This window comes from Mycolicibacterium flavescens, from assembly GCF_001722335.1.
In the GTDB taxonomy this organism is placed as follows: domain Bacteria; phylum Actinomycetota; class Actinomycetes; order Mycobacteriales; family Mycobacteriaceae; genus Mycobacterium; species Mycobacterium flavescens.
In genome coordinates this window covers 223134-271598 of record NZ_MIHA01000007.1, presented here as the reverse complement: position 1 = coordinate 271598, position 48465 = coordinate 223134, and the positions used below count along the sequence as shown (strand labels likewise).

43 protein-coding genes (1 of these 43 cut by a window edge) are annotated in these 48465 nt (G+C 64.1%); 29 read left to right on the top strand and 14 right to left on the bottom strand.

The annotated features are described in order from the left end of the window. On the bottom strand, positions 1–648 hold a 648-nt coding region (locus BHQ18_RS30295), incomplete at its 3' end, for a hypothetical protein (protein WP_205866085.1). A gap of 1236 nt (positions 649–1884) precedes the next feature. On the opposite strand from BHQ18_RS30295, the gene BHQ18_RS12350 reads away from it, so the two are divergent. Then, the gene (locus tag BHQ18_RS12350; protein ID WP_069413883.1) at positions 1885–2289 is read left to right on the top strand and encodes a DUF8021 domain-containing protein; all 405 of its coding nucleotides are present in this window, start codon (positions 1885–1887) and stop codon (positions 2287–2289) included. A 17-nt stretch (positions 2290–2306) separates the two neighbouring features. On the opposite strand, the gene BHQ18_RS12345 is transcribed toward BHQ18_RS12350, so the two are convergent. Next, the gene (locus tag BHQ18_RS12345) at positions 2307–3470 is read right to left on the bottom strand and encodes a steroid 3-ketoacyl-CoA thiolase (RefSeq protein WP_069413882.1); all 1164 of its coding nucleotides are present in this window, start codon (positions 3468–3470) and stop codon (positions 2307–2309) included. Positions 3471–3591: 121 nt separating this feature from the next. Between BHQ18_RS12345 and BHQ18_RS12340 the strand changes: the two genes are divergently transcribed. From BHQ18_RS12340 to BHQ18_RS12250, 19 genes are all read left to right on the top strand, one after another. Next, complete coding sequence (locus BHQ18_RS12340; RefSeq protein ID WP_069413881.1) at positions 3592–4830, top strand: cytochrome P450; 1239 nt, start codon at positions 3592–3594, stop codon at positions 4828–4830. A gap of 46 nt (positions 4831–4876) precedes the next feature. Further along, on the top strand, positions 4877–5938 hold the full coding sequence (locus BHQ18_RS12335; RefSeq protein WP_069413880.1) for an acyl-CoA dehydrogenase family protein: 1062 nt from the start codon (positions 4877–4879) through the stop codon (positions 5936–5938). A gap of 2 nt (positions 5939–5940) precedes the next feature. After that, positions 5941–7104 (top strand): acyl-CoA dehydrogenase FadE29, encoded by a 1164-nt coding sequence (gene fadE29 / locus BHQ18_RS12330; protein ID WP_069413879.1) that lies wholly within the window; start codon positions 5941–5943, stop codon positions 7102–7104. Continuing rightward, positions 7101–8066 (top strand): bifunctional MaoC family dehydratase N-terminal/OB-fold nucleic acid binding domain-containing protein, encoded by a 966-nt coding sequence (locus BHQ18_RS12325; protein WP_069413878.1) that lies wholly within the window; start codon positions 7101–7103, stop codon positions 8064–8066. The genes fadE29 and BHQ18_RS12325 overlap by 4 nt, the downstream gene beginning before the upstream one ends. Then, the gene (locus BHQ18_RS12320) at positions 8063–8467 is read left to right on the top strand and encodes a MaoC family dehydratase (RefSeq protein WP_069413920.1); all 405 of its coding nucleotides are present in this window, start codon (positions 8063–8065) and stop codon (positions 8465–8467) included. Before BHQ18_RS12325 ends, BHQ18_RS12320 begins: the two co-directional genes overlap by 4 nt. Beyond that, the gene (locus BHQ18_RS12315) at positions 8467–9633 is read left to right on the top strand and encodes a 17-hydroxy-3-oxo-4-pregnene-20-carboxyl-CoA lyase (RefSeq protein ID WP_069413877.1); all 1167 of its coding nucleotides are present in this window, start codon (positions 8467–8469) and stop codon (positions 9631–9633) included. Before BHQ18_RS12320 ends, BHQ18_RS12315 begins: the two co-directional genes overlap by 1 nt. Positions 9634–10368: 735 nt before the next feature. After that, positions 10369–11094: a LuxR C-terminal-related transcriptional regulator gene (locus tag BHQ18_RS12310; protein ID WP_308204736.1), complete on the top strand. Its 726-nt coding sequence runs from the start codon at positions 10369–10371 to the stop codon at positions 11092–11094. A 305-nt stretch (positions 11095–11399) separates the two neighbouring features. Further along, positions 11400–12422, top strand: coding sequence for a glycosyltransferase family protein (locus BHQ18_RS12305; RefSeq protein ID WP_131815680.1), 1023 nt, complete (start codon positions 11400–11402; stop codon positions 12420–12422). Next, on the top strand, positions 12410–13378 hold the full coding sequence (locus tag BHQ18_RS12300; RefSeq protein WP_069413874.1) for an NAD-dependent epimerase/dehydratase family protein: 969 nt from the start codon (positions 12410–12412) through the stop codon (positions 13376–13378). The genes BHQ18_RS12305 and BHQ18_RS12300 overlap by 13 nt, the downstream gene beginning before the upstream one ends. Then, a complete protein-coding gene (locus BHQ18_RS29095) occupies positions 13375–14733 on the top strand; it encodes a glycosyltransferase family 4 protein (protein ID WP_084294030.1) in 1359 nt (452 codons plus the stop codon). Before BHQ18_RS12300 ends, BHQ18_RS29095 begins: the two co-directional genes overlap by 4 nt. Further along, complete coding sequence (gene gmd / locus BHQ18_RS12290; protein WP_069413872.1) at positions 14730–15758, top strand: GDP-mannose 4,6-dehydratase; 1029 nt, start codon at positions 14730–14732, stop codon at positions 15756–15758. Before BHQ18_RS29095 ends, gmd begins: the two co-directional genes overlap by 4 nt. Further along, complete coding sequence (locus BHQ18_RS12285; RefSeq protein WP_234794158.1) at positions 15758–16951, top strand: glycosyltransferase; 1194 nt, start codon at positions 15758–15760, stop codon at positions 16949–16951. Before gmd ends, BHQ18_RS12285 begins: the two co-directional genes overlap by 1 nt. Positions 16952–17029: 78 nt before the next feature. Beyond that, positions 17030–17830, top strand: coding sequence for a glycosyltransferase family protein (locus tag BHQ18_RS12280; protein ID WP_069413870.1), 801 nt, complete (start codon positions 17030–17032; stop codon positions 17828–17830). Beyond that, positions 17827–18477, top strand: coding sequence for a PIG-L deacetylase family protein (locus tag BHQ18_RS12275; protein WP_069413869.1), 651 nt, complete (start codon positions 17827–17829; stop codon positions 18475–18477). Before BHQ18_RS12280 ends, BHQ18_RS12275 begins: the two co-directional genes overlap by 4 nt. 99 nt (positions 18478–18576) lie before the next feature. Further along, positions 18577–20106 (top strand): sugar transferase, encoded by a 1530-nt coding sequence (locus BHQ18_RS12270; RefSeq protein WP_069413919.1) that lies wholly within the window; start codon positions 18577–18579, stop codon positions 20104–20106. Between the two features lie 34 nt (positions 20107–20140). Beyond that, on the top strand, positions 20141–21406 hold the full coding sequence (locus tag BHQ18_RS12265; RefSeq protein ID WP_069413868.1) for a class I SAM-dependent methyltransferase: 1266 nt from the start codon (positions 20141–20143) through the stop codon (positions 21404–21406). A gap of 96 nt (positions 21407–21502) precedes the next feature. After that, complete coding sequence (locus tag BHQ18_RS12260; RefSeq protein ID WP_084294029.1) at positions 21503–22876, top strand: protoporphyrinogen/coproporphyrinogen oxidase; 1374 nt, start codon at positions 21503–21505, stop codon at positions 22874–22876. Between the two features lie 47 nt (positions 22877–22923). After that, a complete protein-coding gene (locus BHQ18_RS12255) occupies positions 22924–23964 on the top strand; it encodes an NAD-dependent epimerase/dehydratase family protein (RefSeq protein ID WP_069413866.1) in 1041 nt (346 codons plus the stop codon). Between the two features lie 19 nt (positions 23965–23983). After that, positions 23984–24949 carry a TIGR03621 family F420-dependent LLM class oxidoreductase gene (locus tag BHQ18_RS12250; RefSeq protein ID WP_205866084.1) on the top strand — a complete coding sequence of 322 codons (966 nt, stop codon included), beginning with the start codon at positions 23984–23986 and terminating at the stop codon, positions 24947–24949. Here the strand turns inward: BHQ18_RS12250 and BHQ18_RS12245 are convergent. Further along, positions 24921–26231 carry a class I SAM-dependent methyltransferase gene (locus BHQ18_RS12245; RefSeq protein ID WP_165614554.1) on the bottom strand — a complete coding sequence of 437 codons (1311 nt, stop codon included), beginning with the start codon at positions 26229–26231 and terminating at the stop codon, positions 24921–24923. The two genes, BHQ18_RS12250 and BHQ18_RS12245, sit on opposite strands and share 29 nt — an antisense overlap. Positions 26232–26615: 384 nt before the next feature. On the opposite strand from BHQ18_RS12245, the gene BHQ18_RS12240 reads away from it, so the two are divergent. The 5 genes from BHQ18_RS12240 (at position 26616) to BHQ18_RS12220 (ending at position 32147) form a co-directional block, all read left to right on the top strand. After that, positions 26616–27809, top strand: coding sequence for a glycosyltransferase family protein (locus BHQ18_RS12240; protein ID WP_069413863.1), 1194 nt, complete (start codon positions 26616–26618; stop codon positions 27807–27809). Further along, positions 27806–28786, top strand: coding sequence for a GDP-L-fucose synthase family protein (locus BHQ18_RS12235; RefSeq protein WP_069413862.1), 981 nt, complete (start codon positions 27806–27808; stop codon positions 28784–28786). Before BHQ18_RS12240 ends, BHQ18_RS12235 begins: the two co-directional genes overlap by 4 nt. Before the next feature lie 24 nt (positions 28787–28810). Continuing rightward, a complete protein-coding gene (locus BHQ18_RS12230; RefSeq protein ID WP_069413918.1) occupies positions 28811–29389 on the top strand; it encodes an LbetaH domain-containing protein in 579 nt (192 codons plus the stop codon). Between the two features lie 65 nt (positions 29390–29454). Then, complete coding sequence (locus BHQ18_RS12225) at positions 29455–30198, top strand: hypothetical protein (protein ID WP_131815679.1); 744 nt, start codon at positions 29455–29457, stop codon at positions 30196–30198. Continuing rightward, on the top strand, positions 30171–32147 hold the full coding sequence (locus tag BHQ18_RS12220; protein ID WP_069413860.1) for an MATE family efflux transporter: 1977 nt from the start codon (positions 30171–30173) through the stop codon (positions 32145–32147). The genes BHQ18_RS12225 and BHQ18_RS12220 overlap by 28 nt, the downstream gene beginning before the upstream one ends. A gap of 17 nt (positions 32148–32164) precedes the next feature. Here BHQ18_RS12220 and BHQ18_RS12215 read toward each other — a convergent pair whose 3' ends face one another. From BHQ18_RS12215 to BHQ18_RS12180, 8 genes are all read right to left on the bottom strand, one after another. Then, entirely contained in the window at positions 32165–32707 is a 543-nt protein-coding gene (locus BHQ18_RS12215) for an acyltransferase (RefSeq protein ID WP_234794157.1), read from the bottom strand. Between the two features lie 343 nt (positions 32708–33050). Next, on the bottom strand, positions 33051–34265 hold the full coding sequence (locus BHQ18_RS12210) for a hypothetical protein (protein WP_069413858.1): 1215 nt from the start codon (positions 34263–34265) through the stop codon (positions 33051–33053). Positions 34266–34368: 103 nt separating this feature from the next. After that, complete coding sequence (locus tag BHQ18_RS12205; RefSeq protein WP_131815678.1) at positions 34369–35601, bottom strand: right-handed parallel beta-helix repeat-containing protein; 1233 nt, start codon at positions 35599–35601, stop codon at positions 34369–34371. A 63-nt stretch (positions 35602–35664) separates the two neighbouring features. Continuing rightward, positions 35665–36480 (bottom strand): SGNH/GDSL hydrolase family protein, encoded by an 816-nt coding sequence (locus tag BHQ18_RS12200; protein WP_084294027.1) that lies wholly within the window; start codon positions 36478–36480, stop codon positions 35665–35667. Beyond that, positions 36477–37832: a hypothetical protein gene (locus BHQ18_RS12195; protein ID WP_131815677.1), complete on the bottom strand. Its 1356-nt coding sequence runs from the start codon at positions 37830–37832 to the stop codon at positions 36477–36479. The genes BHQ18_RS12200 and BHQ18_RS12195 overlap by 4 nt, the downstream gene beginning before the upstream one ends. A 13-nt stretch (positions 37833–37845) precedes the next feature. Next, positions 37846–39045, bottom strand: a complete 1200-nt coding sequence (locus tag BHQ18_RS12190) for a YveK family protein (RefSeq protein ID WP_069413854.1) — start codon at positions 39043–39045, stop codon at positions 37846–37848. A gap of 55 nt (positions 39046–39100) precedes the next feature. Continuing rightward, positions 39101–39892 carry an SGNH/GDSL hydrolase family protein gene (locus BHQ18_RS12185; RefSeq protein ID WP_109789267.1) on the bottom strand — a complete coding sequence of 264 codons (792 nt, stop codon included), beginning with the start codon at positions 39890–39892 and terminating at the stop codon, positions 39101–39103. After that, positions 39889–41193: a hypothetical protein gene (locus tag BHQ18_RS12180; RefSeq protein ID WP_165614553.1), complete on the bottom strand. Its 1305-nt coding sequence runs from the start codon at positions 41191–41193 to the stop codon at positions 39889–39891. Before BHQ18_RS12180 ends, BHQ18_RS12185 begins: the two co-directional genes overlap by 4 nt. A 698-nt stretch (positions 41194–41891) precedes the next feature. Between BHQ18_RS12180 and BHQ18_RS12175 the strand changes: the two genes are divergently transcribed. Next, the gene (locus BHQ18_RS12175; protein WP_069413851.1) at positions 41892–42605 is read left to right on the top strand and encodes a hypothetical protein; all 714 of its coding nucleotides are present in this window, start codon (positions 41892–41894) and stop codon (positions 42603–42605) included. Between the two features lie 263 nt (positions 42606–42868). Beyond that, a complete protein-coding gene (locus BHQ18_RS12170; protein ID WP_069413850.1) occupies positions 42869–43678 on the top strand; it encodes a hypothetical protein in 810 nt (269 codons plus the stop codon). Positions 43679–43705: 27 nt separating this feature from the next. Here BHQ18_RS12170 and BHQ18_RS12165 read toward each other — a convergent pair whose 3' ends face one another. The 3 genes from BHQ18_RS12165 to kstD all read right to left on the bottom strand — a co-directional run bounded on the left by BHQ18_RS12165 (position 43706) and on the right by kstD (position 47416). Then, positions 43706–44644 carry an MPT63 family protein gene (locus tag BHQ18_RS12165; RefSeq protein ID WP_234794156.1) on the bottom strand — a complete coding sequence of 313 codons (939 nt, stop codon included), beginning with the start codon at positions 44642–44644 and terminating at the stop codon, positions 43706–43708. Positions 44645–44869: 225 nt separating this feature from the next. Next, entirely contained in the window at positions 44870–45730 is an 861-nt protein-coding gene (locus BHQ18_RS12160; protein ID WP_069413849.1) for an enoyl-CoA hydratase ChsH3, read from the bottom strand. Between the two features lie 3 nt (positions 45731–45733). Beyond that, on the bottom strand, positions 45734–47416 hold the full coding sequence (gene kstD / locus BHQ18_RS12155) for a 3-oxosteroid 1-dehydrogenase (RefSeq protein ID WP_069413916.1): 1683 nt from the start codon (positions 47414–47416) through the stop codon (positions 45734–45736). A 74-nt stretch (positions 47417–47490) separates the two neighbouring features. Between kstD and BHQ18_RS12150 the strand changes: the two genes are divergently transcribed. Further along, on the top strand, positions 47491–48276 hold the full coding sequence (locus tag BHQ18_RS12150; protein ID WP_069413848.1) for a 2-keto-4-pentenoate hydratase: 786 nt from the start codon (positions 47491–47493) through the stop codon (positions 48274–48276). A gap of 14 nt (positions 48277–48290) precedes the next feature. Then, positions 48291–48465 carry the 5' end (the start) of an acetaldehyde dehydrogenase (acetylating) gene (locus BHQ18_RS12145; protein WP_069413847.1) on the top strand. It continues 746 nt past the right edge of the window, so 175 of the gene's 921 nt are visible here — the first part of the coding sequence; the start codon lies at positions 48291–48293; its stop codon lies off the right edge, out of view.

The following is a 48465-nucleotide window of genomic DNA, read 5'->3' as shown; positions in this document are numbered from 1 at the left end:
GGCGCCGCCCGGTCCGCCGGAACCGGTGCTGCCACCCGCTCCGCCCGCGGCGCCGCCGCCATTACCGCCGATGCTCGCGCCGCCGGCTCCACCGAAGCCGACGCCGCCGCTGCTGACGCCGGGCCCGCTGGCCGCCACACCGCTGTTGCCGCCGGCGCCCCCGGCGCCGCCGTTGGCATTGCCGGCGCTGCCGCCGGTGCCGCCGTTGGCATTTCCGCTGCTGCCGCCGGTGCTCGACCCGCTGCTACCACCCGCGCCGCCGACAGCGGCTCCGCCGGTCGCGCCTCCGCCGCCGGCGGCACCGCTGACGCCGCCGCCGCCGATGCCGCCGCCGCCGACGCCAGCGCCGCCGCTACCGGTGCCACCGGAGCCGGACGCACCGGTTCCGGTGCCGGTACCCGATCCGCCGTTCCCGCTGCTGCCGCCGGTGCCGCCGCCGCCGCCGCTGTTGTTGCCGTTGTCTCCGCCGTCGCCGCCCTGCAGGGGCAGGTCGCCCCAGGCGCCGCTGACGCTCGACGGGGCGGCCAGCAGCTGCGAGGCAGCGTCGTCGGGCACCACGGTGAGGCCACCGAACGACAGCGCCAGCGCACCGGCAAACGCCGCTGCCACGGCGCGCTTGGCCGTCGGTGATGTTGTCTTGCGTTCCATCCCTGTTTTCCTTACTGGTGAAGGACGCCGATGCGTCCCTGGAATAGTTGATGGCAAAAGTTTTTTGCCGGACGTCACTGTGTGCAGTGACCTGCTCCCCGAACCCCCTTTTTTCAGTGCGCTGTCATCCGATCGCTTATCGACTGAGGTGAAACGGACATCGCCTAGTGGCACGGTCGGTTTCGCTGCCCATGCGCCGGCGGAGCGCGAGAGATTTCGTCGCGTCGAATCGGCCGCGTGGACTCGTCACCCGAACTGTCGTCGGGCGATACTCCCCGTCCCCCGGCGGGTCGCCGATAATTCGCTGGCTCGACACTGTTTCGCAGCCTCCCCCCACTGCCTGACGCGACGATGCGTATTTGCGAGCAGTGGCGCGGTAACTGTAAGACTTTGCTGAGATGGCCGTCAAGCATTTCCCTGTTTAGGGCTAGGCGAATTTCTCGCAGCAGGTGGAGCAACCCTATGAGGGGCGGGATGCTGTCGATCCAATCGCGAGTTGGCGGCTGCTCTGCGTTCGCGTACCAGGGTTGGCGGAAGCGTGAACTGCACGTTCGAACGGTTATGCCCCCAGTTCAGAAGCTTGAAGCTGCAAGCAGATCAGCGATGGGCCCAGCCGTCGCACTGGGCTGCGCGGCCCGCCGGCAACGTCGTTCGACGGCCTTCGTCCGAAGGGAGGCGGGGTAGCAGAAGCGGTACGTAGCGCGTTGTAGCAACGTTGCAAGATCAAGCATTGCGGGCGATATTATATTTGCTATTGAAGCGACTTCAGCCCTCCGTGAGGCGTGAGTAGAGTCGCATCAAAGTCGCGCATTCACTGCCGGGATCTGATTGTGCCTTCGCTGGGAGTGTACGCGCTTGTCCTCGCGGTGCTGGTCCGGCACGATTCGACTCTCCATGCGATTACGCGCGGCAGTGCGACGGAGTGTCTGGCGAATGGCAATTCCGGTTGCAAGTGCAAGTTCTAATTGACGTGCAGGTCAGCTTTCTGGCCGGGGTGGCCGAATTCATGATCAGGCCGGGGTTGAACGGCTTGCCCGCGTTTTCACGGTCCACTGTGATCGTCGCGGGAAGCTGCGAATGGCTTTTTGACCGTTCAAAGAAAGCGTAATTCGATCACCACTCATTTCTGCGTGACCGTCGAATATGCCGCCGCTATTTGACACGGTCGTTGTTTCAGCAAACGCTCCGCCGTGCACCGCCGGACCGATCCCCGGGGTGGCCGCATATGCTCGGGCGGTGCCATCGACACCCGAACCGAGATCCGGCGCCTCCGACGACGAGCGCATCGCGGCCGCCGACGCCTACATCGACGCACTCGCCAGCCATCGGGCCGACGCGGTGCCGTTCGCGCCCGGCTGCGTGCGTGTCGAACAGGGCGTGAAGACGGGTTTCTCCGGTGAGCATCTGAGGCGCAGCCTCAACAACGGCCCTCAGTACCGCATCATCGAGGCCACGACCGACCGGACGTTCACCATCGACGGCGACCACGTGCACGCCACGTTCACCGTCGTCACCAAGGCGAGGTTCGCCGGGCGCCGGGTTGTCGCCCCGGTCCGCGAAACGTTCCTCATTCCGGCGGACGACGGCCGGATCCACCACATCCGCGCGCGGTTCAGCCCGACCCTGCGCCGCGAAGGGTAGAGCGCCGGGGTTGGGAACTAGATGCGTTCGATGATCGTGCCGGTGGACAGCGCACCGCCGGCACACATGGTGATCAGCGCCGTGCTCTGATCGGTGCGCTCGAGCTCGTGCAGCGCGGTCGTGATCAACCTGCTGCCCGTGCTGCCGACGGGATGGCCGAGCGCGATCGCACCACCGTTGACGTTCACCCGGTCCATATCGGGCTCGTGCACCCGGGCCCAGGACAGCACCACCGACGCGAAGGCCTCGTTGATCTCGACGATGTCGATGTCGCCCATCTTCATCCCGGCCTTCTCCAACACCTTGGCGGTCGACTGCACGGGGCCGTCGAGGTGGTAGTAGGGCTCGGCGCCGACGAGTGCCTGGCTGACGATGCGCGCCCGCGGCTTGAGTCCGAGCGCGCGGGCCTTGTCCTCGTCCATCCACAGCACCGCGGCCGCGCCGTCGGAGATCTGCGACGACGTGCCTGCGGTGTGGATGCCGTCCTCGATCACCGGCTTGAGCGACGCCAACCCCTCGAGCGTGGTGTCGCGCAGACCCTGGTCCCGCGTGACGACGTGGCGCTCGCTGGTGGGCTGCTTCTGGTCGTCGAGCACCGGCGCTTCGATGCCGCTGATCTCCCGGTCGAACCGGCCCTCGGCCCACGCCTGCTTGGCTTTGCGTTGCGAATCGAAACCGAACTGATCGATCTCTTCGCGAGTGATGCCGCGGCGCTTGGCGATTCGCTCGGCGGCGGTGAACTGATCGGGCAGGTCGATGTCCCACGAGGCCGGGCGCAGGATACTGCGGTCGGGTCCGGCGTTGGCGCCCAACCCGACTCGGCTCATCGCCTCGATACCGCAGGCGATGCCGATGTCGATGGCGCCGGCCGCGATCAGACCCGCGATCAGGCCGTTGGCCTGCTGCCCGCTGCCGCACTGGCAGTCGACGGTCATCGCGCCGACGTGGTCGGGCAGGCCGGCCACCAGCCAGCTCACCCGGGTGATGTTGTTGGACTGCTCACCGAACTGGGTGACGCATCCGCCGACGACCTGTTCGACGTCCCCGGCCTCGATGCCGGCCTTCTCGACGAGAGCTTTCTGAGTGGCCCCCAGCAGCTCGGTCGCGTGCAGGCCCGCAAGCCAGCCGTTGCGCTTTCCGATGGGGCTGCGGGTGGCTTCAACGATGACAGGGTTACCCATTCCGTCAGGCTAGAACACGTTTCATTACTCTGACAAGCGAGGATGATGACCTGCCTTTTATCTGCGCAGAAGGCATGTTTTACTGGCACTAGAACACGTTGCAATTGAGGAGTTCATACACATGCCTAGCCTGATTCCAGCTGACTTCGACTTCCTCGACGCGACCCTTAACCTCGAGCGTCTTCCGGTTGCCGAACTCGCCGAGCTGCGCAAGTCGGAGCCTATCCACTGGGTCGATGTGCCCGGCGGTACCGGCGGCTTCGGCGATAAGGGCTACTGGCTGGTCACCAAGCACGCCGACGTCAAGGAGGTGTCCAAGCGCAACGACATCTTCGGCAGTTCACCCGACGGCGCGATCCCGGTCTGGCCGCAGGACATGACCCGCGACGCCATCGACCTGCAGCGCGCGGTCCTGCTGAACATGGATGCGCCGCAGCACACCCGACTTCGCAAGATCATCTCGCGCGGCTTCACCCCGCGCGCCATCGGACGGCTCGAGGACGAGCTGCGCGCCCGTGCGCAGCGGATCGCCGAGACGGCCGCGGCCGAGGGCTCCGGCGACTTCGTCGAGCAGGTGTCGTGCGAACTGCCGCTGCAGGCGATTGCCGAACTGCTCGGCGTGCCGCAGGAGGACCGCGACAAGATCTTCCGCTGGTCCAACGAGATGACGGCGGGCGAGGATCCGGAGTACGCGGACGTCGACCCCGCGATGTCGTCGTTCGAGCTGATCCAGTACGCCATGAAGATGGCCGAGGAGCGGGCCAAGAACCCCACCGAGGACATCGTCACGACGCTGATCGAAGCGGACATCGACGGTGAGAAGCTCTCCGACGACGAGTTCGGCTTCTTCGTCATCATGCTCGCCGTCGCGGGCAACGAGACCACCCGCAACTCGATCACCCACGGCATGATCGCGTTCACCCAGAACCCGGATCAGTGGGAGCTCTACAAGCGGGAGCGTCCGACCACCGCTGCGGATGAGATCATCCGCTGGGCCACACCGGTTTCGGCCTTCCAGCGCACCGCACTCGAGGACACCGAACTGTCCGGGGTGAAGATCAAGAAGGGCGAGCGGGTGGTGATGAGCTACCGGTCGGCCAACTTCGACGAAGAGGTCTTCGATGACCCACACAGCTTCAACATCCTGCGCGACCCGAACCCGCACGTCGGCTTCGGCGGCACCGGGGCGCACTACTGCATCGGCGCGAACCTGGCGCGGATGACCATCAACCTGATCTTCAACGCGGTCGCCGACAACATGCCCGACATCAAGCCGATCGGTGAACCCGAGAGGCTCAAGTCTGGTTGGCTCAACGGCATCAAGCACTGGCAGGTGGACTACACCGGCAAGGGCGCGTAGTCCGGACCGTCGCTCGCGCAGCGCAATCGAATCGAGGAGGATTCGGGTGGACTTCAGTCCAGACGAAGGGCAGCTGGCTGTCGCCGACGTGGTCACTTCGGTGCTCGGCCGGGACAACAGCTGGGATGCCCTGGTTTCCGGTGGTGTGACCGCACTGGCGGTTCCGGAGCGGCTCGGCGGTGACGGCGTCGGGCTGGCCGAGGTGGCCACGGCGCTCACGGAGATCGGCAGGCACGGCACCGTCAGCCCCGCGTTGGCGACGCTGGGACTCGGATTGCTTCCGATCCTGGAGTCGGCGTCCGACGAGCAGCAGGACCGCTACCTCGCCCAGGTGGCGAAGGGCGCGGTGCTCTCCGCGGCGCTCAACGAGCCGGGCGCACCGCTGCCGGACCGGCCGGCGACCACGTTCGCCGGCGGTCGGATCAGCGGGACGAAGGTCGCGGTTCCCTATGCCGGACAAGCCGATTGGCTGGTAGTCACGACCGACTCCGCGGTCGTCGTGATCTCACCGAAGGCCGACGGGGTATCGGTGACCAAGACGCCGACGTCCAACCACGGCGACGAGTACACGGTGACGTTCGCCGACGCCGAGGTCGACGGGGTGCTCGACGGTGCCTCTGCCGGCCGGGTGAATCAGCTGGCGCTCGCGGCGATCGGCGCGTTCGCGGCCGGCCTGGTCGCCGGCGCCCTACGCCTCACCGCTGATTACGTGGCGAACCGCGAACAGTTCGGTAAGCCGCTGTCGACGTTCCAGACGGTCGCCGCGCAGCTCGCCGAGGTCTATATCGCTTCTCGCACACTGACGCTGGCCTCCAACTCGGTCACCTGGCGGTTGGCGGAGGGCCGGGATGCGGACCCGCAGACCCAGGACGACATCGACATCCTCGGCTACTGGCTGACCTCGCAGGCCCCGCCGGTGATGCAGCTCTGCCATCATCTGCACGGCGGCATGGGCATGGACATCACCTACCCGATGGACCGCTACTACTCATCGATCAAAGACCTGGCCCGCCTGGTCGGCGGTCCGTCGCACCGACTCGACTTGGTGGGAGCGGCATCGGGCGAGCGACGGGGCCATGGCCGGAGGCCAGGGGACGACGGGAGATAGGGATGTTCATCGATTTGACCCCCGAGCAGAAGCAGCTGCAGGCTGAACTGCGGGAGTACTTCTCCAATCTCATCTCGCCCGAAGAGGCCAAGGCGATGGAGAAGGACCGTCACAACGAGGCGTACCGCGCGGTCATCAAGCGGATGGGCTCGGACGGAAAGCTGGGCGTGGGCTGGCCGAAGGAGTTCGGCGGCCTCGGGTTCGGCCCGATCGAGCAGTCGATCTTCGTCAACGAAGCCCAGCGCGCCGACGTACCGCTGCCGGCCGTCACGCTGCAGACCGTCGGGCCGACGCTGCAGCAGTACGGAACCGAGGCGCAGAAGGAGAAGTTCCTGCCCGCGATCCTCTCCGGTGACGTGCATTTCGCGATCGGCTACACCGAACCGGAGGCCGGCACCGACCTTGCGTCGCTGCGGACCACCGCCGTGCGCCAGGGTGACGAGTACATAGTCAACGGGCAGAAGGTGTTCACCACGGGCGGCCACGACGCCGACTACATCTGGCTGGCCTGCCGCACGGATCCCGAAGCGGTCAAGCACAAGGGCATTTCGATTCTCATCGTCGACACCAAGGATCCCGGCTACTCGTGGACGCCGATGATCCTGTCCGACGGTGCCCACCACACCAACGCCACCTACTACAACGACGTCCGGGTACCCGCCGACATGCTCGTCGGTGAGGAGAACGGTGGCTGGAAACTGATCACCACCCAACTCAACAACGAGCGCGTGATGCTCGGACCCGCAGGCCGGTTCGCCAGCCTCTACGATCGGGTGCACGAATGGGCATCAAAGCCGGGCGGCAACGGCGACACTCCGCTGGAGCACCCCGACGTCAAGCGCTCGCTCGGTGAGCTCAAGGCGATGTGGCGGATCAACGAGTTGCTCAATTGGCAGGTCGCCGCGGCGGGGGAGACCATCGACGTCGCGGATGCGGCCGCTACCAAGGTGTTCGGCACCGAACGCATCCAGTACGCCGGGCGCCTGGCCGAGGAGATCGTCGGCAAGTACGGCAACCCCGCCGAACCTGAAACCGCCGAACTGCTGGAATGGCTTGACGCGCAGACCAAGCGCAACCTGGTGATCACGTTCGGCGGAGGTGTCAACGAGGTGATGCGGGAGATGATCGCGGCCGCGGGGCTGAAGGTGCCGAGGGTTCCGCGGTGACGGTCGACGACATCAAGGCCGCGGCCGAACGGGTCAAGTCCGAGGGTAAGAGCAAGCCGCGCGTCGGCAGGCATCCGGTCAACCAGCCGATGATCGACCACTGGCTCGACGCGATGGGCGACAAGAACCCGATCTACGTCGACGACGCCGCCGCGAAGGCCGCCGGGCATCCCGGCGCCGTCGCACCGCCGGCGATGATCCAGGTCTGGACGATGATGGGCCTCGGCGGGGTGCGACCCGATGACGACCCACTCGGCAAGATCCTCGACCTGTTCGACGAGGCGGGCTACATCGGCGTGGTCGCAACCAACTGCGAGCAGACCTACCACCGGTATCTGCGCACCGGCGAGCAGGTCAGCGTCACCGCCGAACTGACCGACGTCGTCGGCCCGAAGAGCACCGCACTCGGCGAGGGGTTCTTCATCACGCAGAAGATCACCTGGTACAGCGGTGATGACGGCAAAGAGCCGGTCGCCGAAATGCTCTGGCGCATCATGAAGTTCAAGCCCGCCGAGAAGTCCGCGGGTGCCGCGGTACCCGAGGACCTGGACGCCGAGAAGATGATGCGGCCTGCGTCGTCGCGCGACACCAAGTTCTTCTGGGACGGTGTCAACGCCCACGAGCTGCGCATCCAGAAGCGCTCCGACGGCACGCTGGTGCACCCGCCGGTGCCCGCACTGTGGTTGGACAAGGACCAGCCGACCGACTACGTGGTGGCCAGCGGCGAGGGCACCGTGTTCAGCTTCGTCGTGCATCACGCGCCAAAGGTTCCCGGCCGCACGCTGCCGTTCGTCATCGCGCTCGTCGAACTCGAGGAGGGCGTCCGGATGCTCGGTGAGCTCCGCAACGTCGACCCCGAGGCGGTGGAGATCGGAATGCCGGTCCGCGCAACGTTTATCGACTTTCCGGAAGGCGATTCAGGCCCGGCCTGGACACTGTATGCATGGGAGCCGGCCGCGTGAGCACACCGACTGTCGAAGTGGGCACGAAGCTGCCCGAACTGGCGCTGTACGGCGATCCGACGTTCATCGTGTCGACGGCCATCGCCACCCGCGACTACCAGGACGTGCACCACGACCGGGACAAGGCGCACGCCAAGGGATCCAAGGACATCTTCGTCAACATCCTCACCGACACCGGTCTGGTGCAGCGCTACATCACCGACTGGGCGGGCCCGACCGCGCTGATCAAGTCGATCTCGCTGCGACTGGGTGTGCCGTGGTATGCCTACGACACCGTGACATTCACCGGTGAGGTGACCGCGATCGACGGCGAGGTGATCACCCTGAAAATCGTTGGCAGCAACAGTCTCGGCGACCACGTGATCGCCACCGCCACACTCACGATCGGTGGAGGTTCCTGATGGCGGGCGAGTTCTCCGGTAAGGCTGCGATCGTCGGGATCGGCGCCACCGACTTCTCCAAGGACTCCGGCCGCAGCGAGCTGCGGCTCGCCTCGGAGGCTGTGCTCGACGCGCTCGACGACGCTGGGCTGACACCCGCCGACGTCGACGGCATGGTGACGTTCACGATGGACTCCAACACCGAAGTCGCGATCGCCCGCGCGACCGGCATCGGCGACCTGAAGTTCTTCTCCAAGATCCACCACGGCGGTGGCGCGGCGTGCGCGACGATCCAGCAGGCCGCGATCGCGGTGGCCACCGGTGTCGCCGAATGCGTTGTGGCGTACCGGGCTTTCAACGAGCGCTCGGGCGTGCGGTTCGGACAGGTCCAGATGCGGCTGGTGGAGAACGCCGACTCGACCGGTGTGGACAACTCGTTCTCCTATCCGCACGGGTTGTCCACCCCCGCTGCACAGGTCGCGATGATCGCTCGGCGCTACATGCACCAGTCCGGCGCGACCAGCCGGGATTTCGGCGCCATCTCGGTCGCCGACCGCAAGCACGCGGCCAAGAATCCGAAGGCCTACTTCTACGAGAAGCCGATTACCATTGACGACCACCAGAATTCGCGGTGGATCGCCGAGCCTCTGCGGTTGCTGGACTGCTGCCAGGAGACCGACGGCGGGGTGGCGTTGGTGGTGACGTCCGCGGAACGGGCGAAGGACCTCAAGCACCGGCCGGCGATCATCGAGGCGGCGTCGCAGGGGTCGAGCCCCGACCAGTACTCGATGACCAGCTACTACCGGGCCGAACTCGGCCTGCCCGAGATGGGCCTGGTGGGCAGACAGCTGTGGGCGCAGTCGGGGTTGACGCCGCAGGACATTCAGACCGCGGTCCTCTACGACCACTTCACGCCGTTCACGTTGATCCAGTTGGAAGAGCTCGGTTTCTGCGATCGCGGCGACGCCAAGGACTTCATCGCCGACGGCGCGATCGAGGTCGGCGGCCGGCTGCCGATCAACACTCACGGCGGCCAGCTGGGTGAGGCCTACATCCACGGGATGAACGGGATCGCCGAAGGCGTTCGGCAACTGCGGGGCACGTCGGTCAATCCGGTGCCCAACGTCGAACACGTTCTCGTCACCGCGGGCACCGGTGTGCCGACCTCAGGTCTGATTCTCGGCTGAGCACACGTCAGCCCGCGATACTGTGCGCCGCTGTGCAGATTCAGCGAATATGCGCCGGTGTCGCTTCATGGTTGCTGAGCGCGTCGGGACATTTCCGAAGATGGCGGTTTCTGGACCGATGACAGTATTCCGCCGGTAGGCGCCGATTCCGCCGAGCTCAGGCACCGTACTGTCATCGGCAGATGGCTCTTCCGAGTCAATCCACCTGGTAATGGTCAGAAAACGAATTCAACACGACCGTAAACGAAGCAGCAATCAGACCAATAGTATGTAAATAGACCCGCAAGCTGCATCAAAGTAGACAGGGCTGGTCCGTCGGGCAACTTACGTGCGGCTCGAGAAGTTTGTTTATGCAACGATAGCGGCGAGCGGCGCTTTGCCTCGCTTGAGTGCTCCACGGCAAACACTTAGCATTCGACATCGGGTCAGCAACAGAACGGAGGAATCGGTTGCTCGACGGGGGCGGCGGACGTGACGTCCGAACGGGGATGCGGTAAGGCCGCGACGGTCGCACAGGGCGCCACGCTCAACCGGAGACAGTCCGAATCTGGACTGATACGCAACCCAGAGGCGCAAAGGGCTTCCGGACCGGCATCCGGCCACCGCTGGTCGGACAGCAACTCAGACCGATATGGGGTGGGTTCCAGTCCCGAAGCGACTCCGCTGTGGTGTTGACGAGTCGACTTGCGCCGATTGCGAAGTGCTGCTCTAACAGGCGCTAGGGGGGAGGCACTGGTGGTCAGCCAGGCAGAGAATGGTCAGCGAGTTCTCCAAGATACTCGGATGTTCCCCGCGGCGCGCGGCGTGCTCACTGCCCCCGAGATGACCGTGCTGGTCGTCGACGACAGCAAGCTGTACCGCGAGTATCTCGCTGGAGTCATCGCTGCAAACGCTGCAGCTCGTCCGACCATGGCGTGGGATCTCGATTCTTTGACTGCGGCACTGCATGATTCGGCACCCATGGTCATCTTGCTGAACGTCGCGACACGCAACAGTGCGGTGCTGCTGCGTCGGATGTTCTCCAGTGCGCCGGGCGCGCAGGTGATCGCAATGGGCATGTCCGAGGACGATGAACCCGAAATCGTCGCGTGCGCCGAGGCCGGTGTGGCGGGCTACCACCTGCGGAACGAGTCGCTGGAGGACCTACTTATTCTGATCCGCAAGGTTGCTGCGGGCGAATCCGCCTGTTCGCCTGCTGTTTCTGCGATCCTCCTTCGGCGGCTGTCTGCACTCGCTGCACAGCGTCAGGGGGGAGCGGAGGAACTAGTTCTCACATCTCGCGAGACCCAGATCTTGAGAATGCTCGAGGCAGGTGCTTCGAACCGGGAGATCGCAGAGACGCTATGCATTGCTGTGCACACCGTAAAGAACCATGTACACAACCTTTTAACCAAACTCGGCGTGAGTTCGCGGGCTCAGGCGGCAGCGATTTCGCGGACGATCCCCCGCCGCGAGGCTTGAGCGAGGATCTAGACCGGGAACTAGTAGAAACTTCGATCGGATGGTCCATGTACGAACCCATGTCGCGGAATCCATAGTGTACGAGTGGTTATCGAGTTCACTGGCGGATCAGTCCCTTGGTCGCTGACAACGTTGTTGCTTCCAATGCCTGCAGTAGCTGACGTGAACCACGGCGAGGCGGTCTTGCGAACCTCCATGTCGAAACTCTAACTTTCGAAAACCTCCACATGAAGCTCACTGTGGGGTAGTCGAAAGCGCTCCGGGGGGACAACGTTGATTACCAAAGTTCATCTGGCAGTGACGGTATGAGTCCGTCGTTGCCGCTCATCGAGGATCAGCCGCCGGCACGGCCCCGACCGGACGAACGAACCGGTGGGCACTGCATGCCGGGAGTCCGCGAAACCGTCACAGGTTGGGCCGACATCGCGGAGGCGTACCGGCCGGTGGTGGGACAGGCCCAGAGGTGGAGCCCCGACGTTTCGGTGGGTGTCATCGCCAACGAGGCTGGGTCGCCGCTGCGGGCCACGATCAACAGCATTCTTGCGCAGAGCATCAGCGAGATCGAGATCGTGATCGTGGGGGCGGCAGCCGAACTTGTCCACACGGGCATCGGTACCGCAGCCGCCCCTCGAATCCGAAGGGTGCAAACCGCGGCAGCCGTTTCGGTCGCCGCCGGGTTCAACGTCGTGCTCGATAACAGTCGGGGACGTTTCATCAAACTGTTGGGCGCCGGCGCCACCCTCCACCCCGATTGCATCGCTGCCCAATTGCGTGTGCTCAAAAGCGACCGGGGGATCGCCCTCGTGGCCGCCGGAACCCGCGACGCACAGCACGGCATCGCGCGCCCTGAACACCGTTGCGGTAGCAGGCGGATCGTTGGCGTGCGATCGGGACAGTGCACAGTGCGAACCATTGTCCGTAGCGGATGCGATCCGATCGGACCCGTTGCGGGAGTGATGTTTCGACGCGCCGCGTTCGAACGTTGTCGTGACCTGCGGAAGCAGGAGGCCGAATGGCAGGCCCTCGATCTCTGGACACGGCTTCTTCGGTTCGGTGACTTCGTCGGAATGCCGGACACCCTCGTGACTGAAACGCATACATGCGAGGCGTTCCACCGTAGGGCTGCGATGCGGGACCGACTCGCCAACCGAATCCGGATTGCCCGGCGACTGACCGATGACCCCGTGTGGGAGGTGTCCACAGGGGACCGTCTCGTCGGTGAGGTGAACTGCTTCTGGAGCTCCCTTCAAGGCAGGTTCTCTGCGCTGAGAAAACACCCACGCAGGCGGCGAGACGACATCGTGGAGTACCGATCATGCGTGTCCTGATCACCGGCGCCGCCGGGTTCATCGGCGCCACTCTGGTTGACCGTCTGCTGTCGGATGGGCATCAGGTGATCGGAGTGGACAACCTGAGCACGGGGCATGCCGGCAATCTCGATGCGGCCATCGCCGGCAACGGACTGGGCGAGAAAAGGTTCACGCTCATCTCACTCGACATCCAGGCGCCCGAGCTCGTAGACATCGTTGACGGGACAAGGCCGCAAGTCATCTATCACCTTGCAGCACAGACGAGTTTGTCGGCGTCGTTGTCGAATCCCGAGTTCGACGCTCGCAGCAACATTCTCGGCACGATCAACCTGTGTGAAGCGAGTCGCAGCACCGGCGTGCGAAGGATCGTCTATGCCGCGTACGGGCTGAGCGGTACTGCAACGACTCGACCGCAATCCCGTGGGGATGTGGCGTATGCGCTGCATTCACCGCACGTAGCGGCCAAGCTCGCTGCGGAGCTTTACCTGCATGCCTATGGAGCCATGTACGGGCTGGCGCCGATCTCCTTGAGGTTGGCGAATATCTATGGACCTCGTCAACGCCAGGCGGAGCCGGGAGCCTCGATCGCGGCCGTGGCCAGCGCCATGATCAACGGTAGCCAACGCATATCGGCCCCGCACCAGGAGCTCACGCTCGACTACGTGTACATCGATGACGCCGTCGATGCCTTCGTCTGCGCCGGCGCGGCACCGCTCGATGTGACCGGGACATACAGCGTCGGTTCCGGGCGGCTCACCGATGCCTCCGAAGTGGACGAGTCGATCCGAGGAGCTGTCCGAGACACCGGGGCGATACCACCCAACGGTGATGCACGTGAGCTCGGTTGGCGGCCCAACGTCGATCTTGCCGAGGGAATCGCACGAACCGTCCGGTGGCTCGACGAGAGCCAACGTCGCTCTCCTGCCGAGGCTTACGGCGCGGTGGGCGAAGACCAGCTGGCGGTGGCGGGATGAACGCAGCGGTTCCGCTCAGATCTGGCCTGATTCGCCCGTCGGCGACCGCCGGCACCGAACCCGGTGGGGGTTCATGCCTGGACAAGCAGATATCGGTCACCTACATCGGAATCAACTTCAACCCCGAACCGCTGGGGATCGCCCCGTACGCCTCCGGGCTGTGTCATGGACTGAGTGAACGCGGCTACCGCGTCAATGTGATCACCGGCATGCCGCACTACCCCGAGTGGAGGCTGGCGCCCGAGTACCGGTGGAAGTGGACGGCGACCGAGGTGCTCGGCGGCGTGCCCGTCAAGAGAGTGAGACACACGGTTCCGAAAGGAGTCTCCAATTCACGCAGACTCGTCATGGAGACCACCTTCGGACTGCGTGCGGTGTCATCGCGATGGCGCCGTCCAGATGTGATCATCTGCACGACTCCGGCGCTGATCGCCACCGCCGCGGTGTGTCTGCGAGATCGCACTGCCGCGCCCCGTCCAGCACTCGGCATCTGGGTCCAAGATCTGTACTCGCTCGGCGTGAGGGAACTTCAGGGCGCGGGATCGCCGGCCGCCGAAGCGGCGCGGCGAGTCGAGGGGTGGGTTCTACGCCAGGCCGATTCTGTTGTGGTAGCCCACAACCGATTCCGCTCCCACCTGGTCGGCAACCTCGGTGTAGACCCGAACCGGATCGAGACGGTGCCGAACTGGACACACGTCAGGTCCGACAACACTCACGATTCCGCTGTCATGCGTAGGCGACTCGGGTGGCCAGAAGACGAGACAGTCGTTCTGCACGCCGGGAGTATGGGGGTGAAACAGGGTCTCGAGAACGTTGTTCAGGCTGCACAACTGGCAGATCGGAGGAAACTGAAGCTCCGTTTCGTCCTCGTCGGCGACGGTAACCAACGTCGAGCGTTGGAACGCCTGGCCGGGCAGTCGGCTCATCTCGAGATCCGCGACCCACTTCCCGAACATGACTTCCCTGCCGCATTGCAGGCGGCGGACGTCCTTCTACTCAACGAGAAGCCTGGCGTGGCAGAGATGTCGATACCGAGCAAGCTCACCAGCTACTTCCAAAGCGGGACGTCGATACTGGCTGCGACCAGCCCGGAAAGCAACGCCGCACAGGAAGTCAGGAAGTCAGGAGCCGGCATTGTGATCGACTGCGGCAAGCCCGACCTGCTCGTAGAAGCCGCGATATCACTGGGCGGTAATTCACAGCTTCGGCAGCGTCTCGGAGCAAACGGAATCCGATATGCCGCGGATGCCATGGGTGAACCGGCTGCCCTTGGCCGGCTCGACGAATGGATAAGGCAACTGGCGGCGGGTCGCAGGACCTTGACCGCTGACCGACACCGAAAGAGTATGCGATGAAAAAGGTCGCCTTGGTAACCGGAATCACCGGGCAGGACGGTTCCTACCTGGCCGAACTGCTGTTGGCCAAAGGGTATGAGGTCCACGGCCTGATCCGGCGTGCTTCGACGTTCAACACCACCCGGATCGAGCACATCTACCAGGACCCGCATTGTCCCGACACCCGGCTGTTCCTTCACTATGGTGACCTCTGCGATGGCGGTCGGCTAGCGATGCTGTTGAGCAAGATCAACCCGGACGAGGTCTACAACCTCGCTGCCCAATCGCATGTGCGCGTGTCATTCGAGGAGCCGGAGTACACCGGTACCACGACAGGTGTCGGCAGTGTCCGCCTGCTGGAGGCGGTGCGGCTCGCGGGTGTTTCGTGCCGGTACTATCAGGCTTCCAGCTCCGAGATGTTCGGCGCTTCGCCGCCGCCTCAGAATGAACTGACGCCGTTCTACCCCAGGTCGCCGTACGGCGTTGCGAAAGTGTATTCGTACTGGATCACCAGGAACTATCGCGAGGCGTACGGGATGTTCGCTGTGAACGGGATCCTGTTCAACCACGAATCACCGCGGCGGGGCGAAACTTTCGTGACGAGGAAGATCGCCAGGAGCGTCGCCCGCATCAAGGCCGGCCTCGAGAGCGAGCTCTTCCTGGGGAATCTTGATGCCGTGCGGGATTGGGGTTATGCGCCCGAGTATGTCGAGGGCATGTGGCGAATGCTGCAGGTTGACGAACCGGACGACTACGTCTTGGCGACGGGTCAAGGCTATTCAGTCGCCGACTTCGCGGGGTTCGCTTTCGAGCACGCGGGGTTGAACTGGCAGGATTACGTCCGGTTCGACGAGGGATACGTGCGCCCTACCGAAGTCGATTCGCTCATCGGTGATCCTACGAAGGCACACCAGTTACTCGACTGGAAGGCCGACGTCCGAGCACCGGAACTGGCCGCCATCATGGTCGACGCCGATATCGAGGCGCTCGGATGCTCGGGCACACCGTGGATCGACAAGCCGGCGCTCATGAGTTGGGCCAGCTGATGACCACCGCCGTGCAGGCGAATCGAGATGACCGCAGAGTCCCACCGCGATCACCGAAAGATGGTGTGCGGATACTTCAAGCGGTCACCATGCTCAGTCCGGATGGCGCTTACGGCGGTCCCGTCAGGGTCGCGCTGAATCAAGCTGTCGCGCTGCGTGACCGCGGACACTCGGTCGTGGTGGCTGCGGCGCAGCGTGACTACGAAGTCGTTCCCACTCGTCAAGATGGGATACCGCTGGTTCTTCGACCCGCACGACGACTGGTGCCGCGTACGGGTTTCGCCGGGCTATGGGCGCCCGGCTTGGTCAAGTGGCTCATCGGCGCTCGCGACGAATTCGACGTAGCACATGTGCATCTGGGACGGGACCTCGTGCTGTTACCGTTGACAACGCTTCTCATGCGGATGCGGATCCCCTTCGTGCTGCAACCGCACGGCATGATCCTCCCTGGGGCGCATCCACTTGCGCCACTGGTCGACGGGCTACTCGTCCGCAGACTGTTGCGCGCAGCGCACGAGGTGTTCTATCTCACCAGCGAAGAAAGTGATGCCCTGGACGAGGTGGCGCGTGGCGAGGCCCGCCTCTCGCCGCTCGGAAACGGCGTGCCGCTCTATGAGCCGGCTTCGGCGGTCGGCGATGTTCCAGAGGTGCTGTTCCTCGCGCGTCTTCATCCGCGCAAGCGCCCCATCGACTTTGTGGAGGCGGCACACATTCTCAACTCAGAGGGCGTCAGGGCGAAATACACCCTGGTCGGACCCGATGAAGGTGAAGGCAAGAAGGTGCAGTCAGCTGCTTCGAAGGCCGATAATGTCCGATGGGAGGGCCCGGTCGGGGCAGGAGAAGCGCCCGCTCGAATGCGTCGCGCAGCGATGTACATCCTTCCGTCGATCGGACCGGAACCGTACCCGATGGCGGTTCTCGAGGCGATGTCAGTTGGTCTTCCAATTGTCGCCACCGAGCAATGCGGACTTGCCGCTCTGATTCGAAAACACCGCTGCGGCATAATTATCGAACCCGGACCACGCAGCCTTGCGCGTGCCATCCGCACCCTGATCAACGATCCCGGGATCGCCCGCACAATGGGTGCCCGAGGCCGAGCAGCGGTCATCAACGACCTGGGTATGACTCCCGTCGGACAGCGGTTGGCGGAGTCGTACCTGGAGGCCGCCCTTCGCCCGAGGCGGTCGGCGTGATCAGAAAGCCCGCGTCGAACGTGCGACGTCGAACGCCCACAACTTTCCCATGAACACAGATGTCGAGAGGAGACCGCTATGAAGGTGGTTCTGTTTTGTGGCGGCTATGGCATGCGGATGCGTACCGCAGAGAGCGACATCATCCCCAAACCACTTCAAATGGTCGGCCCGCGCCCATTGCTGTGGCATGTGATGCGGTACTACGCGCACTACGGTCACAAGGAGTTCATCCTGTGCCTGGGCTACGGTGCCGAGAAGATCAAGGACTTCTTCCTCCGCTACAGCGAGACCCAGTCCAACGACTTCGTGCTGCACGACGGACAAGTCGAGTTACTCAGGTCCGACATTTCGGACTGGACGATCACTTTCGTCGACACAGGACTCGAGTCGCCGATCGGTGAGCGTCTGCGCAGAGTGCGTGAGCACCTCGGCCAGGACCCGTACTTTTTGGCCAACTATTCGGATGTGCTGACCGACGCGCCGCTCGACAAGATGATCGACAAGGCGCTGAACGTCGCCGCTACTGCCACCATGTTGATCGTTCCGCCCAACGCCTCGTTTCATTGCGTCGACGTCGCTTCGACGGGCGAGGTCAAGGAAGTGCTGCCGATCACGGCGTTCCCGGTCGGTGTCAACGGCGGATACTTCGTTTTGAATCAGGATGTCATCGACCTTATACCGGAGAACGGAGATCTCGTCGGTGACGCTTGCTTCTCGCTGGCCGGAACTGGCCGCCTCATCGGCTACCGACACGACGGGTTCTGGAGACCAGCCGACACATTCAAGGAGCGTGCTGAGCTGGACGCCGACTACAACAAGGGGATTCGGCCGTGGGCGGTCTGGGAATCTGAGCATGAGTCTGCCGGGGTAGGGCGATGATCGGGCTCGCGCCGGGGACGGTCGACAGTGTGGCACTTGTGGGGGCTCACTGCGATGACATCGCTATCGGCGCCGGCGCCACGCTTTTGCAACTGGTTCGCGAGAACCCGGGCATCGTGGTCAATGTCCTGGTGCTGACCGGTGGTGGCACACAACGTGAAGTCGAAGAAAAGGAAGCCCTCGCCGCTCTGTGCGGTACAGCCGAGGTCAGGATGACGGTGTCGGACCTTCCCGACGGCCGGCTTCCGCAGCACTGGGGCGAAGTCAAAGAGCACCTGGGCAGGTTCCGCGCCGGGTGCGACCCGAACCTGGTGATCGCGCCGCAACGCGGAGATCACCACCAGGATCACCGCTTGCTCGCCGAGCTCGTGCCAACGGAGTTCCGTGACCACTTGACACTCGGCTATGAGGTCCTCAAGTGGGAGTCGGACCTCCCCAATCCGGACGTCTACCTGCCGGTAGACCGGGATACCGCCGCACTCAAGGTGACAGTGATCGAGAGTTGTTATCCGAGTCAGGCCGAGAAGCCCTGGTTCGACAGTGACGCCTTCCTCGGGTTGATGCGTGTCCGGGGGGTTCAGTGCCATCAGTACTATGCCGAAGCCTTCGTAGCCGAAAAGGCCCTGGTCCGGTTGCACCACAGCTGATCAGTCAACTTCCAGTTCAAACGTTGCGGGGGAACCATGCCACAGATCAAAACCGAACCCAACCTCATAGAGCCGCAGACCAACGGTGGTCAGTGGCACATGACAGCGGCCGTTAGCAATCTCGCCGACCCACCTGGCGGGCAACCGGTCACAGCGAGACCCATACCACCGGTGGCCGGCCTACTACCGAGCCGGGTGTTCGAACGAACAGTGTGGCAGCGAAGATTCGCGAGTCGGCTGCGGACTACCGACACCATCGTGGTGTGTGCCGCGGTGGCATTGGCCCAATACGTCCGATTTGGAGCGATTCTCCCGCCGCCCGGTGACGTGGAGTACTACGTTCCGACCTTCTCGATCGTCTTCGTGATCTTGTGGTTGTCGGCCTTGGCCGCGTTTCGTACCCGGTCACCACGATTGGTGGGTAGCGGAATCGAGGAGTATCGACGCGTGATCGCCGCGTCGTTCTGGACCTTCGGTGTCATTGCGTTGGTGGCACTGCTGTTTCACGTCGACATCGCGCGCGGTTATCTCGCAGTGGCCCTGCCGGCGGGTACGTTGGGTTTGGTGCTCAGCCGCCAACTGTGGCGGAAGCATCTGACGCGGCGTCGAGCACAGGGCCGATATCAGACAGCCGCGCTGGTTTTCGGCGAACGTGATGCGGCAGAACATCTCGCCACCGAGTTGAGCAGGAACCCCGCTGACGGCCTGGAAGTGGTCGGTATCGGAATTCCCGGATACGGGCCTCCGCAGAACGAGCACATCGCGGTCCGCGGTCGTCACGTACCGATCATCGGTGATGAAGCCTGCATGATGGAAGCGATCCATACGTGCGGTGCCGACACGGTGGCGATCGCCGGCACGGAGCACTTCGGGGTACGCGGGATCCGACGGCTGATCTGGGACCTCGAGCCGATGGGCGTCGACCTCGTGATGTCCACCGGTGCAATGGATGTCGCGCTGTCACGCCTCGTGATGCGACCGATCGCCGGCCTCCCGATGCTGCATATCGAGAAACCGCAGTATCTCGGGGCCAAACGAATCCAGAAGAGGGCCTTCGACACCTGCTTTGCGCTGGTAGCACTTGCCGTGACACTTCCGGTCTTCATCGTCGCGGTGATCGCCATCAAGCTCACGAGCAGGGGCCCGGTCTTCTATGCCGCAGAGCGCATCGGAATCGACGGCAAACCGTTCTTGATGTTGAAGCTGCGCACGATGGTCCAGAACGCCGACCAACAGTTGACCTACCTACTCGACAAGAACGAATCGGACGGACCCCTGTTCAAGATCCGCAACGATCCCAGAGTCACACCGGTGGGCCGAATCCTGCGGCGGTTCAGCATCGACGAGCTGCCGCAGTTCATCAACGTGTTGCGCCAGGAGATGAGTGTGGTGGGACCGCGTCCACCGCTGAGGCGGGAGGTCGGGACCTACGACTGCGACGGACTCAGGAGATTGCTCGTGAAGCCGGGGATCACTGGTCTGTGGCAGGTCAGTGGCAGGTCCGACCTCAGGTGGGACGAAGCGGTTCGGCTGGACCTCTCGTACGTCGACAACTGGTCGATGGTTGGGGACATCCTGATCATCGCCAAGACGGTCAGAGCCGTATTCGGACGCACCGGCGCCTACTGAATCACTCCTTCAAGAACTCGTGAAAAGAGGACCTGTGCGTTGCCGACTCTGCGATTCCGAAAGTCTTTTGAGCATCCTCGATCTCGGGGCCACGCCGCCCTGCGAGAGCTTCCTTGCCCCCGACGAACTGGATGCCCCCGAACTGACGTTCCCGTTGCATCTCCGACTCTGTGAAAAGTGTCTGCTGCTTCAGCTTCCCGCGCTGATCACCCCGGAGGAGACGTTCAGGGAGTACGCGTACTTCTCGTCGTACTCGGACAGCTGGGTGCGGCACGCCAAAAACTTCGTCGACGGTGCCGTGCGCAGGCTCGCCCTCGGCGACCGGTCATTCGTGGTCGAGGTGGGCAGCAACGACGGGTATCTCCTGCAGCACGTACTCGGAGCGGGAATCCGCTGCCTTGGCATCGAGCCGTCGGCCAATGTGGGTGCGGCCGCTCGCGCACGGGGCGTCCCAACGGAAACCGCTTTCCTGGAACCGCTGTTCGCCGCCGCCGTGCGAAAACAACACGGTCCCGCAGACCTCGTCGTCGCCAACAACGTCTACGCGCACATACCGGATCTGCTGGGTTTCACTCGATCGCTGCGTACCCTGCTGGCCGATGACGGGCTGTTGAGCATCGAGGTGCACCACGCGTTGAACCTCGTCAAGCTCGGCCAGTTCGACACGATTTACCACGAGCATTTCCAGTACTACACAGTGCTGTCCGCGATGCGGGCATTGGCGACGGCGGGTTTGAAGGTCGTCGATGTCGAGATGCTGCCGACTCACGGCGGTTCCATTCGAGTCTGGGCTCGGCCCAAGGAATGTGACGCGCCGACATGCTCTCGTGTCGCCGACGTGCTGGCGATGGAGGCAGCTGCCGGGTTACACAAAGTCGACGGTTACCTGAAGATGCGGCCCAAGTGTGAATCCATACGTCACGATCTTCTGCGGTTTCTGCTCGACTGTCGCGCCGAAGGTAGACGGGTCGTGGGGTACGGAGCCCCAGGCAAAGGCAACACTCTACTGAACTACTGCGGCATCCGGACCGACCTCCTCGAGTACACGGTGGACCGAAACCCGTATAAGCACGGTCGGTTCACACCGGGCACGCGTATTCCGATACACCACCCAGCGCGACTCGACAGGGATCGGCCGGATGTGGTGTTGGTCCTGCCGTGGAACCTCGAAGTCGAGCTTTCCGAACAGCTCGCCCATATCGCCACCTGGGGTGGCGAAATCGTCTTCCCGCTGCCCACTCTGCATTCTGCGGAGTTGCCGGTTCACAACTCGACCATGCGGGTGATCGATCGTGTCTGACAACAAGAAACCTCCGCTGGGGCGTCGCGAGGCCCGTTCAGGTGAAAATCACAAAGCGGGGGACAGCAATTCTGCTGACAAGGGGACGGAGACCTCATGACTGATGCACCGATAACTGTGATCGGCACTGGATTCGGCGGGTTCGGAGCCGGCCACTTTCTTGAAAGTTCGGGTGAACCCTATGTGGTGTACGACCGGAACGCCCACTTCGGTGGCCACACCGCGAGCCATGTTCTGGCCGGGGGCTTCATCTTTGATCAAGGGCCCCATGTGTCATTCGCCACGGACGAGAGGGTCCAGCGGATTCTTGCCGACGCGGTCGACGGCCACTACGAGGATGTCGGGATCGCACTCGACAGCTATTGGCAGGGGCGGATTCTGACACATCCGCTTCAGGTGAATCTCCACGGGTTGCCGCCTGAGTTGATCGTGCGGATTCTCTTGGACATGGTGGCCGTGTCCACCGAGGTTTCGGATGAGTCGCCGCCCCGGGACTACGAGTCATGGCTGCGCCGGTCGTACGGGGACACCTTCGCCGAGACATTTCCCATCACCTACGGGCAGAAGTATCACACGACCTCGATGGCCAACCTGACGACCGACTGGTTGGGCCCTCGCATGTACCGGCCTTCACTCGAGGAGGCACTGCGCGGCGCGGTTTCGACGGCTCCTATCCGTAACCTGCACTACGTCACTCACTTCCGGTATCCGACGTACGGCGGTTATCAGTCCTACCTGACATCCTGGGTCAAGCGTGCGGATGTGCGTCTCGATCACGAAGTCGTCCGGATAGACCCGCGTGCCAGGACACTCCGTTTTGCGAACGGCCACACCGCTGCATATGCAGAGTTGATCTCTTCCATTCCGCTGCCTGAGCTGATACCACGGATCGACGGCGTGCCCGACGAGGTGCTCGATGCTTCGAGGCGGCTCGCGTTCTCATCGGTTGTACTCGTCAACCTCGGCATCGATCGGCCCGGCATCGGCGGCCAAACGCATATCCGCTACGTTTACGACGCGGATATTCCCTTCTCGCGCATCAGCTTCCCTCACCGCCTTTCACCCCGGGTCGTGCCCGACGGTGCGAGTGCGATTCAAGTCGAATGGTACTTCTCGGACAAATACCGACCGCTGACCACATGTCCTGAGGCCCTCATCGCGCCGACTGTGGCGCATCTGCGCTCGATGGGCATCCTGAAGGGCGGCGACATGGTCCTGGCGTCAGAGGCGGTGGTCGCCCGATATGCGAACGTAATCTATGACCACGACCGGACGGCGGCCCTCGCCACGATCGAGGAATTCCTCGACCAGATCGGTATTCACAGGTGCGGCCGCTATGGAGAGTGGAACCACCTCTGGACCGACGAATCCTTCCTGAGCGGCGAACGCGCTGCCGAGGCGGCGCTCGGCGAGGCCAGGACCGCTCGACAGCCAAGGATCCCGTACCTGGAGTCCGCGGGCCAGGCTTGAGACAGCGTACGCCGACAACGTTTTAAGAGGATCAGGAGTTTCATCACATGCGCGTACTCGTGACCGGACACCAAGGTTACCTAGGCACTGTCATGGCGCCGATACTTCGCGAATCCGGTCACGAGGTCTTCGGTCTCGATTCCGGCTACTTTGCCGCGTGTATCTTGGGTGCCGTACCCGATGACCCCCCCGGAGTTGGTGACGGGCGTTCCCTCGACCTCCGGGACGTGACGGTCGATCAGCTGATCGGATTCGACGCCGTGATCCATCTTGCCGCGCTGTCGAACGATCCACTGGGGGCGCTGGCACCGGAAACCACCTACGAGATCAATCATCACGCGTCGGTTCGGTTGGCCCGACTGGCCAAGGAAGCCGGGGTGGCTCGCTTCCTCTATGCGTCGACATGCTCGGTCTATGGTGCGGCCGGCGAACATCTGGTCTCCGAGGATGCGCCGCTTCGGCCGCTCACCCCGTACGCAGAGAGCAAGGTCCGCGTTGAGGCGGATGTCGCGGCTATCGCTGATGGCGGCTTCGCGCCGGTGTTCTTGCGCAACGCAACGGCGTTCGGATTCTCACCGCGGCTACGGGCAGATATCGTGCTCAACGATCTCGTCGGTCGGGCAGTACTCACCGGCGAAGTGCGAGTGCTTTCCGACGGTACTCCCTGGCGGCCCCTGGTTCATGCGCGTGACATCGCCTCGGCATTTGCGACCTGTCTGGTCGCGCCAGTGGAGGTGATTTACTGCAGGGCCTACAACGTCGGCACCGAGTGCAACAACCTGACGGTGGCGGAAATCGCACAAGCGGTGGTGGATGTCGTGCCCGGATCAAGGCTCGTCATCACGGGCGAACGAGGTGCAGATCCCCGCTCCTACCGAGTTGATTTCTCCCGGGCACGCGCGGAACTCGGCTTCAATGCCGAGTGGTCCGTCCAGGCCGGTGCGGCCGAACTGTACACGGAGTACAACAGGAACGGGCTCATCGCCGACGACTTCTTCAACCGCTTCACCCGGCTGGCGTACCTGGAAGGGCTACGGGAGGAGGGCGTTGTCGATGACTCGATGCGCCGAATCGCAGTACACGTATGAGTCTTTCGAGCTACCTCGGTTGGCGACCGGGCTGCGACCATTCCGATTCATCGCGCCGATGCCCCGGCTCGAAGGTTCGGTGAGCACATGGCGTGATTCGATCCGGCGCATCGAGGACCTGGGATTCTCGACCTTATCGATCTCGGACCACCTCACCGCCGGCTGGGTCATGGATCCGCTCACCGCACTGACTGCCGCGGCAGAGGTGACCAGCCACATCCGCTTGCTGACTCTGGTCTTGGGCAACGATTTCCGACACCCTGTTCCTCTCCACAAGGCGTTCGCGACGCTCGATGTACTGAGCGGCGGCAGGGTGGAGATCGGGCTCGGGGCCGGTTGGATGGAATCTGACTACCAGGCTGCCGGCTACCCGTTCGATCCTGCGTCGGTCCGTCTCGCCCGCCTCGAAGAAGCGGTGACCGTCATTGACGGGTTGTTTCGTCCGGAGCCGCTGGAATTCAACGGAAGCCATTATCAAATCAGTGCGCTCGTCGGGTTGCCCGCCCCAGTCCAGCAGCCCCGGCCACCGATGATGCTCGGCGGCGGCGGCCGGCGTGCCCTGGAGTTGGCGGGTCGGGTAGCCGACATCGTCGGCGTTCATGCGCGCCTCCGAGGCGCTCGGCCGGACGCGGACGCTGCCGCCGACCTCCGCGCCGACCGGATCGCCGAGAAGGTGGAGTGGGTGCGGGGAGCGTGGCAGGCCGCGGGTCGGCCGTGCGATGGCCCTGAGCTGCAACACTCGGCGTATCTGGTGCATGTCACCGACTCGCCGCGCGCGGCGAGCAGGTCCGTTTCGAGCTTTGCCGACTCGCTGGCAGCGGATGAGGCCGCGATGGCTGATTCGCCAGCGGTCCTCGTGGGCAGCATCGAGGGTTGCGTGGAGCGGCTGCTGGAGCGGCGAGAGCGGTTCGGCTTCAGCTACTTCAGCCTTGGAGGCGATGTCGACATGGTGGCGCCTATCGTCGCGCGTCTCGCGGGCACCTGAGCTGAGGCGAAGCGTGGCGGTCGGGGCTAGGGTCCGTCTCGATGACCGATGGTGACGGAAGTGGGATGACGAACCGTCCGCCCCACGTCTGGACTTCGGGCAGCGAGGCGACTATTTCTTCGGCCATCGGCCAGGCCAGAAGCACGATCTCGTCTGGGCGGGTCGCAGTGATCGCGTCGGGAGCGCAGATGGGCACCCGCGTGCCAGGAATGGTGCGACCGTGCTTGGCCGGCGCCCGATCAACCGTGAACGGCAGCAGGTCGGGGCCGATCCCGGCCGCGGTGAGCAGCGTCGCCGCCCGCGAGGGCGCCCCATAGCCGACGACTACGCGGCCGGCCGCACGCGAAGCCGTGACGTGCCGGTGAAGCGCGACAGCAGCATCCGCGGACGACTTGCCGAAGTGGCGGTAGGCGTCGAGCCGGTGCAGGCCGGCGGCACGTTCGGCATAACGTATCCGCGCCACGTCCGGTCGGGGCCGTCGTGCGACAGTACTCGGCTGAGCAAGGACTCGCAGCGAGCCCCCGTACATCGGAAGCAACTCTGCGTCAACAACTGTCAGTCCGTGGCGGGCCAGCAGCGGCTCGAGAGCGAGCAACGAGAACACTGCGTGGTGCCCATGACGCAGCGCGTCGAGTTGCACGCCGGTCAACACGGGGAGTGCATGGTCGACGGTGAGCGCCAAAGTGCCCTCGGCCGCGAGAAGACCTGCCAAACCCTCGATTGCCGAGTCGACATCATCGAGATGGGCGAGGAGAAAATCGTCCACTACGAGGTCGGCGCCGCAGAGAACCGACGTACGGGAACCGAGCGGATCGCCGGGACGCCAGGCGATCACATCGGCGGCCACCCCGCCCATGCGGGCGGCGATGTCGGCGTCGGGCTCCACGATCGTGGTCGCGAGGCCTAGTTCGGCGAAGGCCGCGCGCAGGTGATTGCCGTGACTGCCCAACTCGACGATGCGCGAATCGGCACTGAGTCCGAGCGTATCTCGAAGATGACGGACACTTTGGCGCGCGTATGTGTCGAGGGATTTCGATTGTGCTGCCAAGCCCAGCAGTGCCGTATCGTCCGCCTCTTCCGGCGCCCCGGTCCGCTCGAGTTGGAGGAGCAGGCAAGCCGGGCATACGCCGACCCGCAGCGGCCAGGTGTCATCCTGCGGCGCGGTCGGCTCCGGAAAGTGGGTCGAGATCGGCTGTTCGCCGAGATCCAGGATCCGCTCGATCGGGCCGGCGCCACATGCGCGGCAATTCGTCGTGACGGGATTCGTCAGCGGAACTCCCACAGTCCTCATGCTAACGCGGATCTGGCGAAGTATCGCAACATTGCGAGAGCGACTGTCAATGTTTCGGCGAGACCTGCTCGTTGCTGATCGGTCGGCTGGGACGGGTGATGTCGGTGATGTCGCGGCTCACAGGAGATTGAGAGGAAACACCATGGGACTGCGTATTTTAACTCCATACATGGGTGCGGATGAGCGGGGCTCCGGATAGAATATGAGCCGCACCGGATCTTCAGTTTTGCGGTCTCGACCGGCGAGCTTCGGCGCAGCGATTCACTGGGGACTGGGGGAGCAAATGCATTCATTTCACTGCGAGAATTTCGTGGCGCCGATTTCACGCTGGGCGCCGACCCTGACCGGGCCCGGCCATCGGGGAGGCATGGGGAGATGAGGAAGTACCGCTTCAGTTCCAAGGCGTCGGATCCACGCGTTCTCTGCGTGACCAATCGCGACATCGCACCCGTCATCTCACGATGCTCGCAGTATGAATTCGAGGATCTCATCGGGGGGATCGACGCAGTGGACGTCGTTGCGCCTGCCGATACACCCGCCCCGACTGAAGGGGTCACCCCTGCGCAGAAGGGTTTTCGTACCTTGAGGCGGCTTGCGGCGAAGGCGGGCCGGCGATTGGCGTTGAACCTTGAGGCCGCGGCACCGGTAACCGGCCGGCGGCGCCCTCCCGCGGGCCTCGCACCGCATTACGACATGCTGTTCGTCTACACAGAAACAGCACTGGACCTTTACAACCTCGGTCCGTGCGAGATGTGGCGTTCGACGGCCGACGTTTCGATCTGTCACATTCAGGAGCTCTATGCCCCTGACATCGCCTCGCTTGGCGGACTCCTGCAGATCCTCGCACGCTTCGACTACATCACCGTCAGCAACCGCGGTACTGTCGAGCCGCTCGCCGAGGCCACCGGACGCCCGTGCTATCAGCTGATTCCGTCGGTTGACGCGCTCAAATTCTGTCCCTACCCGGGTGTCCCGGACCGGGTGATCGATTTCTACGCTCTGGGTCGACGACCCCCGCCTGCGACGCACGAAGCGCTGCTTCGTCTGGCGGACAGGGACGGCCGATATTACGTGTACGACACGGTGACGAACTGTCCCGTATCGAGCCACGCCGAGCATCGTATTCGGTTGGCGGAGAACATCCAGCGTTCGCGGTTCTTCCTGGTGAATACCGCCGCGTACACCGAACTCCAACGCACCGGTGGCCAACAGGAATTGGGATACCGATACTTCGAAGGTGCCGCCGGCGGTGCGGTCCTCATCGGCGACATGCCGGAGAACGAGTCGTCTACCGAGCACTTCGGATGGCCGGACGCGGTCATCCCACTGCCACCGGATCGGGATATCGCCGATATCATCGCCGAACTGGAGGCCGACCCGCGTCGCCTCGAACGCATCAGCGCCACCAACGTGATCAATTCCCTTCGACGGCACGATCACCTGTACCGGTGGGGCGAAATCCTTTCCATCGCCGGCCTGGAAGAAACTGCGGCTATGGAACGCCGCAGGCGGGATCTAGAAGAACTCGCGGTAACCATCGAGCGAAACACATTGGTGGCGCCGAAATGACAGCGACAAGGTCAGGTGAGTTCGTGCCGACGCGGCTGGATCGGTCTGCGCCGACGTACATCGCCGGTCACCGCGGCATGGTCGGGTCGGCGATCCGGCGAAAACTGAACAGGGAAGGATTCACGGATCTGCTGCTCCGCTCGCACGGAGAGCTCGACCTCACCGACCGGGGCGCGACTTTCCACTTCTTCGAGCGGGCCCGGCCGCAGCTGGTGATCATCGCGGCCGCCCGCGTCGGCGGAATACTGGCCAACAGTGAGCGTCCGGTCGACTTCCTGTCGGAGAATCTCCAGATCCAGGTCAATGTGATGGATGCAGCGCTCGAGCACGGGGTGGAACGGTTGTTGTTTTTGGGCTCGTCCTGCATCTATCCGAAGTACGCCCCGCAGCCGATCAAAGAGGACGCTCTGCTGACCGGACCGCTCGAACGCACCAATGACGCATATGCGATCGCCAAGATCGCCGGAATCATGCAGGTGCAGGCCGTACGCAGACAGTATGGACTGCCGTGGATCTCGGCGATGCCCACCAATCTCTACGGGCCGGAGGACAACTTCACCCCGACCACGTCGCATGTTCTGCCCGCACTGATCCGCCGATACGACGAGGCGCGCGCCAGCGGTGAGCCGGTTGTCACGAACTGGGGCAGCGGAACAGTCAGGCGCGAGTTCCTGCATGTCGACGACATGGCGTCCGCCTGCCTGCACCTGCTGGAGACGTTCGACGCTCCGCAGCAGGTCAACGTCGGCACAGGTGAGGATCTGACGATCGAGGAACTGGCCGAGATGGTCGCAGAAGTGGTCGGGTTCAAAGGGGAAACCCGTTGGGATACGACAAAACCCGATGGTACGCCGCGCAAGTTGCTGGACGTGACCACCTTGCAGCGCAGCGGTTGGACCCCGTCGATCCCACTCGCCGACGGCATCAAGGACACGGTCGAATGGTTCCGTTGTCACAACCAGTCGGCCAGAGTTTAAGTGAATCCGTTGCTGGAGGCCACGATGGCGAATCACACTGTTGCACAGGAGAACTCTAATGCAGGCACTCGGTTCGACCTTGCCGGCTTCCAAGGCAGCGGATACCACAAGGGACGCCCCCGGTTGATGCAACTGCTGTGGTTGATGGCGTCCCGGATGATCGTGATGCAGTGGTGGTGCCCCGGCCCCATGCGGGTACAGCTCCTGCGGATCTTCGGAGCCCAGATCGGCGAGGGCACGATCATTCGCGCTGACGTGAAGATCCACTGGCCGTGGAAGCTCACGGTCGGCTCGCACACGTGGATCGGGGAGCAGGTCTGGATTCTGAACCTGGAACCGGTCACCATCGGAGCCAACACCTGTATTTCACAGGCCGCTTTCATCTGCACCGGTAGCCACGACCGCCGCAGCCCGACATTCGAATTCGACAACGCGCCGATCGCGATCGGTGACTCGGTCTGGATCGCTACGAGGGCAACGGTCCTGCGGGGCGTGCGCATCGGTGACGGTGCGACGGTCGGGGCGGCGGCTGTGGTGGCCCGTGACGTGCCAGGCGACGAGATGGTGGTCGCCCCTCCTTCTGGACCGCTAGATCGTCCGTGAGCATGCTGCAGAGCCGGACGCGGAGCGCGCGCAAGAACAGTCGCGGGCCCGGGTTTAGCCCCGGGTTGAGTATTGCGCCGGTTCTCCTCGCGGTGGCCCTGACCGCGGTGCTGGCCTCAGGGCTGTGGTGGGGACTTCTTCGCGGCAGCTCCCCCGATCCGGCAGGCACCCGTGCGAGCCTGGACTTCACCAGGATCGCCGACGGACCGCCGCCCACTCGGTTCGACACCGGACAACCCGCGTCGTCGTCGAAGTCGCCGCAGGACCCGGGATCGAACTTCGTGGTGCGCAACGGTCGCCTCACCTACCAGCCGACGACCAACGAGGTGTCGGCGGCGTACTTCAGCACGCTGGATATGGGGGCGCCGTTGACCTCCTTGGGTGCCAGTTGGGTCTTCTCGCCGAGGAAAGGAACCCTCGGAGCGATCGCGCTGCTTGTATCGCGGGGCCTCCGCGATGCCATGCCCCCGATTACTCCGCCAGTCCCAGTGCACTTCGTGGCCACAGCGCTGAACTGGACGCTCGGCGTCGCAAAGGACGAAAACACTCCGCTGGAGACCATCGCCGCCGGCGACTTCACAGCTCCGCTGCGGGAGGACGGCGCCACCGCGTACGCCGTCTCGATTCACATCAACGGCGACGAAGTGACGATCGACCTGCCTGATGGTGGAAGAACGACTGTGATGGACCCCCGTATCGCGGAATGGCGCGGCGACTACGCGACTTTCGAGGTGTACTCGAACCACGGGCTGACCGACTCGCTCGGGGGATTCGAGCGGGTGTGGGCGGACTCGACGGGGAAGCACTGATGCCGTCGATGTCGTTGGCCCGCTCGCGCGCAGTCTCCGGTGCGCTTGACCAGGTGTTCTCCAGCATCGGCAACGGCGTGATCATCTTCGCGGTAGCCGTGGTCTCTTCGCCCCAGGATTTCGGTCACATAGCGATCCTCATGACCGCGCTGGTTGCGGTGGTGGGTTGCCTACGCGGCGCGCTGGGCACGCCGTTGCTGCTCAAGGCGGATCAAAGCCGGGATCGCATCCGCAGTGAGGGGTCCTACGCTCTCGCGTCGGCGCTCGTCGTCGGACCCTTGCTGGCCGTGGCGATCGTCGCCTTCGGTGCAGATCTCGGCGCGGCGGCGGTATATCTGGGCGTCGCTTCGCCGTTCGTGCTCGCCCAGGACGTGTTGAGGTATGTCGCGATCGCCGAGGGGCGGCCATACGTCGCCGCAGTGTGGGACGGCGTGTGGTGTGCGGGCAGCATCGCCTTGCTGATTCTCACCTGGGTGCATCCCGAGTTCGCGACCATCTCGGTGCTGCTCGCGGGATGGGGGCTGTTCGCCGTCATCGCATGTATCGGCCTCCTGGCGAAACTGTCCATCGCGCCGCGACTGACCGGGTCGATCGCATGGTTGAAAGCGGGCTTGAGGCACCGCATCCGATATGGAGTTGACGCGGGGCTCGAACAGGTCACCGTCTTCGTCGTCCTGGCGCTGATCGCGGCGCTCACGACGACGACAATCGCTGCTGCTCTCCGTGGCGCCACAGCATTGCTGGCACCAATAGGTCTGTTCGGCAATGCTATTCAGCTCGTCGTGATACCGGAGAGTACCCGCAGATCAGCGCAACCAGTCGTGGTCTGGCGGGTGATGATGCGTATCGCTATCGTCTCTGCTCTGGTCCTCTCCGTCAGTGGCGCAATCCTAGTGATGTTGCCGAGCAGGATCGGGTTCCTGCTACTGGGCGAGACCTGGGATATCTCGCGGCAGATCCTTCCCGTGACCGTGCTGGAGTATGTCGCGACGTGTTTCGCGGTCGCGCTAGCGATCTACCTCCGGACCTTCAATCGGAGTGCGGACGCGCTGAGCCTACGGATCGCTATGACGGTCGCGGCGATCTCCGGCGCGATAACGACCGCGGTGATCTTCCACAACGCGGTCGGGGTTGCCTGCGGACTCGCAATCGGGGGGGTGCTGGTGGCGGGAGTCGCCTTCGCGCTCCTGGCGCCATCGCGGTCACGCACCCGCGCGGCGTCGGTGGACATCGCTGCGATCGCCGTACCGGTCAACGGCCAGGAACCGAGAGTGGAGCCCATGGGTGGCGGCCACGCAGAGTCGACAGCTACGGGATCTGAAAGCCAGCTCGGTGCGCGCTGGCCCGTCGTGCTGGCCAGCCTGGCCGCGGCGCTCGTCGTGGCCGGGTTGTTCACCGCTGCTCAACCGCGCGGGTACTCGGCCACCGCGATCTGGACCGTCGACGTACCCGGTACTCCGACGTCCATGGGTGCGGATCGCGACCAGCGCGCCCGTGCGTACCTGGACCTGTTCGCGCGGGAGGATCTGGCGCAGAACGTCATCGACTGGCTGGGATTGGCCGAGAGCCCACCAGAACTCGTCGAGCGGGTGACGGCCAATGCCGACGGCCATGCCCTCCTGGTCACCGTGTCCGTCGAGGACGACGCCCATCGTGCGGCGAACATAGCGAATGCGTATGGCGCGGTCTTCGACGACTTCGCCGCCGGCGCCGCCGCTGCCGGGACGGGCCCGAATCCAGCGCCGTTGGTCACGGTGGTGAGAGCTGCGCGTGCCGACGACGCCGCGAATGACGGGCCTTCGATATGGGAGCCGGCGGCAATCGGTTTGGCCGCCGCGTTGGCGGTCGGAGTGATTCTGGCGCGGATCACCGACCGTCGGGATCGCTTGCGGCGGAGGGGTGTCAGTGGCGTGAGACGTTCGGGGGCGGCGGACATCAGGATCCGCTGACGGGCCGCAGGACCCGGTCAGTTGAGCCGAAACATCGCGTCGTCGAAGGCCGTCACCGGTGTCAGGTAGGAGTCACGGTGCCACCAGGCGAATTCGCTGACCGGCCTGATCGGTTTCGCCGGGACTCCACCGTAGAGGTTGGCGGACGGTAACTCGGTGCCGCCCTTGGCCTTGACCACGATCGAGCCGGCGGCCAGCACCGACCGGTCGGGAAGGTGTGAATCTTTCAGCATGATGACGGCGGTACCCGTCATGGCGCCTTCGCCGAGCACGATTCGCCCGACGGTGGTCCGGTTGTTGGCCAGGTCTATCTCGTGACTCTGAAAGATGCTTCTGATGCCGCCGATTCCGGCGTAAGCCTTCAAAATGATCTGGCCGGAGCAGTCCAGGTAATGGCGGTTGGTCATGGCCGCCTGCTCCTCCAACAACAACAGGCCCACCAAGTCGCTGTATTGCTGGTATTCGCGGGCGGCGGTGATCTGGTTCCACGATCCCAGGAAGCACTTCTTGCCGATCTTCACCTTCGCCAGGTGCCGAAAGACGTTGAACGGTGAGATCACCGCCCCGTCGTCGATCGAGAATCGGCCGCAGCTGAGCACCAGGGTCGGCCCGATACTGACGTCGCGACCTATGTTGTTTCCCAGGCGCCGCAGGGCCCACATCTTGAACCCGTTGCTCGGCAGCAACCAGACCACCAAGGACAGAAAGGCGCTCGGCCTTGTTGATGTAGTAGAGGACACGCTCAACCCCCCGGTGGTTGCGTCACTCAGAAAACTGGTTCTTCCGACGGACCAGTGAACCGAACAATAGCAGCAAATGGGCCCCCGATATGGCGCTCTGCCGAATTCTCCCGCGACCGCCCACGGGGGCCTCCCCGCACACCGTCTCACGCGCGGGCCACTCCTACTCCTGCGAGTAATGGCGCCGGTAGATGATGACCGCAGGCACTACGAACGCAAGTGGATTGGCAACTGCTGCACAGACGAATCCGAGGATCAAGCTTCCGTCCACGCCGCCGGCGACGTACCCGAGCGCATATCCCGCCCCAGTTGCGGCCACAAGGAACGCGCGGCCCACCGTAGCGGTGGTGTGGTGGCCGAGCAATCTCAGCACCATGCTGTCCACGCCGGCGAATCCGGACGTCAGCGCCAATGCGCCGACCAGAACGGTACCCACGATCAGCGAATGATTGTCCGCACCGCGGAAACTGAACCCCGTGAAAACCAGAATGACAACGACGAGAGGCACCACCGCCAGCGAGAGGACGGTCAGACGTATCGCACTTCTGCGTCCGTGCCGGATCAAACTCGCTGCCTGAGAATGGGACTCGCGGGTCGCGCCGTCCGCCATCAGGTTGGTCCAGGTTGCCGCCATGATCAGATTCAGGGGACCCAGCAGCGTCTGTGCAATGCGCACGCCGCCGATGTACTGCGAACTCCCGACGCCGCCCAGGACGATCATCGGTATCGACGAGACAAGCTGCCCGATCAGGAAATCAGTAAGTATCGAAGCGGCCGGCCGCCAGAACCGCACCGGCGACAGGTGCGCGGAGACGGCGGGCAACCGGACCATCAAGTAGAGCACGTTCGTCAGATATGTGATGTTGACGAAGAGGAAGAACGATTCGGGCGCCTGAGTCCACCACAGCACTGGGACACCCAAAATGGTTGCCGCCAAACGCAACACGTCGCTGCGGGCTACTGCCCATCGTTCGTCCAGCGCCATCCCGCGCATCCGCAGCCACTCGGACATCACGGGCAATGTGCTCGCGAGAGCGAGCAGTGCCAGCCATCCCGGTTTGGCGACGCCGAGCACGGCGGCGGGCACTACGAAACTGACCGCGGCGGCTCCAGCGCCGACCGACGCCGCTCGGATGTGAACGTGCGCACCTGGATTGTTGCGTGTCTCGAGCAATGCCGGCAGAAACAGGAACGACCGGATGGCTCCGGTGGAGATGAAGGTGATCAGTATCAACAGTGCGAAGGTGGTGAAACTGTCCGGCGGCATCGCTGACGCCGCCATCACCATCGCGAGGGCACCGGCACCGCTGGCGCATACTTGTGCAACAAAGAGCGGTTGTGTCGAGAGCTTCTGCGCGACAACGCTCATCACGCTCATGCCTCGGACTCCGACCCGGTGAGTCGAAACGCCGCCGCGCGTGATCAACCACATCAGGCATTGTCACCTTGACTCATCGGCCGCAGAGCGCGGTCGGGACTCTTCACCGTCCCGCCGGCGGGTGGTCGCTCACCAGAAGTCGCGGTAGCGGACCGGTATATCCCGTGGCGCGTAGCAGCGGCCCGACGTAGTTGCTGTGTCCTCCGTTCCGCAGTGGCATGATCGTCGACAGGATCGGCGCCCCCGAGTTACCGGCCATGGTGACCGGCCCGTATGTGGACCCGACGACGTTCGATGTGGTGGACCGGACCAAGGGGATCGGCGCGCGATCACCGATGCCGTTGGCGAATACCGCCGTGACCGTGTGCCCGCCTATCCAGTTCGTGGACGGCTTGTCGAGCAGCGGCCACCTCTCGTCGTTCATGCGCCCGTCCGTCTCGTCTGCATACACGATTCGGAGGTCCCGCTCGTCGAGGAATTCATTCCCGAACTTGCATCGCGTGATGACCATTCCAGCGCCGCAGTTTATTTCGTCCACAGACAGGGTGAACCACACATCGATTCGCGGAACGCCCTGCTGCCCTCCGAACCGGAGAAAATCGCAGTTGTGAATGTAGGTGTTGTTACCCCCGCGGCCGACCTTGATGTGTACGCGGTTGGCGAGGAATGCGTTGTTCGCGATCGTGGTGCCGTCAGTCAGACCTGACAGGGCGATGCCCATAGACGTCAGGTAGTTCGATCCCCTGAAGATGTTTCCCTCTATCTTCCAGTAGGGGTGATCCACGCTGTTTGTCGAGATGCTGGCACCGCTGTAGTTGATGAACGCGCAATCGCTCACCGTATGGAAGTCGGTCACGTTGATGCCGTGGAAGCGATTCTTGACGTGGCCAACTCCGCCGTTGAATCTGATTCCGCGAAGCGTCAGGCTCAACCACACCTGGTCTGAATCGATGAACGTGGTCTCCGGCCCGAGCGTGACAGTGGTTCGGCCTTGGCCGGCGCCGACGATGAAGGGCGCTGGGTGGTCGATGCCGGGGCCGTGGTAGGTATAACTGCCCGGCGGAATGTAGACCGGTTTTCCGGTCGCCACCGCGGCGCGCACGGCATTCGAACAGTCACGTCGGCCAGAAGGGTCGGCGCCTCCGTCGAAAGCGGCGTCCGTCACGACCGCATAGTCGATGGTGGGGTAGTCGCGCGGCGGATCGCACTGGAAGTAGTCCTGCACTGTCGGCGGCGGCGGGGAATTGGTGGTGCAACTCGAGCCGCCGACGACGGCGGCGACTGTCAATCCCGAGACCATCAGATGGCGGCGAGATATGTCCGAGTTACGTGTCACCGCTGCACCACTCCTGGATGGCCGGTGAACCTACGTCGGTGCACACCATAGACGTATCCACCTTCATCGGCCGCCGGCGCGCACGGGCTGCTCGGCCGCCGCTTCCCGTTCCTGTTGCGCCCGCGTCAGCTCGGAACGAATGACCGGCAACAGCCTTTCCGACATATACACATGGCCCATGTCGGTGGGATGTACGCCGTCGTCGCCGATCAGTTGTGGCTCAGCCGAGAACCACCTGTCGGCTATCGGATCTACGAATGTGGCTCCCGCTCTTGCGGCTTCGGCCCGCACGATGTCACGAATCTGGAGGACCGCCGGTGAGGGCTCAGAATCGGGCCATACGGGGCCCACGACGATCAGTTTCGCCCGGGGTGCTCGCGCCCGTGCGGACTTCAGCACATCGCGGACAGCGACGGCCTCGGTGTCTCGCGGCGCGATCTGGTCGTTCGTCCCTCCGAAGATCAGCACGATATCTTCTGGAGCTTCGCTTCCCCCGTCTGCCGATATCGCGCTCTGCAACGCCTGCCCGAAAACCGTTCCGGACAGGCCGCGTGTCACATAGCCCGACCCCCCGGCAGCCGACACAGTTGCCGTGATGTCGACACCTTCTCTGCGAAGTTGGCGCAGCGCCAATTGGGTCCAGTTCTTGTCTCCCTCGCCGCCCAGAGGGGTCCCTTCTGTGTAGGAGTCTCCGATTACCAGCATCTCTCTCGGGTTCTGGGCTGTGATCGGCGCCTTGGTTACGGTCGGGAGCGGTTGATCTGCGCGCGTAGCTGCGATGCCGGCAGCGCCCACGATTACGACGACGGCGAGAATCAGAGCGCCTATCCCGGTCTTGTTCCAATGCCTGTCTGTTGGTGCTTTGGCTTTGTGACTCATGTTCGGTCAACTCCCGCCAATTGGCGCCGAGAGCTAGTCAGCCTCCCCGAATGACCGCTTCTGGCTCCGTCGTCGGGCACTTCCGGCGGCCCTTTCCCTTGATCGCCGTTGTGTAGTCCCTCCCACTGCCGCGTACGCCGGAGCAGAAAAGACACGAAGAAGAGAAAAGCCGCGATGGAAACGAGTCTCCAGACCATACGAGACGAGTACTGGGCCGACAGTGCACCGATCATGGCGGCGGTATAAATTGGCACGAACCAAAGTGTTTGAAACTGGCTTCGCTGAAGGTTGTGTGCGGTCTTGCCGGACATCCAGCCAATGGCGCCGAACAGGAGGAATTGGCCGATCCAGCCGGCTGCATCGAACCAGGTTCCGGCGAAAGAGAGCGGCACCCATTCATAGGGCCAATAGCGTTCGAGTTCGGCCGGTTGCGCGGTTCCGGGCAGGGCATTGGCATTCGCCACCAGCACGTCCAATCCCACCTCATAGGTTGCGGACTGCTCGGCGATGGGAAACGAGACGAAGACCGAGGATGCTAGCTGCTTGAGCGGGTACAAGTACGAATCGGTCGACGCGCGTGCGTCTGCAAGTGTCACTCCCACGACATTCGGAAGATTGAGAATGCCGTGCGGTATCGAGCGAGATAGCAAGCTGATACTGAACACAACAACAGCGGTAGCAAGAAGCGTGAACGCCGCCGCGATCATGGGTAGATGCAGTCGTCGTCGAGAAATCTCGTGGTGAATTATCAACATCGCGCCCACGATCGGGAAAGCCACCGCGGTCCGACTGCCCTCCACGGTCGTCGCGAGGAACCACAATGCGGCGACTGCCAGCATGAGCAAGCGCAGCCTTCGATTTTTCTCGACAGCGATCAATGCCAGGCAGATCAAACCGACTATCAGGCCGCTAGGCCAGAACACGCGCAGGATGAACGCATTCCCGTCGAACTCGCCATAGACTGGTTTTCTGACGATGCTCGGGCCCTGTCCGAGTAGAAACCCGATCAGGCTGATCGTCGCGGTGGTGACAATCGCAATCGAGATTTTCCTCGATGGAGACCAAGTATCGCCGGTGCGCACGATCTCCTGCGTTCGCGGGACCGCCAGCGATGACAACGCCGCCCCGATGGTGGCCCACAGGAACGCGGTCACCGCTTGCGACTCGGCGAACGAGGCCGACCTCACGGTGGGGCTCAGACCTGAGCCACCGCTCCACTTGGACCAATCCCAGACCGGGCCACCGAAAGCCATGAGCAGCATGATCAACGCCAAGACCGTCGGGGCCCACGCCGCACTCGTCCACTTGACACTCCAGTACACCGCTGCGGCAACCGAAATCAATGCCAGCACCAGGAGTTGGAGGTTACTCATCGCGGGTAGGGCTCTCGCGACGCGGACCGGTGCCGGCCTCTAACAACTCGGGCGTTGGATGAGTGTCTCCGGGGGCACCGTCAGAGGCAACACCGATGACTTCATCATGTCTCCTGGCGTCCTTCGCGCTTGTGCGACGGGCGCTGATGACGCCCTTGACGGCAATTCCGTTCAAATTCAGCAGCTTCTGCAGCTGAACGACGTCTTCGACCAGGGTCGTCCGACGCGCAACGATCACCGCAGTTCTTGAACGCAATGCCAGAGCGGCGATCCGGTGGCTGTCGTCGAGGAGCCCAGGAGCGTCGAACACCGTAATGGTGTGCGGATCGTCGTCACCCCCGTTCGACCCGACCGGATCACCGGATTTCACACGTGTGCACGCTATCCCGGCGCCCCGCAGGGACCGCGTCAGCTCGCTGGTGAATTCCTCAAGAGCATCTGCCCGCCTGGCGCCGGCGAAGATGACCTGCCGTGTTGAATGGGGTGCCGCGAAGAGCATGGCTCCGAACTTCAGGATATCCGCGGGGTCGTGCCCTACCTCTGCGATGAAGGATGTCGGCATTGCTCTGCGGAGAGCTCCGATGTTGCGTGCGGTGGGATTTCGGGAGCTCCTTCTGATGACATATGCCGACGCGGCACCGGCGAACAGGACGGTGCAGAAGATCAACGTCAGCCAGGGCTGCAAACCGCCGGAGCCTTGCGTGATTTCGGTCGGCCCGGCGACCGAAACCAGAGCAGAGCCCTCTCGCAGGCCGCTGTTCTGCTCTACCGACCGCGCAAATTCCGGAAGCTGGTCAACGTAGGCCTTGGCCAGCGAGTGCGCTGCCTCCGGGGAAGAACCTCGTGCCTCGATCTCGAGGAGAGGTGCCTGATGGACGCGGATGGCGTCAATGCTTTTGACCAGCGCGGCCGCGGGTTCAGAGCTTTTCAGCTCCTTAGCCACGAGTCCGGCGAGTTCGTCACTCTTGATGAGCTGAAGGTATAACTGCGTGCGGTTGTCGGCGTACTGGTCGCCCATCACCGCGTCCGTAGGGCTGCTACTGATCGGCGGCGCGACATACAGGGTCGCCTTCGAGGTGTAGGTAGGGTCTGCGGCGAAGGCGATGAAGTAGCCGACCAGAGCTCCACACACCGCCGCTACCGCAACGAGTGGCCAGCGCTTGCGGGTAAGCCAATTCATGCTATTGGTCACGTCGATACCCCTGTCTTGTCGAGCTGGACTCGCCCCACCCGGTCATCAATGCCGGCTAGGTGGTGTTCGCGCTCAGTGCCTGGAGAAAGACCGGATACAGATGCTCGGCGATCCGCGCGTTCGCGAGGTCGGTCGGGTGCATGTTGTCTGCTCCGACCAGTCCTGGCTCGCCATTCGTGAACCACCTGTCTTGGATCGGGTCGACGAAGAGGGCGTCCACTTTGGCGGCGGCGTCGCGGACAGCATCCCGCGTCTTGAGGATGCTTTCGTTCGGCTCACTGTTACCCCAGGTGGGACCGATGATGATCAGTTGCGCTTGAGGCGCCAGCGATTCGACAAGGGTGTAGGTCTCGAGCGCGTCCGCCGTGACCTGATTCGGTTCTGCGACCACATCGTTCCTGCTTCCAGATATCGAGACCACCCGCGCATCCGGTGTGACGAGGCGTCGTACTTGCTCAGCGAATGTCGGACTCGGCCCGCGGACCACGTACCCCGAACCTCCGCCGCTGCTGTCCACCACAGTCCTCAGCGGAATAGTCTTCTCAAGGTTCGCGGAGAGGATTGAGGTCCAGTTCTTTTCCCCCACACCGCCTTCGGCTGACCCGTCGGTCAAGTCCCCGATGAACACCGCCAACTCCTTCGCCGACGGCGATTCGGACACCGGCGTCGCCGCCGACGGTCGTTCAATGGCTTGTGCGGATACCGCTGTCTCACGCATCTTGTCGGTCACTTGACTGGCCAGTAGCGTGACCGTCACCGCCAGCACCACCACCACGACGGTGGCAAACCTGCTCGTGCTCAGCCGGCTTCCCGCTTTTCTCAACCGTCCTGTTGCGCGCATCGTCATGACGCATCCGATGGTGATACGGGCCGGGGATGAGAGCTGTTCGACGTGGTATGCGGACCCGAAGCACCGTGTACGACCTCGGCGAGAACATTGCTGTCGTCACGGTCATGCAGCGGCGCACCGATCACGTAGACCATTCCGATTATCGGAGTGTCCATTGCTTCGAGGATCAACTTGGCTTCAAGGACGTCCGACACGAGCGATTCACCTTCGGTGACAACGATCAGCGCCGAATCGGCGATTGCGGTCAAGGCGACCGCAGTCGATGAGTGAGCGATCGACGGTCCGCCGATGACGAGGTGCTCATCGCGATCGCCACGCGGGACGCGGCCGTTCTCGTTCCTGCTGTCGATGAGCAGGGCGTCAAGGGAGGTGCTTTCGGTACCGACGCCCATCTCCAACAGGTGATCGGTACCGGTCCGGTGGATGCATTCTGTCCACGTGCGCGATCCGTTGAGCACATCGGACAATCCGAATCCGGTTTCGCGCCGGTTCCCGGTGATTGCATTGACCAGTGTGGTCCGACGTCCACATGCCGCCAGCCCTCCGGCCAGACCTCTTGCAATGAAACAAGTCTCGAATCCACGGTCGACGCCCACAACCAGCACCCTTTTCGTGTCGAGCTGGTTGGAGACCACACATCCGACGGCGAGTCGGCGGAAAGCGTCGTCCAGCGCCGAGGCATTTTCCGTAGCCGTGATCGACCCGCAGTATCTGAGGCCAAGGCGTCCAATCTGGTTTGCGCTCTTGACAACCGGATCCGTTCGATCGCGGTAGACAGCGAGCATCGTCCCCAGGACAAGCCCCAGCAGTGCCGCCAGCGTCGCGTTCAGCGCAGGGTTGCCCACCCGCGCAACCGTCGGGGGGTCGCCGCTGAGCGTTATCGAGGACAGTGATCCGTCGCGACCGCGTCGCTCGATCTCGGTGACATACTCCTGCAGACCCTGTTCGGCGGCGAAGACCATCTGAACCGCGTCGTTGGCGTTCGGTGATTGAGCACTGACGATCACCATCGGGAGCCGGGAGGAGATCCGCGCGTCGACGGAGTCCTGAATGGTTGCAGCGGAGATGTCGCCGTGGAGTCGCTTCGACGCCCGCGCAGCAACTTCCGGGCCCTTCAGCAGCTGCGCGTATGTCGGGGCCCGTTCTACGGACACCTGCTCGCCATGGAATGCGTCGGTGCCGGTGCTCAGGCTGCCGGAGGTCGAGATGATGACCCTGCCCTCCGCCTTGTACGAGACCGGGCCCGCCAACGACCAGCCGAGCGAGAGTGAGACGCAGACCAACGTCGCGATTGCCACGATTCGCCAACGTTGGCGTAGGACGCGACAGAGTTCCTGGATTTCCATATGTCCCCCAGGTCAGTGTTCGCAACTTCGCGAACACTCACCGACCGATTGACTCGGACGTTCCGAACAGGAAGAGCCCAGACCCGACTGCGAGTTCCGTCATGCGGACCCTGCACCGGGCCTCTCAGCCCGTCTCCACCCGAGTCGATGTTTCGCACACCGTGCCGGCACCCGTCCTCCCTACGGTTTGCCATTCCCTGCACCCATGATGCAGATGGCGCTAGTCTATTGTTTGCTAAATATGTAGTCAAGCGACACAAATGAATTTAAGGCGAAGTTCGCCCGAGATTGTCGAGGTTTCCGGTTCGCTCCTTAGGTGGCTCGAGCGGTTGTCACACGCGATCCCGCGGGCAGCTCCAAATTCTCTGATGCTGAGGACAGCAGCGGCACGAACGCTACATTGAATGACCAGTTCAGAGCTGGCAAATCGGTGCGTTATCGGCCAACGCTCGGCGGCAGCGGTGGGTACGGCTGCGCGACTGAAGGCGGCCGATAGTTCACAACTGTGGGCGGACTCAGACGACGTAGCCTAGCCGTTATAGCAACCATTTTGTGGAAATTTGCGTTATTGACGAATAGTTGCTGACAGGCCTTTGTGCCTCAGTCGGAAGTCTATGGTCGCTTGAATCGAGGTCTTCCGAGGAGTTGAAATGCGAAGAACGCTCGCCGGCATCATCGCTACCTGCGTCGTAGCCGTGCCCCTCGGATGCGAGACCGTCATTCGGGCCGAGGGCCCGGGTCCCCCCGGGGGCGGACCTCCATGCGACAACGAGGCGGCGCGCGAACCCTTCTACTCCACCGGTTTCCCCGTCGATGAACTCCCGATTTCCGAGGGCGGCGCCTGGTCTCGCGCGGGTGCTTCCTGGACTCCCGTCCAGACACAGAACGGGGTCGCGCACGGCACGCAGACCGGCCAGGGTGGTTTTGACGATTCCTATGCACGCTTGTCCGGATTTCCCCCGGACCAGCAGGCCTGCGCGGTGATCCACAAAGACTCTTCCGGCGGTTACGGAGAGGTGGAAGTTCTGCTCCGATGGAGCGATACCTCAACCAGCGCGAAGGGCTATGAGGCCTTCATGCATACCAATGGTATGTTCGCGAAGATTGTTCGCTGGAACGGCGGCTTCGGCGACTTCACCTCCTTGGCGCACGTCGATGCGGTGAGGGTTCCGCAGGATGGCGACATCCTCAGAGCCACGGCTGTCGGTGATGTCATCACGCTGTATCTCAACGACGAATTGCTCGTCCAGGCGACCGACCCGACGTTTCCTACCGGTGATCCCGGCATGGGGTTCTACAAGGACGCCCACGGCGGGCCACCGTCGGGCTACGGATTCTCCGGCTTTACGGCGACCGGTTACTGACAGCGAACCGCTGTGGAGCCATGGCTGGGGTTCGCCAGCGCTTCTGTTCTCGAAACAGATTACGCAGCAACCTGATTGCCTGAGCTGCAGATGTTCCGGCAGATGCGGTCGACGCGACGTGGCAGTCGCACATGCGTCGGCAGCCGCGACGACCAGGGTGATGCGACCGGTCGGACTTCTTCCGGGCTTCGGCCTCTGTCACCTACTACCCTTGAGACTTCATAGGGTTGAGACGTGAAAAATACGCGCACGGAGGTAACGGCGTGAGTTCCGCACTGCCACCCGAGCAGCCTGGGTCACCGGCGCCCGATGAGGACGCTCCTCCGCTGGAACCGGATGACGCGGACACCGGCCCGGTCGAGACGGCCGCGGCGGAACCCGACCCGGACGGCTGGGGACCGCAGTGGGACGACCCGGCGCCTGCGCAGAGCACCTGGGCGGAGCGGTTCGAGGCGCCGCTGACCATCAGCCCGCGCACCGTGCAGCGCCAGCGCGATCCGAAGCCGTTCGTGATCGGCGCGGCCGTCGTCGGTGTCGTGGCCCTGGTCGGTGGCCTTGTCTTCTGGTGGACGACGCGACCGCCGTCACAGGACCCCGAACCGCTCACCGCGCAACCCTCGACGTCGGCGACGCCGGAGCCCGAGAACGCCGAGGAGTCGGCGCAACTGCTCAGGCAGGTGCCGAAGGGCTATCCCGCGGGCTCGTGTGAACCGGTTGACCCCTCGGAAGACGCTCTGGCACAAGTGGTTTGCGAACGCAACACCGATCCCGGCGGGCCCGTGTCAGCGACCTACACGCTGGTCGGCGACCGGTCCGCGCTCGACGCCGGATTCGGCGCGGCGATGGCCGGGGCAACGCGGGTCAACTGCCCGGGAAACATCCAGTCACCCGGTCCGTGGCGGCGCAATGCGACGCCCGACAGGATCAGCGGCCAGTTGTTCTGCGGGCTGCAGGACGGTCAGCCCGTCGTCGTCTGGACGGACGACGTCAAGATGACGGTCAGCGCCGTCCGAGCGGGGCCCGAAGGCCCGACCTTCCCACAGCTGTACGCGTGGTGGTCATCTCACTCGTGACGGCGCTGACCGGTTGAGCGCGTTCCGTCAGGGAGCGGGGGCGTAGATCACCGGCGTCGGCACCTCGTCACCCGCGGGGACCGGGGTGCCCTGGCTGCCCGCGGGCAGCGGTGCGCCTTCGGTACCGGCGGCAGGCGCCGGAGCGCCCTGGGCGGGCGGGACGGGAGCGCCCTGAGCGGGCGGGACCGGAGTGCCCTGGGCGGGCGGGACCGGCGTGCCTGCGGCGGCCGGGACGGGAGCGCCAGACGCCGCCGGAGCCGGCGCACCCTCAACGATCGGGGTGCCCTGGCTGCCTTCCGGAAGTGGGGTGCCCTGGCTGCCTTCCGGCAGCGGAGTGCCCTGGCTGCCCTCGGGCAGTGTCTCGGTCGCGGCCGGAGTGGCGGTGCCCTCCGGTGTCTCGGTCGCGGCCTCGGCAGGCGCGGCGCTCGCCGGGCTCTGCGCGGGATAGCTGCGGTAGGTGGATGGCGACGAACCGGTCGAACTCGAGGCCGGCGGCTCCGTCCACACCAGCAGATCCTGTCCGCCGGCGTTGTAGACGACGGTGTCCGGCGCGGGACCGGTGACGTCGAAGTAGATCTTGCCGGAGGTCTCCTGGCCCTGCGCGATCGTCGCCGGGTTCACCCCCTGCGGAGTGGCCGCACCCCACAGCGCGCGGTAGGTGGTCCCGTCGCTCGCCCTGACGTTGAAGTTCGACACGATCGGCGTCACCGAGCCCTGGATGGCCTGATCGGTCGCGGTGACCTCCCACAACGTGCCGGCCACCGGATGCGGAATCGTGTCGCTGCTCTGCTTGAGGTCGGTGACGGTCCAGCCTTGAATCACGGTGCCGTCGACCAACTTGCCCTGACTGCCCAGCGTCGTCGTCTCCACGGCGACGGGTTCGGCCTCGGCCCCGGCCAGCGGCGCCGCGATCATTCCCGCGGTCGCTGTTGCGGCCAACATGCTGGTGAACTTGCTGATCTTCACGATGTGCTCCAGACTCGTCCGATTACAGGGATGGTCACCACTGGAAGCGAAACTATCAGGTCAGGTGGCGTTTGTGGACCGCGGATCGATTGCGGCCGTTGGCAATCGGCACCTGCGGGACAGCCGCGGGCAATTTTACCTTCACTCACGCAAGCCGCCTGGCGTTGCTGTTCTTGTATTTTCGCCCGTTACGGGCAAACTCGATTGCCGGGCTGATCGCGCGGCTCAGGCGGGTACGAACTCCACACCGGCCAGCGCGACGGCGTCGTCGCGTTCGGGAACGGTCACCGTCGCGACGTATCCGTCGCCGTCGGCCCAGGTGCGGACTCTGAGCGTCTCGCCGGGGAACACCACACCGGCGAAGCGGGCGCCGTAGCTCGCCAACCGGCCGGTGTCCGCGTCGAGCAACAGGTCCACCATCGCCTTGCACGTCATGCCGTAGGTGCACAGGCCGTGCAGGATCGGGCGCGGAAAACCGGCCGCCGCCGCGAAATCGGGATCGGAGTGCAGCGGATTGCGGTCACCGCACATCCGGTACAGCAGCGCCTGCTGCGGTGAGACCGGGATCGACAGTTCGTGATCGGGTGCGCGGGCCGGCGGCTCCGACGACGTCGACGGGCCGCGCTCACCGCCGAATCCGCCCTCACCGCGGGCGAAGATCGAACGTCGCTGCGTCCACAGCAGCGTGCCGTCCGGATCGGTCACCGTCGTCTCCGACCAGATCACCGCGGCCTTGCCCTTGTCCCAGATGTCGGTGAAGCGGGTGACCGCGATTCCGGTGCCCGACGGGGGGATCGGGGCCGGCGCGGACACCGCCTCGCTGGCGTGCAGCACCTTCGACAGCTCGATGTCGATACCCGGGAACTTCACCGTCGGCGGCTCGGTCATATGAAAGCTCTGCGCCACATTGCCGAACGTCGGCAGCACCTGCGGGGTGTCGTCGGTCAGATACCGCAGCTCGCGCTTGTCCATCGGGTCGGTGCCCGCACCGAGCCCGAGGTGGTAGAGCTGGATATCGCTGCTGGTCCACGAGAACTCGGCGGCGGGAAGTTCCGCGCCGAGAGCCTCGTCGAGATTGATGGGCATGCGTCAACCCTTTCCGGCAATGTGAAGCGCTGCCAGGTAGCCGAAAGTCATCGCCGGGCCGATCGTTCCGCCCGGACCGGGGTAGGTGTGACCCATCACCGGCGCACTGACATTACCTGCGGCATAAAGCCCTTCGATCACCGAGCCGTCGTCGCGCAGCGCGCGGCCGTGCACGTCGGTGACGACGCCGCCCTTGGTGCCCAGGTCGCCGGGCACCATCTTGGCCGCGTAGTACGGCGCGTGGCTGATCTCGCCGAGGTTCGGGTTCGGCTTGTTGGTCGGGTCGCCGTAGTAGCGGTCATAGGCGCTCTCGCCGCGCTTGAAGTCCTCGTCCACGCCGGTGCGGGCGAAGCCGTTGAACCGCTCGACGGTCGCCTTGAACGCCTCGACCGGCAGCCCGGTCTTCTCGGCCAGCTCGTCGAGGGTGGCAGCCTTGACGATCACGCCCGATTCCAGCCACTTGTTCGGAATCCGCTGTCCCGGTTGCAGTCCGGCGAAGATGTAGCGGTCGCGGTACTGCTGGTCGAACACCAGCCACGCCGGGATGTTCTCGCCGGGGCCAGCACCCTGTCCGTATTTGCCGCCGTACATGTGGTGGCACGCCTCGACGTACGGCATCGACTCGTTCATGAACCGCTTACCGGCCATGTTGACGATGATCGAACCGGGCGAATTCCGCTCGGACAACGCGAACCACGGCGCACCGGGCAGCGGCACCGTCGGCCCCCACCACGCGTCCTCCATGACATCGAGCGCCGCGCCCAATTTCTCGGCCGCCAGGATGCCGTCGCCGGTGTTGGCCTTCGCGCCCACCGTCCACTCGGTGGTGATCGGGGCGCGCTGGTATTTCACCCGCATCTGCTCGTTGTGCTCGAAGCCGCCGGACCCGAGGATCACGCCGCGACGGGCCCGGATCAACTCGGGCTCAACGGTTTCCGGTGCATTCACGTCGCGCACATAGATGCCGCGCACCACGCCGTCCTCGACGTACAGGTCGGTCAGCGCGGTGTTGAGCCGCACCGGAACACCGGCCTCGCGCAGCCCGATCCGCAACGGCGCGATCAACGCGCGGCCCATGCCGACCAGGTTCTTGCCCGCGACCTTGCCCCAGGTCGCGCGGACGCCGACCTTCAGGCTGCGCAGCACGCCGCGGGGATGGCGCTTGAGCTGGTTCAGGCGCACGTAGTCCTGCTGCATCACCACCATGTTCATCGGCACCTTGCCGTACGGCGGTTCCAGCCCGGGCAGGTCCGGGCCGAGCTTCTTGGCGTTGAACGGCTTGGGCTCCACCGAGCGTCCGGTGGGCTTTCCGCCCGGGGTCTCCGGGTAATAGTCCGAGTAGCCGGGCACCCAGCACAGCTTCAGCGGCGAGTGCTTGAGCACGAACGACAGCATCTCGGGTCCGCGTTCGAGGTAGGTGTCGATCTTCTCGGCGGGCACCACGTCGCCGATGATGTGGTGCAGGTACGTGCGGGCGGCATCGGGGGTGTCCTTGACGCCGTCGCGCTTGAGCACCTCGTTGTTCGGGATCCACACGCCGCCACCTGACCGCGCAGTGGAACCTCCGTAGTGCGGCGCCTTCTCAACGACTATCGTCGAGAGACCCTGGTGAGCTGCGGTGAGGGCGGCAACCATGCCGGCCGCGCCGCTGCCCACCACGACGACGTCGTACACCTGTCCGGTCATGTAGAACACGTTATAGAATTGCCCGGCCGACCCACAACTGCGCCGGTCGACGAAACGAGGGGACTTCACCGCCGATGCTCAGTTCCGACGTGCGCGAACAGCTGGCCGCCGACCTCGCCGAGGCCGAACGCACCCGGGTGCCGATCTCGCCGCTGACCGACGGCCATCCCGACATCGACGTCGTCGACGCCTACGAGATCCAGCTGATCAACATCCGCCGGCGCGTCGCCGAGGGCGCGAAGGTGATCGGCCACAAGGTCGGGCTGTCGTCCAAGGCGATGCAGCAGATGATGAACGTCGACGAGCCCGACTACGGACACCTGCTCGACGAGATGGCCGTCTTCGAGGACCGGCCGGTCAAGTCTGCGGACTATCTGTATCCGCGGGTCGAGGTGGAGGTCGGGTTCATCCTGGCCGACGATCTGCCGGGTGAGGGGTGCACCGAGGACGACGTACTGGCGGCGACGGCCGCGTTCGCGCCCGCCATCGAGTTGATCGACACCCGCATCACGGACTGGAAGATCAAGCTGTGCGACACGATCGCCGACAACGCGTCGTCGGCGGGTTGGGTGCTCGGCCAGAATCGGGTGTCGCCCAAGGACATAGATATCACCGCGATCGACGCCGTGCTGACCCGCAACGGCGAGGTGGTGGCCAAGGGCCGCAGCGATGCGGTGCTGGGCAACCCGGTCACCGCGGTGGCCTGGCTGGCCCGCAAGGTCGACAGCTTCGGTGTCCGGCTCAAGGCCGGTGACATCGTGTTGCCGGGGTCGTGCACCAAGGCCTTCGACGCCACCCCCGGCGCCGAGTACGTCGCAGACTTCGCCGGGCTGGGCTCGGTGCAGCTGAATTTCGAATGAGCGAGGAGCGAGTTATGCCGGACAAAATGTCCGTCGCGATCGTCGGATCGGGCAACATCAGCACCGATCTTCTCTACAAGCTGCTGCGTTCGGAGTGGCTGGAACCGCGCTGGATGATCGGCATCGACCCGGAGAGCGAGGGCCTGGCCCGCGCCCGCAAGCTGGGGCTGGAGACCTCGCACGAAGGGG

Coding starts and splice junctions, on each gene's coding strand:
- BHQ18_RS12345 (WP_069413882.1), bottom strand. CDS start 3,470: ATGGGTAACCCTGTCATCGTTGAAGCCACCCGCAGCCCCATCGGAAAG.
- BHQ18_RS12340 (WP_069413881.1), top strand. CDS start 3,592: ATGCCTAGCCTGATTCCAGCTGACTTCGACTTCCTCGACGCGACCCTT.
- fadE29 (WP_069413879.1), top strand. CDS start 5,941: ATGTTCATCGATTTGACCCCCGAGCAGAAGCAGCTGCAGGCTGAACTG.
- BHQ18_RS12315 (WP_069413877.1), top strand. CDS start 8,467: ATGGCGGGCGAGTTCTCCGGTAAGGCTGCGATCGTCGGGATCGGCGCC.
- BHQ18_RS12305 (WP_131815680.1), top strand. CDS start 11,400: ATGAGTCCGTCGTTGCCGCTCATCGAGGATCAGCCGCCGGCACGGCCC.
- BHQ18_RS12300 (WP_069413874.1), top strand. CDS start 12,410: ATGCGTGTCCTGATCACCGGCGCCGCCGGGTTCATCGGCGCCACTCTG.
- BHQ18_RS29095 (WP_084294030.1), top strand. CDS start 13,375: ATGAACGCAGCGGTTCCGCTCAGATCTGGCCTGATTCGCCCGTCGGCG.
- gmd (WP_069413872.1), top strand. CDS start 14,730: ATGAAAAAGGTCGCCTTGGTAACCGGAATCACCGGGCAGGACGGTTCC.
- BHQ18_RS12285 (WP_234794158.1), top strand. CDS start 15,758: ATGACCACCGCCGTGCAGGCGAATCGAGATGACCGCAGAGTCCCACCG.
- BHQ18_RS12280 (WP_069413870.1), top strand. CDS start 17,030: ATGAAGGTGGTTCTGTTTTGTGGCGGCTATGGCATGCGGATGCGTACC.
- BHQ18_RS12275 (WP_069413869.1), top strand. CDS start 17,827: ATGATCGGGCTCGCGCCGGGGACGGTCGACAGTGTGGCACTTGTGGGG.
- BHQ18_RS12270 (WP_069413919.1), top strand. CDS start 18,577: ATGACAGCGGCCGTTAGCAATCTCGCCGACCCACCTGGCGGGCAACCG.
- BHQ18_RS12260 (WP_084294029.1), top strand. CDS start 21,503: ATGACTGATGCACCGATAACTGTGATCGGCACTGGATTCGGCGGGTTC.
- BHQ18_RS12255 (WP_069413866.1), top strand. CDS start 22,924: ATGCGCGTACTCGTGACCGGACACCAAGGTTACCTAGGCACTGTCATG.
- BHQ18_RS12240 (WP_069413863.1), top strand. CDS start 26,616: ATGAGGAAGTACCGCTTCAGTTCCAAGGCGTCGGATCCACGCGTTCTC.
- BHQ18_RS12235 (WP_069413862.1), top strand. CDS start 27,806: ATGACAGCGACAAGGTCAGGTGAGTTCGTGCCGACGCGGCTGGATCGG.
- BHQ18_RS12230 (WP_069413918.1), top strand. CDS start 28,811: ATGGCGAATCACACTGTTGCACAGGAGAACTCTAATGCAGGCACTCGG.
- BHQ18_RS12210 (WP_069413858.1), bottom strand. CDS start 34,265: ATGAGCGTGATGAGCGTTGTCGCGCAGAAGCTCTCGACACAACCGCTC.
- BHQ18_RS12200 (WP_084294027.1), bottom strand. CDS start 36,480: ATGAGTCACAAAGCCAAAGCACCAACAGACAGGCATTGGAACAAGACC.
- BHQ18_RS12185 (WP_109789267.1), bottom strand. CDS start 39,892: ATGACGATGCGCGCAACAGGACGGTTGAGAAAAGCGGGAAGCCGGCTG.
- BHQ18_RS12175 (WP_069413851.1), top strand. CDS start 41,892: ATGCGAAGAACGCTCGCCGGCATCATCGCTACCTGCGTCGTAGCCGTG.
- BHQ18_RS12160 (WP_069413849.1), bottom strand. CDS start 45,730: ATGCCCATCAATCTCGACGAGGCTCTCGGCGCGGAACTTCCCGCCGCC.
- kstD (WP_069413916.1), bottom strand. CDS start 47,416: ATGACCGGACAGGTGTACGACGTCGTCGTGGTGGGCAGCGGCGCGGCC.
- BHQ18_RS12150 (WP_069413848.1), top strand. CDS start 47,491: ATGCTCAGTTCCGACGTGCGCGAACAGCTGGCCGCCGACCTCGCCGAG.